Here is a 54,876-nt window from a genome sequence, read left to right as displayed (position 1 = left end):
ACCAGCGCGGTCACGAAGAAGAAGGCCTGCAGTTCCAGGCGCCAGCCGCCGGTGTTGGTGAGATCGAACCAGTGGCCCATGTGCGCCAAGCCCACGGCGAAGGCCATGTTGATCGCGATGACCAGGGCCGCCGGCACCACCCACACGCCCGCGAGCAGGAACAGCGGCGCCACGAACTCGCCCAGGTACACGCCATAGGCGAGGAAGCCGGGCAGGCCCTTGGCGACCAGCATGCCTTCGATGCCGCCCACGCCGCCGGTGATCTTGGCCCAGCCGTGCAGCACCATCAGGAGCGCGAGCGTCCAGCGCAACAGGATGACGCCGAGCCGGGGGTGGTTGAAAAGGTTGTTGAGCAGGTTCATGGTGAAAAGGTTTTAAGAAGCCAACATCAAAAAGGGGATGTACGGAAGGCAGAGCCGCCGCCGCATGAGGAGGTTCCCGGCGCGCCGCCATGGCGCCCCGTGACAAGGTCGGTGACCTACTGGCGCTTCCAATGCCTGTACCCGCGCCATCCCCACACCGCCAGGCACCCGGCGCCCAACACCAGCGCCAGCCAGCCCAGGCCCGCCGAGCCCGCGACGATGTCCCGCAGCGCCGGCGACTGGAGGCGGTGGGGTGCGATCAGCACGATCAGGCCAATGGCGGCGAGCAACACGCCTTTCCAAAGCAGATCGTCGTTGGGCCGTGGGTTCTTCGACGTCATCGTCTCCGTCCTCACAGGTTCGGCGCCAGCCAGCGCTGCAGCTCGTTGCGCGCCACGGCGCTGCGCTCGGCCAGGTCGTCCACCTGGTCGTCGCCGATCTTGCCGACGTTGAAGTAGGTGCTCTGCGGGTGGGCGAGGTAGAAGCCGCTCACGCTGGCCGCCGGGGTCATGGCCAGGCTTTCGGTCAGGCCCATGCCGATGTCCTCGCACTGCAGCACGTCGAACATCGCGCGCTTGACGGAGTGGTCCGGGCAGGCGGGGTAGCCCGGCGCCGGGCGGATGCCCTGGTACTTTTCCTTGATCAGCTCTTCGTTGCTCAGCGCCTCGTCGGCCGCGTAGCCCCAGAGGTCGGTGCGCACGCGGTGGTGCATGCACTCGGCCAGCGCCTCGGCCATGCGGTCGGCCAGGGCCTTGAGCATGATGGCGGAGTAGTCGTCGAGGTCGTCGAGGAACTGCTTTTCCTTCTTCTCCACCCCCAGGCCGGCGGTCACGGCGAACATGCCCACGTAGTCGTTGGCCTCGCCCTGGGGCGCGACGAAATCGGCCAGGCAGCGGCTGGGGCGCATCACGCCGTCGATCTCGTGCTTCTCGGCCTGTTGGCGCAGGCCGTGCCAGGTCAACGCGACTTCGCGGCGGCTCTCGTCGGTGTAGAGCTCAATGTCGTCGTCGTGCACGCTGTTGGCCGGGTACAGGCCCACCACCGCGCTGGCGCTGAGCCAGCGGCCTTCAATGAGGCGCTGCAGCATGCGCTTGCCGTCGCTGAACACGCGCCGCGCTTCTTCGCCCACCACCTCGTCCTTCAGGATCTCGGGGAAGGGGCCGGCCAGGTCCCAGGTCTGGAAGAACGGGGCCCAGTCGATGTACTTGGCGATCTCGTGCAGGTCGAAGTTCTTGAACACGCGCTTGCCGATGAACTTGGGCTTCTGCGGCGTGTAGGCCTTCCAGTCGATCGGCGTCTTGTTCAGGCGCGCGCGCTCCAGCGGCCACAGCGGCACCTGTTTCTTGTTGGCGTGCTGGGTGCGCACGCGCTCGTAGTCGGCATTGACCTCGGCGATGTAGGCCGCGGCCTGGTCGGACAGCAGGCCCTGCGCCACGCTCACGCTGCGCGAGGCGTCGGGCACGTAGACCACCGGGCCGTCGTAATGCGGCGCGATCTTCACCGCGGTGTGCACGCGGCTGGTGGTGGCGCCACCGATCAGCAGCGGGATGCCCCGGCCGCGGAAGTGTTCGTCCTTCTGCATCTCGCCGGCCACGTACTGCATCTCTTCCAGGCTGGGCGTGATCAGGCCCGAGAGGCCCACGATGTCGGCGCCCTCGGCCTTGGCGATGGCCAGGATCTCGTGGCAGGGCACCATCACGCCCATGTTCACGACCTCGTAGTTGTTGCACTGGAGCACGACGGTGACGATGTTCTTGCCGATGTCGTGCACGTCGCCCTTGACGGTGGCGATCACGATCTTGCCCTTGGGCTTCACGTCGCCGCCGGCCGCCTGCAGGGCCAGTTTCTCGGCCTCGATGTAGGGCAGCAGGTGCGCCACGGCCTGCTTCATCACGCGCGCGCTCTTCACCACCTGCGGCAGGAACATCTTGCCCTGGCCGAACAGGTCGCCGACCACGTTCATGCCGTCCATCAGCGGGCCTTCGATCACGTTGAGCGGGCGGCCGCCGCCGGCCTCGATCTCGCGCCACATCTCTTCGGTGTCTTCGGTGATGAAGTCGTTGATGCCGCGCACCAGCGCGTGGCTCAGCCGCTCGCGGATCGGCAGCGCGCGCCATTCGTTCTTCTTGCTGTCGTCCTTGGCCGAGCCCTTGGCGCTCTCGGCCACCTCCACCAGGCGCTCGCCCGCATCGGGCCGGCGGTTGAGCACCACGTCTTCCACGCGCTCGCGCAGCTCGGGCTCGAGCTCGTCGTACACGCCCACCATGCCGGCGTTGACGATGCCCATGTCCATGCCGGCCTGGATCGCGTGGTACAGGAACACGGTGTGGATGGCCTCGCGCACCGGGTCGTTGCCGCGGAAGCTGAACGACACGTTGGACACGCCGCCGCTGACCTTGGCGCCCGGCAGGTGCTGCTTGATCCAGCGCGTGGCGTTGATGAAGTCCACCGCGTAGTTGTTGTGTTCCTCGATGCCGGTGGCGATGGCGAAGATGTTGGGGTCGAAGATGATGTCTTCGGGCGGGAAGCCCACCTCATCGACCAGCACGCGGTAGGCGCGTTCGCAGATCTCGACCTTGCGTTCGTAGGTGTCGGCCTGGCCTTTTTCGTCGAAGGCCATGACCACGGCGGCCGCGCCGTAGCGCTTGACCAGGCGCGCCTGGCGCTTGAACTCGTCCAGGCCTTCCTTCATGGAGATGGAGTTGACGACGCCCTTGCCCTGCACGCAGCGCAGGCCAGCCTCGATCACCTCCCACTTGGAGGAGTCCACCATCACCGGCACGCGCGCGATGTCGGGCTCGCCGGCGATCAGGTTGAGGAAACGCACCATGGCGGCCTTGCTGTCGAGCATGGCCTCGTCCATGTTGACGTCGATGATCTGGGCGCCGTTCTCCACCTGCTGGCGCGCCACGGCCAGCGCGTCTTCGAAGCGCCCCTCGAGGATCATGCGGGCGAAGGCCTTGGAGCCGGTGACGTTGGTGCGCTCGCCCACGTTGACGAACAGGCTGCCCGGCTCGATGCGCAGCGGCTCCAGGCCGGAGAGCAGCATCGGCGGCACGGGGGAAGACGGGGACGGAGAAGCGGATTCGGAGGACATGAGGCTCACCAAGGCAGTTTGCGAAAAACAGACCGGTGAGCGCCGTTTGGGCCTGTTCGCGCCCACTCAAGCCTGACGCACGGTGAGGGCTGAAAAACCCGCCGGCGCTGCAACGCTCCTTGAGAAGCGGCGATTTTAGCTCGCCAGGGCGGGCTTCGCCCGCCATTGGTGCGATGTTTGCTTGCCCCGCGCCCATGCCTTCCAGCCCCAGCGACCCCGACAGCCCCGCAACCGACTGGCACGCCCAGGAGCTGCTGCTCATGCGCGAAGTGATGAAGCTGGTGGGCCGCAGCCTGGCGCCGGCCTTCGTGCTGCGCGAGATGCTGCACCTGATGAGCGAATTGCTGGGCCTGAACCGGGGCCGCATGGTGCTGGCCGGCGAGGCCGCGCCGGGCGAAGAGCGCACGGCCTCGGTGCGCCACGCCTACGGCCTCACGGCCGAGGAGGTGCAGCGCGGCGTGTTCCGCTGGGGCGAGGGCATCACCGGGCGCGTGCTGGCCACCGGCCTGCCCGCGATCGTGCAGGACGTGGACGCCGAACCGCTGTTCCTGTTCCGCACGGTGCCGCGCGATCGCCTGCCGCCGCAGACCGTGGCCTTCATCGCGCTGCCGATCGAGGTCAACGGCGCCACCATCGGCGTGCTGGCCTGCCACCGCATCCGCAGCCGCCAGCGCCACCTCAACGACGATCTGGCGGTGCTGCGCATCCTGGCCACGCTGGCCGGGCAGCTGCTGCGGCTCGAACAGCTGGTGGCCGAGCAGACGCGTCAGCTGCTGGCGCGCAACGCGGCCCTGGCCCGCGCGCTGGACAGCGCCAGCGCCCGCTACGGCCTGATCGGCCGCTCGCCCGCGCTGCTGCAGGCGCTGGGCGAGCTCGAGCGCGTGTCGCAGTCGCAGGCCACGGTGCTGCTGCTGGGCGAGTCGGGCACCGGCAAGGAGCTGTTCGCGCGCGCGGTGCACCTAGCCAGCGGCCGGCACGACCAGCCCTTCATCAAGGTCAACTGCTCGGCGATTCCCGACACGCTGTTCGAGTCCGAGCTGTTCGGTTACGAGCGCGGCGCCTTCACCGGCGCGAACACCGCGCGCGCGGGCTGGTTCGAGCAGGCCCACGGCGGCACCATCTTCCTCGACGAGATCGGCGAGCTGCCGCTGGCCATGCAGTCCAAGCTGCTGCGAACCCTGCAGGAAGGCACGCTGGTGCGCCTGGGCGGCACGCGCGAGCTGAAGGTGAACGTGCGCCTGGTGGCCGCCACCAACCGCGACCTCGCGCGCGAGGTGCAGGCCGGGCGCTTCCGGCAGGACCTGTACTACCGCCTCAACGTGATCCCGATCCGCCTGCCCAGCCTGCGCGAGCGCGGCGAGGACGTGCGCGCGCTGGCCCTGCACTTCGTGAACCGCGCCAACCAGGCGCACCAGCGCAACGTGAACCTCGCGCCCGACGCGCTGGCCCGGCTGGAAGCGCATGACTGGCCGGGCAACATCCGCGAACTGGGCAACCTGATCGAGCGCCTGGTGCTGCTGGCCGACCACACCCTGGTGACGGCCGCCACGCTGGAGCGTTTCATGCCCCAGGGCACGGCGGCCACCGCCGACGACGATGAGCCGCTGGTGCGCGACTACCAGAGCGCGCAGTCGCACAGCGCGCAGGCCCTGCGCGAGGCGCTGGCCCGGCACCAGGGCAACCAGTCGCGCGCGGCGCAAAGCCTCGGGTTGACGTTGCGCCAGTTCGCCTACAGGATGAAGAAGCTCCCCCCTGCGCCGCCTTCGGCGCCTTCCCCCCGAAGGGGGGACGACACCTGAGGCCCGGCGAAGCCGGTTCCTCGGTGTCTCTGGTTTGCACCTCCCAATGCGTCGACATTGTGTCGACACATTGAAGCGACAAGGATCTGGTCACGGATGGCAGCGCTCTATTTTCAATAGCATCAAACTCAATGAAAACAATGACTTGACAGCCATTTCAGGCAACTTCACGAGGCTGGCACGCGGGTTGCGAAAAGGCACCGCAGGCAATCCCGCCGGCCGCTTTTTTCGTGAGGTTTCCATGAGCATCGACGCCATCCTGATCGCCCCCGCCCAGTTGCAGGCCCTGCAGTCGTCCGAACCCGTGGTGGTCATCGACACCCGCGACGCCGAGACCTACGCCGCCGGCCACATCCCCGGTGCGGTGAACCTGCGCGAGGTCTTCACCTACCTCGCCACCTCCACGCCCGAAGGCCTGCAAGCCCTCAAGGCCACCTTCGCCGCCGCGCTGGGCGCCGCCGGCCTCTCGGGCGAAGAGACCGCCGTGTTCTACGAGGACGCGATGAACAGCGGCTACGGCCAGTCCTGCCGCGGCTACTACCTGCTGACCTGGCTGGGCTACCCCAGGATCAAGGTGCTCAACGGCGGCTTCAGCGCCTGGAAGGCCTCGGGCCTGCCGGTCTCCACCGAGGCCGCCACGCCCACGCCGGCCACCTTCCCCGAGCTGGCGGGCAGCGACGTGATGCTCACCCAGGCCGACGTGCAGGCCGCGCTGGGCACCGACACCGTGCTGCTCGACGTGCGCGACGTGGACGAGTGGATCGGCGACAGCTCCTCGCCCTACGGCAAGGACTTCGCGCCGCGCAAGGGCCGCCTGCCCGGCGCCAAGTGGGTCGAGTGGTACCGCTTCATGAAGCCGTCCGCCCAGGGCCCGGTGTTCAAGACGCCCGACGAGGTGAAGGCCGAGTGCGCCACCGCCGGCATCGCGCCCGACGACACCGTCTACCTCTACTGCTTCAAGGGCGCGCGCGCGTCCAACACCTTCTTGGCCCTCAAACAGGCCGGCTTCAGCGACGTGCGCATGTACTTCGGCTCGTGGAACGAGTGGTCGCGCGACGAGAGCCTGCCGATCGAGACCGGCCTGCCGTTGGCGAAGTCGAGCAAGAAGCCCAGCCTGGCGCTCGCCGCCTGATCTCAACCCTTCCCGTTTTTCAACCCTGGAGACCCCATGTCCGCCACCGACACCCTTGAACCCACCGCCCCCGCCAGCACCACCGTGAAGGCGTGGCTGCGCCCGATCGACGGCGCCGGCCTCGCCGCCTTCGCCGCCAAGGGCAAGGCCAACCCGGCCAGCCGCGGCACCAACAAGGTCCACACCGTGATGGAGGGCCAGTACCGCTCGCTCTCCACCGTGGGCCAGCACGCGCCGGTGGTGGTGGACGAGCCGCTGCACCTGTTCGGTCAGGACACCGCCCCCGCCCCGGGCGAGATCGTGCTCTCGGGCCTGGGCGGCTGCCTGGCCGTGGGCATCACGGCGGTCGCGACCTGGAAGGGCGTGAAGCTCAGCAAGCTCGAGGTCTTCCTCGAGGGCGACATCGGCAACCCCGCCGCCTGGGGCGCCGGTGGCGCGCTCGAGAAGACGCCGCCCGAGATGGGCTTCCAGGCCATCCGCGTGAAGGTGCTGGTGGAGGGCGACGCCCCGCGCGAGGTGCTCGACGAGATCGTGCGGCACGCCAACTTCTACTCGCCCGTGCGCCAACACCCTGCGCAACCCGATCCCGATGACGGTCGACCTGGCCTGAGCGCCGCCGCCTGCCTGCCTGCCTGCCCCTTCAACCTCCTGGACCGCGCATGAACCCGAACGACCTGCCCCGCGAACTGACCCACGAAACAACGGCCGACGCGCTGCTGGCCGCGGTGCGCACCGTGGCGCAAGGCCCGCTGGCCGCGGTGGTGGAAGCCATCGACCGCGAAGGCCACTACCCGCGCGAGGTGCTGCAGCAGCTGGGCGCGCTCGGCGCGCTGGGGGCCCACCTGGACGCACCGGCCGGGCGCGCCGACTACGGCCTGGCGATCCGCGCCATGGCCGAGGTCTCGCGCGTCTGCGGCGCCACCGGCTTCATGGTCTGGTGCCAGCTGGTCTGCGGCCTGTACATGCAGGCCAGCGGCAACCCGGCGCTGGGCGGCGCGGCGCTGCGGGCGCTGGCCAGCGGCGAGGCCCTGGGCGGCACCGCCATGTCCAACCCCATGAAAAGTTATGCGCAGATCGAGAGCCTGCTGCTCAAGGCCACGCCGGTCGAGGGGGGCCACCTGGTCAGCGGCACCCTGCCCTGGGTCAGCAACCTCGGCCCGGGCCACGCCTGCGGCGCGCTCGCGGCGGTGGTGGATGCGCAGGGCGAGCCACTGGGCCACGAGCTGATGTTCCTGCTGCGCTGCGACGCGCCTGGTGTGGAGCTGCGCGAATGCCCGAGCTTCTCGGCCATGGAAGGCACCGGCACCTACGCGCTGCGCCTGAAGGACGTGTTCATCGGCGCGAACGAGCGCATGGCCGAACCGGCCAAACCCTTCATCGCGCGCATCCGCGCGGCCTTCGTGCTGCTCCAGTGCGGCATGGCGGTGGGCGTGGCGCAGGGCGCGATCGACAGCATGTGGGCGGTGGAGGCGCAGCTGGGCCACGTGAACCAGTTTCTCGAAGACCGGCCCGACGCCTTGCAGGCCGAGCTGGACGCGCTGACGGCGCGCGTGATGGCACTCGCCGACACGCCGTTCAACGACAGCGTGGACTTCTTCATCGACGTGCTCGACGCGCGCGCCCACGGCGCCGAGCTGAGCCTGCGCGCCGCGCAGTCGGCCCTGCTGCACCAGGGCGCGCGCGGTTACCTCATGAGCTCGGACGTGCAGCGCCGCGTGCGCGAATCGCACTTCGTTGGCCATCGTCACGCCCGCCATCAAGCACCTGCGCAAGGAAATCGCGCGCCTGTCCGCCGAGGTGATGCCGTCATGAACACCGCCCCCTCCTTGTCCCCGGTCACGGCGGCCATGCAGGCGCTCGCGCCCTACCAGACCTACCTCTGCGACGCCTGCGGCTACCTCTACAACGAAGCCGACGGCGACCCCGACGGCGGCCTGCCGCCCGGCACGCGCTACGCCGACATCCCCGACGACTGGGCCTGCCCGCTGTGCGGCGTGACCAAGGCCGACTTCCGGCCTTACACGCCGCCCTCTCTGGAAACCTTGCGCGCCGCCCTGCCCCGCAGCGCGCCGGTGGCCGCGCGCGGTGGCGCGGCCGGCGTGGTGATCGTGGGCGCGGGCCGCGCCGGCTGGCAGATGGCCGAGGCGCTGCGCGCGCTCGACGCGAAGCGGCCGATCACCCTGGTGAGCCAGTGCGCGGGCGACCTGTACGACAAGCCGCTGCTGTCCGTCTCGCTGGCGCGCGGGCTCGCGCCCGACACCCTCGCCAAGGAAAGCGGCCCCGCGGCGGCCGCGCGCCTGAACCTGCGCCTGCTCGCCCACACCCAGGCCGTGCGCATCTGCCCCGACACGCGCACGCTGCGCACCACGCGCGGCGTGCTCCGCTACGACCACCTCGTGCTGGCGCATGGCGCCCAGGCCGCGCTGCCGCCGGCCCTGCCCGCCGCGCTGTGCTGGCGCATCAACCACCTCGACGCCTACCGGCGGCTGCGCGCCGCGCTGGGGAATTCAACGAAGGACGTGGCGATCGTCGGCGCCGGCCTGATCGGCAGCGAACTCGCCAACGACCTCGCGCTCGGCGGCCACCGCATCACCCTGCTGGACGTGCAGGCCGCACCGCTGGCGCGCTGGCCCGCCGAGCAGGCGGGCGCGCCGCTGCTCGATGCCTGGAAAGACCTGGCCATCCGTTTCGTGGGGGGCGTGCAGGTGGCGCGGCTGGAGCCGGTGGCCGGCCGCTACCGGCTCACCACCGCCTGCGGCCAGCGCTTCGCGGCCGACCAGGTGATCGCCGCCGCCGGCCTGCAGACGCCGACCCGGCTGGCGCGCAGCGCCGGGCTCGCGTGGGACCAGGGCATCGCGGTGGACGCCGCCACGCTGCGCACCAGCGACGACCGCATCCACGCCCTGGGCGACTGCATCGCGGTGAACGGGCAGCCGAGCCGCTTCATCGAACCGATCGCGCGCCAGGCCCGGGCCATCGCGGCCGAGCTCTGCGGCACGGCCCCCGCGCCATACGCACCGCGCGCGGCGGTGGTGCGGGTCAAGACCACCTCGCACCCGCTCACGCTGCACTGAGCTGAGCTGAGCGGTGCGCGCGCTCAGCCCTGGGTCTTCTCGTGCGCCAGCGCGAAGGCGAGGATCACCTCGCGCACCACCTTGCGCTGCCCCACCGGCAGGTTGAGGTAGGCGTCGAACATCTCGCGCTCCTCGAAGCTCAGGGCCTCGTCCCAGCGCTTGCGCTTCTCCTGCACGCGGCGGCGCACATCCGGGCCGTAGCGCAACACCTCGGGCTCCACCTTCAGGATCTCGGCCAGCAGCTGCAGCTTGTCCTGCGCGGGAATGGCCTGGCCCTTGAGCCAGCACGACACCGCCTGAAAGGACACCGAGGTCCCCCAATAGCGGGCATTGAACAGGTTGTGCAGCACGCCGGGCCGGGGCTGCAGACCCACCGCCAGCATGGCTTCGCGCAGCCGTTGAGCGAATTCGAGCTTCTGATTCATGCACCGAACGCTAGTTTTCGGCCGCGCGCGAGATTAATATCCATTTGAGTTTTGAACTCACATCTTGATTGATTTGTTCACATTGTCTCAAGGAGGACAAAGATGACCCAGGCTGTGGCACCCCGCCTCACCCCCACCACCACGGCCCTGCTGCGCTGGTGGTTTGGCCAGGAAGCGATCTGCCTGCGCGGCGGGCAGGGCTTTCATGACCGGCAGCGCCGGGCGATCCAGGACACCCTCATGGCGCACGAAGCGATGGACCCGCACTCGCTGCGGCTGGAGCGGCCCGTGCACCGCCTGGCTTTGACCCAGGGAGAACACCAGATCGAGGTGCTGCTGGCGCTGCTGGTCTGGCAACTGCTGAACCGCAACGACACGCTGGCAGCAGGCACCGACGACGCGCGCTTCACGCACCACTTCATCGCCGTGGCCGCGCATGACCCTGCCCGCGAGCGGCTGCGCCAGGTGTTCTTCGGCCGGCCCCGGCCGGGCGGCCGCGGCCAGCGCGACTTCGGCACGAGCGATCTGGTGCGGCTGAGCCCGCTGCTCGTCCCCACCGCCCGCCACGAGGAGGTCCACGCCTTCGTGCGCGCCAGCGCGTGCCACGGCGCCCCGCTCTTCCACCAGTTCGATGGCGGCGGGGTGATCGCCCTCACCGACGGCCGCCTGGAAGCGCTGGAATGTCTGGCGCGCCTGCCCCATGCCATGCTGTTCGACGACGACACCCGCCCGCCCTACCTGGAGCACTGCGAAGAGGACCGGCACGGCCTGGCCTGGCGCCACCACGTGCGCCGCTTCGCCACCGCGCGGCGCGGTTTTGGCGTGCAGGTGGTGTTCACGCCGCCGCCGGGTCAGGGCCCCGGACAGCCCTGACCGCCCTCAGGCGCTGGGGGTGCCTTGCGCGCGCAGCGGGATCGTGCGGCGCGCGGGTTTTTCCGCCCGCGCGCGCAGCTGGCCGCAGCCGCCTTCCACATCCTGCCCGGCCGACTGCCGCAGCTTGGTGAGGATGCCGCGCCGGTGCAGGCGGCGCGCGATCTCGGCCGCCTGGGCCCAGCTCGGGCGCCGGTACGGCAGGTCGTCCACCGTGTTGTACGGGATCATGTTCAGGATGGCGTACTTGCCGTGCAACAGCCGCACGATGCCCTCGATCTCGTCGTCGCCGTCGTTGATGCCTTCGAGCAGCGTCCACTGGTATTGAATGGGGTAGCCGGTGGCGCGCGCGTAGCGCTCGCCCGCGTCCACCAGTGCCTCGGGCGTGAGGCGGGGCGCGCGCGGCAGCAGCTGCTCGCGCAGACCGGCCTTGGTGGTGTGCAGCGAGAGCGCCAGCGCGGGCTTCACCCGGCCCTGCGGCAAGGCCTCGAACACGCGCGGGTCGCCCACGGTGGAGAACACCAGGTTCTTGTGGCCGATGTTGCCCACGGTGCCCAGCAGGTCGATGGCTTCGAGCACGTTGTCCAGGTTGTGAGCGGGCTCGCCCATGCCCATGAACACCACCTTCTTCACCACGCGGCGCGTGCGCGCCAGCGCCACCTGCGCCACGATCTCGGCGCTGCCGACCTGGCGCACCAGGCCGCCCTGGCCCGTCATGCAGAACACGCAGCCCACCGCGCAACCCACCTGGGTGGACACGCACAGGCCGTCGCGCGGCAGCAGCACGCTCTCCACGGTCTGGCCATCGGCCAGCGCCACCAGCAGGCGCGCCGAACCGTCCTCGCCCGGGTGTTCGGAGCGCAGCACCGCCAGGCCCGCGAGCTCCTCGGCCAGCGCCGGCAAGGCCGCCACCAGCGTCGCGGGCAGGAAATGCTCGACCTGGCGCCGGCCCGCGTCCTGCGGCAGGGCCTGCGACCACAGGCGCAGCACGCGCTGCTCGTGGCGGGGGTTGGCGCCGAGCGCGCGCAGGCGTTGGCGGAGGTGTTCGATGCGCATGGGACGAGAAGCTTAGCGCCGGGCTCAGCGGTCGAACAGCGCGGCCAGGGCCGGCCCGGCTTCGTCGATGAAGTGGCGCAGCTTGGCCGGCACGAAGCGCTGGCCCGGGTAGACGAGGTGGATAGGGTCGGTGCGCGCGTGCCAGCCCGGCAGCAGCGGCACCAGCTGGCCGTGGTCGACCTCGCGCCGGCACACGTAGTCCGGCAACAGGGCCACGCCCTGGGCGTCGAGCGCGAGGCGGCGGATCAGCCGCATGTCGTTGGCGGCGAAGGCGCTGCGCAGCGGCACCTGCACCCGGGCCTTGCCGCGCGAAAGCGTCCAGCTGTCGCGCCCGAGCGGGCTGAAACACAGGGCGGCGTGCTGCGCGAGGTCTTTGGGTTGGCGCAAGGCGGGCGCGCGCGCCAGGTAGTCGGGGTGGGCGAAGGGCGCCCAGCGCGCCTGGCCGATCTGGCGCGCCACCAGGCTGGAATCGGCCAGCTCGCCCGCGCGCAGCGCCAGGTCCAGCCCCTGCTCCACCAGGTCGAGCCGGGCGTCGGAAAACACCAGCTCCACCGCCACGCCGGGGTGGCGCGCGCGGTAGCCGCTCAGGATGCCCAGCAGCTGCTCGTCGCCCATGTCGATCGGCAGCGTGATGCGCAGCAGGCCCTGGGCCTCGTGTTTGCCGGCGTCGAGCTGGGCTTCGGCCTGCAGGATCTCGTCCAGCCCGCGCGCGGCCTGGCGCAGGTAGGCCTGGCCGGCCTCGGTCAGGCGCAGCCGGCGCGTGGTGCGCTGCAGCAGCGTGACGCCCAGGCGCTGCTCCAGCCGCGACACGCGCACGCTCAGCGTGGACGTGGGCATGCCCATGAGCCGCGCGGCGGCGCTGAAACCGCCGGCCTGGGCCACGCGCACGAACACCAGGGTGTCGTTCAGGTCGGGGTGTTGATTGTTCATCTCATTGAAAAATGATTTGTGATCTTACCGGCTTATCAAGGGAACGCCAGCCCGGTACAGTGCTCTTTCATACAGGAGAACACCCCCATGAAAACCGTTTCTTTCATCCAACGCAGCGCCGGCGGCCACTGGGTCGGCGACGGCTTTCCGGTGCGCAGCATCTTTTCGTACAACGGCGCGGCGGAGCGCTTCTCGCCCTTCCTGCTGCTGGACTACGGCGGCCCGACGAAATTCGAGCCCACCACGAAGCGCCGGGGCGTGGGCCAGCACCCGCACCGCGGCTTCGAGACCGTGACCATCGTCTACGACGGTGAGGTCTCGCACAGCGATTCCAGCGGCGGCGGCGGCACCATCGGCCCCGGCGAGGTGCAGTGGATGACGGCCGCCTCGGGCATCGTGCACGAGGAGTACCACGGCGAGCACTTCGCGAAACAGGGCGGCCCGTTCGAGATGGTGCAGCTCTGGGTGAACCTGCCCGCGCGCGACAAGATGGCCGCGCCGGGTTACCAGGGCATCACACGCGATCAGATTCCGCAGATCGACCTGCCCGATGGGGCCGGCACGGCGCGCGTGATCGCGGGCGAACTGCTGGGCACGCAAGGCCCGGCCCGCACCTTCACGCCCATGCAGGTCTGGGACCTGCGGCTGAAGGCCGGCCACACCGTGACGCTGCCGGCGGCCGAAGGCCACACCACCGCGCCCTTCGTGCTGCGCGGCCGGCTGCGCCTGGCCGACGGCAAGGAAGTGAGCGCCGCGCAGATGGCCGTGCATTCGCGCGACGGGCAGGACGTGAGCTTCGAGGTGCTGGAAGACGCCACCGTGCTCTGGCTGGCGGGCGAACCGATCGACGAGCCCATCGTGGGGTATGGTCCGTTCGTGATGAACAGCGAGGCCGAGATCCACCAGGCCTTTGCCGACTTCCAGAGCGGCAAGATGGGCCGCATCGCCGGCGCCACGGCCTGAACCCACGAAAGGAAAAGAGATGCTTGAAATGGTGATCACCGCCCGCGAGGCCGACCTGGGCCACGGCCTGAAGGTCCGGCGCGTGCTGCCCTACGCGAAGCGCCGCATGGTCGGCCCGTGGATCTTCGTGGACCACGCCGGGCCGGTGACGCTGGCGGCCGAGGACACGCGCGCCGCCGATGTGCGGCCGCACCCGCACATCGGCCTGTCCACCGTGAGCTACCTGCTCAGCGGCCAGGTCTCGCACCAGGACAGCCTGGGCGTGCACCAGCTCATCAACCCGGGCGACGTGAACTGGATGACGGCCGGGCGCGGCATCTCGCATTCCGAGCGCTTCAAGCACCCGGACTCCTTCGCCGGCGGCGGGCTCGAGCTCATGCAGCTGTGGGTGGCGCTGCCCGAGGCCGATGAAGAAACCGAACCGGCCTTCACCCACTACCCCGCCGCCGACCTGCCGGTGCGCGACGAGGGGGGTGTGTGGATGCGCCTGATCGCGGGCGAGGCCTACGGCATGAAAAGCCCGGTGCGCACGCACTCGCCGCTGTTCTACCTGCACACCGAGTGGCAGCCCGGCGCGCGCCTGGCCCTGCCGGGCGGCCACCGCGAACAGGCGGCCTACGTGGCGCGCGGTGAAGTCGAGTACGGCGGTCAGACCTACGTGCCCGGCCAGCTGCTGGTGTTCGGCGACGACAGCGACGCCGTGATCACCGCGCACACCAAGAGCACGCTGATGATCTTCGGCGGCGAACCGCTGGGCGAGCGCCACATCTTCTGGAACTTCGTGTCCTCGCGCAAGGAACGCATCGAGCAGGCCAAGGCCGACTGGGCCGCCGGCCGCATCCCGCTGCCGCCGGAGGACAACCAGGAGTGGATTCCGCTGCCGGGCTAGCCGGGTCCACGGCAGAAGGGCATCTGGTGTATTCTTACCAAATTAAGATCGATGCACCAGGAGCCAGACATGTCTGCCACCGCCACGCTTTCCAGCAAGTTCCAGATTTCCATTCCCAAGGCCGTTCGAGACGAGTTGCATTGGGAAGCCGGTCAGGAGTTCGTGTTCATCCCCAAGAACAAGGGTGTGCTGGTCATGCCCGTGCCTGAGCTTCAGGAACTCGCGGGCATCGCCAAGGGCGCTCGCAAAGATGGCTACCGCGACCGCAAGGACCGCTACTGATGGCCGCGCCCTTGCGGGTGATCGACACCTCCGCCTGGATCGAGTGGTTGGTTGCCTCGCCGATCGGCAAGAAGCTGGAGAAGGAAATCCCGGTCAAAGATTTGTGTATCGTGCCCACCATCGTGCAACTGGAGTTGTCCAAATGGTTGTGGCGCGAACTCGGCGAGTCGCAGGCCGATCAGGTGGTGGCCTACACCATGAAATGCCAGGTGATGCCGTTGGACACCGCCACCGCTCTGCTGGCCGCCGATCTGCATCGGCAGCACAAGCTGGCCACAGCCGACGCCATCGTGTATGCCACCGCCGTGCAACAACGGGCTGAGTTGCTCACCTGCGATGCCCACTTTGAAGGTCTCCCCCGGCGTGGTGCTGTTTCCAAAGTCACAGCCCCACTGAACCTGCGTCGTCACAGCCGAGCCAACAGCCGCCCCACACCCGCCAGCGCCGCCTCCCGCGTCGCGCCGTCGGTGGCGCTCTCGGCGAGGTAGGCGGTCACGATCACCGGCGCGCGCTGTGGCGGGAAGGCGATGCCGATGTCGTTGGCGTCATCGCCGGCGGTGCCGGTTTTTTCGCCCACTTGCCAGCCCGCCGGCAGCCCGGCCCGCAGGCGCTTGCCGCCGGTGGTGTTGGCCAGCAGCCATTGCAGCAGCCGAGCGCGCGAGGCCGGCGCCAGCGCGTCGCCCACCAGCAGCGCGCGCAGCGTGTGCGCCATGGCGCGCGGCGTGGTGGTGTCCAGGGGCTCTCCACTCGCGGCTCGGCGGTTCAGCTCGGGCTCGGTGCGGTCCAGCCGGGTCACGCGGTCGCCGAGCCGGCGCGCGTAGGCGGTGAGCGCGGCCGGGCCGCCGTAGCTGGCCAGGATGAGGTTGGCGGCGGTGTTGTCGCTGGTGGTGATGGTGGCTTCGCACAGCTGCGCCAGGCTCAGGCCCTCGCCACCCACGTGGCGCTCGGTCACGGGCGACCACGACACGAGGTCCTGCCGGCGGTAACGGATGCGCCGCTCCAGCGACTCTTCGCCCCGGTCCGCCCGGTCCAGCACCAGCGCGCTGGCCAGCAACTTGAACGAACTGAGCATCAGAAAACGCTCGTCCGCGCGCCAGCCGTGTTCGCGCCCGGTGGCGGTGTCGATGAGGTGCACGCCCAGGCGGCCCCGGGCGGTGGCCTCGATCTCGCGCAGGGCGTCCTGCAGCGCGCCGGTGTCGGCCCAAGTATTTCCGTGGATCAGGCCCAGCAGGGTGGCGCCGGAGGCCAGGCAGAAGGTGCGTCGGTCGGTCATGGTGGTTCCTCGTGAATCAGGCCTGCATCGTAGGCAGGACGGCCATCCCGTTCAAACGGGAATAATCGAGGCCACACCACGGAAAAACTTGGGGATTAAAGCCATGGACCTGCCACTCAACGCCCTGCGCGCCTTCGAGGTGTCGGCGCGCCACCTGAGCTTCACGCGCGCCGCGCAGGAGTTGAACCTCACGCAGACCGCCGTGAGCCAGCATGTGAAGAACCTGGAGCAGCGCCTGGGCAAGCCGCTGTTCCGGCGCGTGCCACGCGGCCTGGCGCTGACCGACGAGGGCATGGCCCTGTTGCCCACGCTGGTGGACGCGTTCGCGCGCGTCTCGGCCACGCTGGAGAGCTTCAAGGGCGCGCACAAGCGCGAGGTGCTGTCGGTGGGCGCGGTGGGCACCTTCGCGGTGGGCTGGCTGCTGCCGCGCCTGCGCGACTTCCAGGCGCGCCACCCCTTCGTGGAGCTGCGGCTGTTCACGCACAACAACCGCATCGACCTCGCGGCCGAGGGCCTGGACTGCGCGATCCGCTTCGGCGACGGCCAGTGGCCCGGCCTGCAGACGCGGCACCTGCTGGCCGCGCCGCTGGCGCCGGTGGGTGCGCCGGCCCTGGCGCACCGCATCCGCGCGGTGGCCGACCTGGGGCGCGAGACGCTGCTGCGCTCCTACCGCTCGGACGAGTGGGCGCAGTGGTTCGAGGCAGTGGGCGGGCGCGCGCCGCTGCTCACCGGGCCGATGTTCGACTCTTCGCTGGTGCTGGCCGATGCCGCCGCCCAGGGCGCGGGCGTGGCCCTGCTGCCGGTGTCGCTGTTCACCCGCGACCTGCAGAGCGGGCGGCTGGTGCGCCTGTTCGAGGCCGAGGTGGACGTGGGCGGCTACTGGCTCACGCGCCTGAAGACGCGGCGCAAGAGCGCGGCCATGAAGGCCTTCCAGGACTGGCTGGAGCTGCAGGCCCCCGGAACACCCGCGGCCTGAGGGCCGCGCTCACAGCCCGAGCGCGCTCAGCCCCGGGTGGTCGTCGGGCCGCCGGCCGAGCGGCCAGTGGAACAGCCGCTCGCTCTCGTGGATCGGCCGGTCGTTGATGCTGGCGTGGCGCTGTTCCATGTAGCCCAGGTCGTTGAACTGCCAGTTCTCGTTGCCGTGCGAGCGGAACCAGTGGCCCGAGTCGTCGCGCCATTCGTAGACGAAGCGCACCGCGATGCGGTTCGCCTCGAAGGCCCACAGCTCCTTGATGAGCCGGTAGTCCAGCTCCTTCGCCCACTTGCGCACCAGGAAGGCGTGCACCGCGTCGCGGCCCACCGGGAACTCGGCGCGGTTGCGCCAGCGCGTGTCCTCGGTGTAGACCTTGACGACGCGGTCGGGGTCGCGCGAATTCCACGCGTCCTCGGCCAGACGCACCTTCTCGACGGCCGACTCGCGCGTGAACGGTGGCAGCGGCGGGCGCGGTTCCATCAGTACTGCTTGTACGGGAGGAACTTGCCCGAGAGCACCACGTTCACGCGGTCGCCTTTCGGATCGGCCTGGCGCTCGATGTCCATGCTGAAGTCGATCGCGCTCATGATGCCGTCGCCGAACTCCTCGTGGATCAGCTCCTTGATGGTGGTGCCGTAGACGCTGACGATCTCGTACCAGCGGTAGATCAGCGGATCGGTCGGCACGGGCGTGAGCAGCGAGCCCTTGTAGGGCACGACCTGCAGCCACTTCTGCTCTTCCACCGAGAGGCCGAAGATCTTGCCCACCACCTTGGCCTGGGCGGGCGAGGCGGTCATCTGGCCCAGGCACAGCGCCGTGGTCCATTCCTTGGACTGGCCCACCTTCTTGGCCACGTCGGCCCAGCTGATGCCTTTGGACACCTTGGTGGAAATGATCTTTTCGGTGACGTCGAGTCGGTTCATGTGTTGCCTCTTGTTGATGAAACGGTTGAGTGAAAGGGGTCGATCCAGGGACACCGCGGGTCCGGCTCCGCCGGCCCCAGGTGTCCCCCCCTCTCTGAGGGGGGAGGCGCCGAAGGCGACGCGGGGGGTTCAATGGGCTCGCGCACGCGAGACCAAGAAATCGACGATGTGGTTGCGCAGGTCGTAATAACCATCCAGGTGGTGCAGCTGCGCGCGCGTGCGGCTGCGCGGCAGCGGGTTGACCACCACCTCGGCCATGCCGCCGGGCACGTAGCCGTTGGCGCCTTCGCTGCCGTTGCTCATGAGCAGGATGCGGTCGGCCAGCAGGATGGCCTCGTCCACGTCGTGCGTGATCATGAAGACGGTCTGCCGCGTCTCGCGCACGATGCCCATGAGCTCGTCCTGGATGGTGCCGCGCGTGAGCGCGTCCAGCGCGCCGAAGGGTTCGTCGAGCAGCAGCATCTTGGGCTGGATGGCGAAGGCGCGCGCGATGCCCACGCGCTGCTTCATGCCGCCCGAGAGCTGGCTGGGCTTCTTGTCGATGGCCGGGCTCAGGCCCACGAGCGCGACGAACTTTTCGACGTGGGCGTTGAGGTCGGCGCGCGGCATGTCGGGCCAGCGCGACTTCACCGCGAAGGCGATGTTCTGCCGCACCGTGAGCCAGGGCATGAGCGCGTGGCTCTGGAACACCACGCCGCGCTCCAGGCTGGGGCCGGCGATCTCGCGGCCGTCCATGAAGCAGTGGCCCGAGCTCGCGGTGTCCAGGCCCGCGAGCACGTTGAGGATGGTGGTCTTGCCGCAGCCGCTGTGGCCGATGATGCAGACGAACTCGCCCTTGTCGATGGCGAAGGACACGTCGGCGAACACCGGCTTGTCGGCCTGGTAGGCCTTGGCGAGGTTTTCAACCTGGAGGAAACCGGTCATCTTGGGGGCTTTCGTTGGGGCCGGTGCGGCGGGCTGGGCGGCCACCGCGCCTTCGCGCACGCTGGACTCACTCCACATAGGTCACCGCCTTCTGGAGCTGGGCGAACATCAGGTCGAGCAGCATGCCGACCACGCCGATGAGCAGCACGGCGAAGATCACGTTGGTGAGCGAGAGGTTGTTCCACTCGTTCCACACGAAGTAGCCCACGCCGGTGCCGCCGACCAGCATCTCGGCGGCCACGATGACCAGCCAGGCGATGCCCATGCTGATGCGCATGCCGGTGAGGATGGTGGGCGCGGCCGCCGGCAGGATCACCTGGAAGGCCTTGCGGATCGGGTTGACCTCCAGCGTGCTGGCCAGCGTTGAGCCACTCGCGCTTGACCGAGGCCACGCCGAAAGCGGTGTTGATCAGCATGGGCCAGACCGAGCAGATGAAGATGACGAAGATGCCGCTGACGTCCGAGTCCTTGAGCGTGTAGAGCGCCAGCGGCATCCAGGCCAGCGGGCTGATGGGTTTGAGCACCTGCACGAAGGGGTCGAAGGCCTTGCGCATCAGCGGCGACATGCCGATGAGAAAGCCCAGCGGGATCGCCACGGCCATTGCGCAGCACGAAGCCCAGGCCCACGCGCGCCAGCGAGTGCGCGAGCTGGATGCCGATGCCCTTGTCGTTCGGGCCCTTGTCGTAGAACGGGTCGGCCAGCTGCGCCCAGCTCGCCTTCGCCACCTCGATCGGCGGCGGGAAGCCGGTGCTCTTGGCCGCGCCGGGATCCTTGCCCATCATCTTGGCGTACTCGATCTCCTCGGCCGTCATGCCGGCCGAAGAACCGCCGATGCTGGGCCCGCTGGTGGAGAGCTGCCAGGCGCCGATGAAGACGGCGAACAGCAGCAGGGAGACCAGCGCGGCGCGCAGGTTGAGGCTCGCGACTTTCATGCTCAGGCCGCCTTCTGGATCGCGAAGCTCTTCAGGTACTCGGCGGGTTTGGCCGGGTCGAACACCTTGCCCATGATGGTGTGCTTGGCATAACCCGGGCCGGCCGCGAAGGGCTGGCCGAGTTCCTTCATGTGCTTGCGCGCGTCGGTGATGAGGAAAACCTTCTCGGCGATCTGCTGGTAGTTCACCTCGCCCTTGATGTAGCCCCAGCGCTGCATCTGCGTGAGCATCCACACCGCCATGCTCTGCCAGGGCATGGGGTCGAAGTCGGCGCGGTCGGGCACGGTCTGGATCTTGCCCAGGCCGTCGGCGAAGCGGCCGGTGAGCACTTGCGTGAGCACGGCCTCGGGCTGGTTGAGGTACTGGCTGGGCGCGATCACCTTGGCGATGAGCTCGCGGTTCTTCGGGTCGCGCGCCATGGCGGCCGAGGTGAGCACCGCGCGGTAGAGCGCGGCGAAGGTGTTGGGGTTCTTCTGGATGAACTCGGTGCTGGTGCCGAAGGCGCAGCAGGGGTGGCCGTTCCAGAGGTCCTTGGTGAGCACGTGGATGAAACCGACCTCGTCGAACACCGCGCGCTGGTTGAAGGGGTCGGGGCCGAGGAAGCCGTCGATGTTGCCCGCGCGCAGGTTGGCCACCATCTCGGCCGGCGGGATCACGCGCAGCTGCACGTCGGTGTCGGGGTTCAGGCCGGCTTCGGCCAGGTAGTAGCGCAGCAGGAAGTTGTGGATCGAGTAGTCGAACGGAATGCCGAACTTGAAGCCCTTCCAGTTCTTCGGGTCGCGGTTGTCCTTGTGCTTCAGGCTCAGCGTGATGGCCTGGCCGTTGATGTTCTGGATGGTGCGCCACGTTCATCGGCGTGGCGTTGCTGCCCAGGCCGAGCGAGATGGCCAGCGGCATGGGCGAGAGGAAGTGCGAGGCGTCGTACTCCTTGTTGATCATCTTGTCGCGCACCAGGGCCCAGCCCGCCGTCTTGGTGACTTCGACGTTGAGGCCCTGCTTGCTGTAGAAGCCCAGCGGGTGGGCCATGATCAGCGGCGTGGCGCAGGTGATGGGGATGAAGCCGACCTTGAGGTTGGTCTTCTCCAGCGTGCCTTTCTTGGTGCCGGCCTCCTGCGCCAGGGCTTGCAGGCTGGTCACCGGCAGCACGCTGGCGATGGCGGCCATGGCCGTGCCCTTGCCCACCGCGCGCAGGAAGCGGCGGCGCATCTCGTCCTGCGGGAACAGCGCCTTGACCAGGGTGGCCTCGATGAACTCGTTGCTGTAGGCCTCGAACTCGGCGGTCTCGCTGCGCCGGCGCAGTTCGATGGCGGCGCTGTCGGCGGCCACCTCGGCGTGGTGGTCGGCCACGGTGTGCTCGCGCCCGCAGCTGCACTTCATCATGAGCGGACGATCGGCGTTGTAGGGATCGAAGAAGTCGGACATGGCGCACCTCGTGTGTTGAAGACGAGGGGCTCTTTGCAAGCACCGGGCCAGAAGCCGGGTGCCGCGCGCTGCGTGGCGCAAGTCGTGCCGCGCCGACCGACGCGGTGTAGGGCTAGCCCTACAAAACGCGGCCTTTCAGGCGATCTCAGGCGCTTTTGGGCGCGCGCGCGTGGCGTTCGGCGTAGAGCGCGAGTTCCACGTCGTTCTTCGCGCCGGTCTTTTCGAGCACGCGCGCACGGTAAGTGCTCACGGTGTTGGGTGCCAGGCCGAGCTGTGCACCAATTTCGCTCACGGTGCGGCCCTGGGTGAGCAGGCGGTAAACCTGGTACTCGCGGTGCGAGAGCGCCTCGGGCCCGCCCTGCGCGCCCGCGCTGCCCACGGCGGCGGCCAGCGCCTCGGCCGTGGCCTGGCTCACGAACACCGCGCCGCCGGCGGCCTTGCGCACGGCGGCGAGCATGTCGTCGGGGTCGGCGCTCTTGTTCAGGTAGCCGCAGGCACCCAGGCGGATGCAGCGCACCGCGTACTGCTTCTCGGGGTAGGTGCTGAGCATGAGCACCGGCAGGCGCGGGTGCTCGCGCTTGATGGCCTGCAGCACGTCCAGCCCGTCGAGCCCGGGCATGGCGATGTCGAGCAGCACCAGGTCCAGCCCCAGGCTGCCGCCGAGCTCGCGCACCTGCGCCAGCACGTCCGGCCCGGTCTGGGCCTCGGCCACCACCTGCACATCGGGCGCGTCGGCCAGGATCTGCTTGAGCCCTTCGCGCACGATGCGGTGGTCGTCGCCGATCAGCACGCGGATGGTCTCGGCCAGCAGGTCGAAAGAGGTGTTCATGTCTGTGCCTGTGTCTCCGGGAGCAGCGTCACCGTCAGGCACATGCGGGTGCCCTGGCCTGGTGCGCTCTCTATTTGAATATCGCCACCGAAATGGCGCGCCCGCTCGCGCATGCCCATCACGCCATAGGCATTCGCGGCCTCGAAGGCCTGCGGCGGCGCACCCACGCCATTGTCCTGCACGGTCAGTTGCAGGGCAGTCCCCCGCACGACGATGTGGACACCCAGGCGGTCGGCGTGCGCGTGGCGCCCGACGTTGCTGAGCATCTCCTGGAAGATGCGGAACACCGCCATCGCCAGGGGTTCGGGCGGCTCGGGGGCCTCGGCCACGGCCAGGTGCCAGTCCAGCGCCAGCTCGGCCGACTGCACGAATTCCTGCGCCTGCCACTCCAGCGCGGCCCACAGGCCCTGGTGGTCCAGGATGCTGGGGCGCAGGTCGGTGATGATGCGGCCGACGTTGTCCACCGCGGTCTCGATCAGCCGGCTCATGTTCTGGCACTTGCAGCGCATGCGCTCGCGCATGTCGTGCGCGGCGTCGGCGCTGCGCTGCTCCTGCTCGGACAGGCGCTTGTCCATCCAGTTCACGTCCATCTTGAGCGCCACCAGCAGGCTGCCCAGCTCGTCGTGCACCTCGCGCGCAATGCGGGTGCGCTCGTCCTCGCGCACGGTTTCCGAGCGGGCGGCCAGTTCACGCACCTGCTTCAATGCGGTGGCCAGCGCGAGCGTGCGCTCACCTACACGCTCTTCCAGCTGGTCTTTGGCGCGCCGCAGGGCGTCGGCGGCGCGCTTGCGCTCGGTGATGTCGACGAAGGTGACGACCGCGCCGCGCACCTCGCCGCCGTCCACGATGGGGTGGCTGGAGTACTCCACCGGGAAGCTGCTGCCGTCGCGGCGCCAGAACACCTCGCTGTCGATGCGGCAGGGCAGGCCCTGGCGGAAGGCGTTGAAGATCGGGCAGTCCTCCACCGGGTAGTGCGCACCATCGGCGTGCGAGTGGTGGGTGAGGTCGTGCATGTTGGAGCCCAGCAGCTCGGCCGGCTCGAAGCCGATCATGCGGGCCCCGGCGTGGTTGATGAACACGCACAGGCCGTCGAGGTCCACGCCGAACACCCCCTCCCCGGTGGAGGCCAGCAGCAGCGCGAGCGGGTCGCGCCAGGCGCCGGTGGTGGCGGGCGCTTCGGGCCGGCTGACGAGGTGGTTGGCGTCCAGGTGCATGGGCCTTACCCAAGCAATCGATGTGCCAAAGCGGTGCATAGCGCCAGAAGGCACGACAATCGCTTGGTTTGCCCACCCCGCCCACCCGTCACCCGCCATGGCCTTGTTCAACACCCTGTTCGGCGCGCGCCCCAACGAGCGCCGCGCCCGCGCGAGCGCTTCGGGCACGGCCCGGCGCGCGGCGGAGCTGCTGCGCTCGGCGAACGCGCTGATCCAGCTCAGCGAGCGCGAGGCGCTCACGGTGGTGGCCTACATGGAGGTGCGGCGCTGCGCCGAGGGTGAGGCCATCATCCGCCAGGGCGACAGCGGGGGCAGCGGTGACGACGGCTTCATGGCGCTGGTGGTGGAAGGCGAGGTCACGGTCGAGGCGCTCAACGTGAGCCGCGTCGACGCCCAGACCGTCAACGTGCTCGGCCCCGGCCACCTGATGGGTGAGATGTCGCTGATGGACGGCGCGGCGCGCTCGGCCACCTGCACCGCCAGCACCGAAGTGCGCTGCGCGGTGCTCACGCGCGATGCGCTGGAGGCGCTGATCGCCGAAGAGCCCGCCACCGCCGCCAAACTGCTCAGCGCCGTGGCGCTGCGCCTGAGCCGGCGCCTGCGCGAGGCCGACAGCAAGCTGCAGCTCTACAGCCAGCTGGTGTTCTCCATGCAGCAGGAGATCGACCGGCTGGTGCCCGACCTGGACTGAAGCGTCAGGCCTTCGCCGTGCGCGCGCTCCAGAGCATGGTGACGGCCAGGATGGACAGCACCACGCCCAGCGCCACCGCGACCGGGATCTTGTAGATGTCGATCAGCAGCATCTTGGTGCCGATGAAGACCAGGATCAGCGCCAGCCCGTAGTTGAGCAGGTGAAAGCGGCTCGCCGCGGCCTGCAGCAGGAAGAACATGGCGCGCAGGCCCAGGATCGCGAACACGTTGCTGGTCAGCACGATGAACGGGTCGCGCGTGACCGCGAAGATGGCCGGGATGGAGTCGACCGCGAAGATCACGTCGGTGAAGCCGACCAGGCAGATCACCATGAGCAGCGGCGTGGCGATGCGCTTGCCGTTCTCCACGGTGAAGAACTTCTCGCCGTCAAAACCCTTGCTCACGGGCAGCACGCGGCGCAGCAGTTTCAGCGCGGGGTTCTCGTCCAGGCTGGGCTCCTGGCCGGCGGCCCACCACATCTTCACGCCGGTGAGCACCAGGAAGGCGCCGAACACGTAGAGGATCCAGTGGAACTGCGCCAGCAGCCAGCCGCCCACCAGGATCATCACGGTGCGCAACACGATCGCGCCCAGGATGCCGATCATGAGCACGCGCTTCTGGAACGCCGCCGGCACGGCGAAGTAGCTGAAGATCAGCAGGAAGACGAAGATGTTGTCGACCGCCAGGCTCTTCTCGATCAGGTAGCCGGTGAGGAATTCGAGCGACTTCTCGGTCGCGATCGCGCTCGAACCGGTGGCGTCCTTCACGGCCCACCAGAACAGGCCGTTGAACAGCAGGCTGAGCGCCACCCAGGCGAACGACCAGTTCAGCGCCTCCTTCACGCCCACGGCGTGCGAGCCCTGCTTCTTGAGCACGACGAAATCCACGAACAGAGCCGCCACGACGAACACGACGAAGACGACCCACAGCCACAGCGGGGCAATGCTTTCCATTGAAAAACCTCAGGTTGGTGTTGAACAAACACCCCAAGGTCTTGTCACCACCGCGCGTGGCGCGGCTCTGGATTCCCGGTGGCCCGCAGGCCACGTAATGACGGAAACCCCGCCCACCGAGGCCCGGCTGGACGCCGGGTGGTGGACTGACTACTCCCCTTGAAGGGAACGGCGATTATGCACGAGGTCCTTCAAACCCCGCGCCGCCGTGGGACTTCAGGCCGCTTCCTTGTAGAAGAAGTCGCGCCGCACGCTGCGCGGCGCCATGGGCTCCACGCTCAGGCGGATCGCCTCGATGTGCTGCGGCGTGGTGCCGCAGCAGCCGCCCACGATGTTGACCAGACCTTCGGCCGCGAACTCGCGCAGCAGGCGGCTGGTGTCGGCCGGCGTCTCGTCGAAGCCGGTGTCGCTCATGGGGTTGGGCAGGCCGGCGTTGGGGTAGCAGCTGATGAAGGTGTCGCCCGCGGCCTTGGCCAGTTCCTGGATGTAGGGGCGCATCAGCGCCGCGCCCAGCGCGCAGTTCAGGCCCACGGCCAGCGGCTGTAGGTGGCGCACGCTGGCCCAGAAGGCGGTCACGGTCTGGCCGCTGAGGATGCGGCCGGAGGCGTCGGTCACGGTGCCGCTGATGATCAGCGGCAGGCGCTGGCCCGACTGCTCGAAGAACTCGTCCACCGCGAACAGCGCGGCCTTGGCGTTGAGCGTGTCGAAGATGGTCTCGACCAGCAGCACGTCGGCCCCGCCCTCGACCAGGGCCTCGATCTGCTCCAGGTAGGCCGCGCGCAGCTGCTCGAAGGTGACGTTGCGCGCGCCGGCGTCGTTCACGTCGGGGCTGATGCTCGCGGTCTTGGGCGTGGGGCCCAGGGCGCCGGCCACGAAGCGCGGCTTGTCGGGCGTGCTGAACTTGTCGCAGGCCTCGCGGGCGAGGCGGGCCGAGGCCAGGTTCATCTCGCGCGCGAGGTGGCCCATCTCGTAGTCGTCCTGCGCGATGGTGGTGGCGCCGAAGGTGTTGGTCTCGATCAGGTCGGCGCCGGCGGCGAGGTAACCCTCGTGGATGTCGCGGATCACGTCCGGGCGCGTGAGGCTGAGCAGCTCGTTGTTGCCCTTGACGTCCTTGTGGAAGTCCTTGAAACGCTCGCCCCGGTACTCGACCTCACCCAGCTTGAAGCGCTGGATCATGGTGCCCATGGCGCCATCGAGGATGGCGATGCGGTGCTTCAGGATCTCGGGCAGCGCCTGGGCGCGGGTGTAGGCAGGGGCGTTCATGCCCTGGATTGTAGGTAGCCTCCCAGGCCCAGGGCCCACGGTCATCCGGGCGGCCCTGCGAATTCCCCGACAATACCCGCCATGAAACACCTCACGCCCCAGCAGGCCTGGGCATGGCTGCAGGCCGAACGCGAGCAGCGCGCGGCCCGTGGCGAAGAGCCCCCGCTGTTTGTCGACGTGCGCATGGAGATCGAGTCGCTCTACGTGGGCCGCCCGCCCGGCGTGGAGAACATTCCCTGGTACGAATACCCCGACCTCACGCCCGACCCGGCGCGCTTTGCGTCGTCGGTCGAACAGGAGGCCGGCGGCAAGCACCGGCCGATCCTGCTGATCTGCCGCAGCGGCAAACGCACGCTGGACGCGGGCCAGGCCCTGGAGGCCGCCGGCTTCAGCGACGTGGCGCACGTGCTGCACGGCTTCGAGGGCGAACTCAACGACGACTTCAAGCGCTCCAGCCTCAACGGCTGGCGCCACGACGGCCTGCCCTGGGAGCAGATGTAAAACGGATGACCGAAGCCATCGACATCGCCCCCGGCAGCGAAATCCTGGAAACCAGCCTCGGCGTGTTGCACGAGGTGTTCGGCTACGACGCCTTCCGGGGCCCGCAGGCCGACATCGTCTCGCACGTGGGCGCCGGTGGCGACGCGCTGGTGCTCATGCCCACGGGTGGCGGCAAGTCGCTGTGTTACCAGGTGCCGGCCATCGTGCGCGAGCGCGCCGGCCAGGGCCTGACCGTGGTGGTCTCGCCGCTGATCGCGCTGATGCACGACCAGGTGGGCGCGCTGATCGAGGCTGGCGTGGCCGCGGCCTTTCTCAACTCCAGCCTGTCGCTGGAAGACGCGCAGCAGGTCGAGAAGCAGATGCTGCGCGGCGAGCTCACCCTGCTCTACGCGGCGCCCGAGCGCCTGACCACGCCGCGTTTCCTGGCCCTGCTGGACTCGCTGCACGAGCGCGGCAAGCTCAGCCTGTTCGCGATCGACGAAGCGCATTGCGTGAGCCAGTGGGGCCACGACTTCCGCCCCGAGTACCGCGCCCTGGTGGTGCTGCACGAGCGCTACGCCGGCGTGCCGCGCGTGGCCCTGACGGCCACCGCCGACGACCTCACGCGCGCCGACATCGTCGAGCGCCTGCAGCTGCAGGAAGCGCGCACCTTCATCAGCAGCTTCGACCGGCCCAACATCCGCTACCAGCTGGTGGAGAAGAAGGACGCCACAACCCAGCTGCAGCGCTTCATCCGCGACGAGCACACCGGTGCCGACGGTCACGACGCCGGCATCGTCTACTGCCAGTCGCGCCGCCGGGTCGAGGAAATGCCACGATGCTGTGCGAGGCCGGCTTCAACGCGCTGCCCTATCACGCGGGCCTGGACGCGGCCGTGCGCCAGCGCCACCAGGACCGCTTCCTGCGCGAGGAGGGCCTGATCATGGTGGCCACGATCGCCTTCGGCATGGGCATCGACAAGCCCGACGTGCGCTTCGTGGCCCACCTGGACATGCCCAAGAACATCGAGGGCTACTACCAGGAGACCGGCCGCGCGGGCCGCGACGGCGAGCCCGCCAACGCCTGGATGGCCTACGGCCTGCAGGACGTGGTGAACCAGCGCCGCATGATCGACGAAAGTCCGGCGGCGGACGAATTCAAGCAGGTGCTGCGCGGCAAGCTCGACGCGCTGCTCACGCTGGCCGAAGCCAGCGACTGCCGGCGCGTGCGCCTGCTGTCGTACTTCGGCGAAGCCAGCCAGCCTTGCGGCAACTGCGACAACTGCCTCACGCCGCCCGAGCTGCACGACGCGACCGAATCGGCGCGCAAGCTGCTCTCGTGCATCTACCGCGTTCAGCAGGCCAGCGGCACCGCCTTCGGTGCCGGCCACATCATGGACATCCTGCGCGGCAAGGCCACCGACAAGGTCAAGCAGTACGGCCACGAGAAGCTGTCCACCTTCGGCATCGGCGCCGACCTCTCCGAAACCCAGTGGCGCGCGCTGCTGCGTCAGCTGATCGCGCGCGAGGCGGTGCAGGTGCACGACGCGCCCTACAACACCCTGCACCTGGCCGACGCGGCGCGCGACATCCTCAAGGGCCAGAGCCCGGTGTGGCTCAAGTCGCTGGCGGACAAGGCCACCAGCTCGGCGCGCAGCGGCCGGCAACGCGCTTCGCGCGCCACCGCCAAGGACGATGGCGTGCCGCTCAGCCTGTCCGAACGCGAATGCCTGGAGGCCCTCAAGGCCTGGCGCGCGGGCGTGGCGCGCGAGCACAACCTGCCGGCCTTCGTGATCTTCCACGACGCGACCCTGCGCGCGATCGCCGGCCGCAAACCCGAAACCCTGGCCGATCTGGACGGCATTGCCGGCATCGGCCAGAAAAGCGCGAAGCCTACGGCTCGGACGTGCTTCGGGTCGTGAGTGCTTTCGTCTGATGCCAGCCGGGCGCTTTCCCGGCCTTTGATTACCTAGGTTCTAGACCCTCAACCGCCTGTCGGCGCACCGCCTGTCGGGCCCCGCTGCCGCTCAAGCTTGCGCCTGCCGCGCCGATGTTTCAGATGTAGCCGGAGGACTTCTTGTCCCCTCGGCCTGAGACCCACGAAACGGAGCGCGTCATGTTTTTCAGGTTGCCATGGTTTGGCAAATCCCGGCAGGTACAGCCGCAGTACCACGACACCCAGGTGCTGGAACTGGATTTTCTGGTTGACGAGTTCCATGAAGCCATGGCCGACATCAAGGACCCGGTGCGCCAGCGCGTGCACGCCGCGCTGATGTCCTGCCAGACGCCCAAGGATCTCTGGTTCCTGCGCAGCAAGCTGTTCAGCCTGATTTCCAAGCACCACTGCGAAAGCGTGGCCAACAGCCGCGTCGCCCGGCTCGACCAGAAACTGCGCTTCTTCGTCTCCAACCACCCCGAGTACTCGGCGGACGACCTGCCCAGCGGCCCGATGGCCTTGTTGCACTGACCATCCCCCCTGCGCCGCCTGCGGCGTCACCCCCAGGGGCGGCGGCAGCGGCCCGGCAAAGCCGGTTCCGCGCTGCCACTGGATAAGAAAAGGCCACCTTCGGGTGGCCTTTTCTTTTGCCTCGTTCGATCAGTGCACGAAGCCGATGCCCCTGGCCTCGCGCACTTCGGGCTTGATGCGGTGCTCGGCCTCCAGCTGGGCCATGAACTCCTCGGGGGCCAGCGCTTCGGCCAGGATCTCCACCTGGCGCTTCACGGCCGCGAAGTCGCCCGGGCAGAGCTGCTCCAGCTTGGCCAGCCGGGCGGCCAAGCCCGCGTCCAGGCGCGTGGCATCGCCCTCCAGGGCCTCCACCACGAACATGGTCTCGCGCTGCCTCGCCGTGAGCGGCTTGAAACGGATCTTGAAGGTGAAGCGCCGCAGTGCCGCCTGATCGATGCTGTCCATCAGGTTGGTGGTGCAGATGAAGATGCCGGCGAAGCGCTCCATGCCCTGCAGCATCTCGTTGACCTCGGTCACCTCGTAGGTGCGCTGCGCGCCGCGCCGGTCCTGCAGGAAGCTGTCGGCCTCGTCGAGCAGCAGCACCGCCTTCTCGGCCTCGGCCTCACGGAACATGGCCGCCATCTGCTGCTCGGTCTCGCCCACGAACTTGCTCACCAGGTCGCTCGCGCGGCGGATCATCAGCGGGCGGTCCAGCTGCTGGGCCATGTGCTCGGCCAGCGCGGTCTTGCCGGTGCCGGGCGCGCCGTGGAAACACAGGCAGCCATGGCCGCGCGCCTTGAGCGCGGCGATCACGCGCGGCAGTTCGTAGCGCGATTCGACGTTGAGCATGTCCAGGCTGTACTGCGTGGCGCTGGGCCGCTGCACCAGGTCGGGCTTGCGGCCCAGGGCCAGGTCGGCGTTCTTGAGCTGGCGCTCGATCAGTTCGTCGAGCACGGGCGCGGCCGCCTCGGCCGCCCGCGCCTTGCTGCCGCGCTTGGGCGCGGGCTGGCCCGCCAGCTGCGCGAAGCGCAGCGCGGTGCGGATCTGCGCGGGCGTGAGGCCCTTGCGTTCGGTCAGTCGCGCCACCAGGCCATCGGACACCGGCGCGCCTTCCAGCGTCTTGCGCACCAGCTGCTCGCGCGCGCCGGGCGGCGGGCTCTTGAGTTCGAGGTGGTAGGCAAAGCGGCGGCGGAAGGCCGGGTCGATCTGCTCGATGCGGTTGGTCACCCACAGCGTGGGCACGGCGTTGGTCTCCAGGATCTGGTTGACCCAGGCCTTGCCGCTGACGCTGCCGGTGTGCGCGGCCGCCACGTGTTCGGCGCGCGCCATGATCTGCGCCGCCTCGCTGGAGATCGGCGGGAACACGTCTTCCACCTCGTCGAACAGCAGCGCCGAGTGCGCCGTGCCCTTGAGGAACACCTGCGCGATCTGCAGCGAGCGGTAGCGGTCGCGGCCCGAGAGCGCGTTGCCGTCGCGGTCGGCGTACTCCACCTCGAAGAGTTCCAGGCCGGCGGCCTGCGCCACCACGCGCGCGAGTTCGGTCTTGCCGGTGCCGGGCGGACCGTACATCAGCACGTTCACACCCGGCTCCTTGCGCGCCACGGCCTCGCGCAGCAGGCCGCAGAGCAGGCGCACGTCTTCGCCCACATAGTCGAAGTCTTTCGCGGTCAGCGCCGAGCGCGCGGCCGGCCGGGTGAACACGGCCATGAGCTCGCTTTGCGTGCGGTACTCACGCATCAGCACCGGTGGCAGCTTCTCGCTCACTTTCATGAGGTCGGCCAGGTCGGTGATGTTGTGCTCGGAGATCAGGTTCTCCACCATGCCGATGCGCTCCAGGCGCGAGCCGGCGCGCAGCGCCTCGCCCACCTCGCTGGCCTTCACGCCGGCCACGTCGGCGATGGCCGCGTAGGCCTCGGGCGCGTTGTTGACCTTGAACTCGACCAGGATGGAGCGCAGGTCGCGCTGGTAGCGCGCGAGCGTGCCGTACAGCAGCAGTGCGCGCTCGGCGCGGTTGAGCTGCAGCAGGCTGGCCAGCGCGTCGATGTTCTTCTCCACCAGCGTGGACTGCTTCTTGAGCGAGTGGCTGAGCCAGTCGCCGGTGACCGCCAGCACCGACAGCAGGTCCTTGGGCGACTCCTTGGCGTACTCGTCCAGGTAGAAGAACAGCGTACCTTCTTCGTACGGACCGCGCCACACGCCGTAGCGCTCCATGAAGGCGTTGGTGGTCAGGCCGTCGTGGCCGCTCCAGAGTTCGTTGTCCTTGCAGCGGCGCTGCAGGAACTCGCGCAGGCGCAGCAGCACGGTGTGGGGCCACACCAGGTGGCGGCCGGCGAGCGAGAGCAAGGTGTTGAGGTCGCGCCGCACGTTGAAGCGCGGGCCCTGGCGCGCGGCCAGCGTGAGCACGAAATGCGAGCACATGAGGTCGAGCACGGGCGCCTGGCGCAGGCCATGGGGCACGAAAACGCGCCCCTCGCCCGCGAGAGGGGCACGGCCTTCGCGTGCATCGAGTACGGTGCGGGCCGCCGATGCAGCGGACTGCAGCGAGCGCTTGGTCATCCAGACACCTCCAGAAATGCCTTCCCGTGACGCCATGCCAGGGGAGCCGACATTTCAGCGGACCATAACCCAGCTTGATGAATCATGGAAGAGAGTGATACGAACGGTTTGAGCAATTTGTCGGGCTTTGCCCTCGCACCACACCGTCACGGCCGGTACACAATCGCGCCATGCTGCAACTACACGACATCCAGACCGCCGCCGGTCGCCTCGCCGGCCAGGTGCTGGACACGCCCTTCGTCGAATCGCGCACCATCTCCCAGCTCACCGGCTGTCAGGTCTTCCTGAAATTCGAGAACCTGCAATACACCGCCTCTTTCAAGGAACGAGGCGCCTGCAACAAGCTGGCGCAGCTCACGCCCGAGGAGCGCTCGCGCGGCGTGGTGGCCATGAGCGCGGGCAACCATGCCCAGGGCGTGGCCTACCACGCGCACCGGCTGGGCGTGCGCGCGGTGATCGTCATGCCGCGCTTCACGCCGGGCGTGAAGGTGGAGCGCACGCGCGGCTTCGGCGCCGAGGTGCTGCTGCACGGCGACACGCTGGATGCGGCTCGCGCGCACGCCCGTGAGTTGGCGCAGCAGCAGAGCCTGGTGTTCGTGCACCCGTACGACGACGAGGCGATCGTCGCCGGCCAGGGCACGGTGGCGCTGGAAATGCTGCGCGAGCAGCCCGACCTGGACACGCTGGTGATCGCCATCGGCGGCGGCGGCCTGATCGCCGGCATCGCCACGGCCGCCAAGGCGATCCGGCCCGACATCGAGATCGTGGGCGTGCAGACCGAGCGCTTTGCCGCCATGGTCAACGCCATCAAGGGCACGAACCTGCCGCAGGGCACGAGCACGATTGCCGAGGGCATCGCGGTGGGCACGCCGGGCGTGGTCACCGAGGCCATCGTCCGCCAGCGGGTGGACGACCTGCTGCTGGTCGACGAGGGCGACATCGAGCAGGCGATCGTGATGCTGCTGGAGATCGAGAAGACGCTGGTGGAAGGCGCGGGCGCCGCCGGCCTGGCCGCGCTCATCAAACACCCGCAGCGTTTCGCGGGCAAGCGCGTGGGTCTGGTGCTTAGCGGCGGCAACATCGACCCGATGCTGCTGGCCTCCATCATCGAGCGCGGCATGGTGCGCGCGGGCCGCCTGGCGCGCATCCAGGTCAACGCGCGCGACGTGCCCGGCAACCTGGCGCGCATCACGGCCACCGTGGCCGAGGCCGGCGCCAACATCGACGAAGTGCACCACCAGCGCGCCTTCACGCTGCTGGCGGCGCAGAACGTGGCGATCGAACTCGTGCTGCAGACGCGTGGGCGCGAACACATCGAACAGGTCATCGAGCGCCTGCGCGAAGCGGGCTTCGACACCACCCTGCTCTGACCCGCGCGCCCACCGGTTGACGCTGCGGCAAGGCCTCCGGCATCATCGGCCGATCAACGGCCAACGCGACAGGAGGTAGGGCATGGACACGAACACGCTGTGGAACTCGCTGCAAAGCACGCTGGGCACCCACATCCCGCAACTGCTCGGCGCGCTCGCCATCTTCATCCTGGGCTGGCTCATCGCGGTGCTGGTGCGCGCCGCGACGCGCAAGAGCCTGGGCTTCGTGGGCGTCAACCACCGCTTCGGCAAACTCACCAACACGCGCGTGGACATCGAGGGCGCGGTCGCTCTCGCGCTGTTCTGGATCGTGATCCTGCTCACCCTGGTGGCGGTGTTCAACTCGCTGAACCTCGCCATCGTTTCCGGCCCGTTTTCGGTCTTCACCACCCAGCTCTTTGAATATGCGCCGCGCCTGCTGGGTGGCCTGTTGCTCGCGCTGGTGGCCTGGCTGGTGGCCGGCGTGGTGCGCGCGCTCTCACAGAAGCTGCTGGACAAGACCACGCTCGACGAAAAGCTCTCGGAGCACGCCGACATGGCGCCCATCAGCGACAGCCTCGCCGGCGCGCTGTTCTGGCTGGTGATCCTGCTGTTCGTGCCGGCCATCCTGGGCGCGCTGCAGATGGACGGCCTGCTCGACCCCCTGCGCGCCATGGTCACCAAGACCCTGGACATGCTGCCCAACGCGGTGGCCGCATTCGTGATCGGTGGCGTGGGCTGGATCGTGGCCACGGTGCTGCGCAACCTCACCACCCACCTGAGCCGCACCGCCGGCGTGGACCAGCTCGGCAGCCGCGCCGGGCTGGCCGACACGGTGCAGCTCTCGCGGGTGATCGGCATGCTGGTGTTCGTGGCGGTGTTCCTGCCGTCGCTGATCGCCGCGCTCGACGCGCTCAAGATCGAAGCCATCTCGCGCCCGGCCACCGACATGCTCAACACCCTGCTGCAGGCCGTGCCCAACCTGATCGCCGCCGCGCTGATCCTGGTCGTCACCTGGCTGGTGGCCTCGTTCGCCAGCAAGCTGCTGGCGACCCTGCTGGCCACGCTGGGCTTTGACACCCTGCCCGCGCGCGTGAACATGGCCCATGCCTTCGAGAAGACCAGCGCCTCCACCGCCGTGGGCCGGGTCGTGTTGTTCTTCGCCATGCTGTTCGCCACCGTGGAGGCGGCCGCGCAGCTCGGTTTCGGACAGGTCAGCAGCATCGTGGCCAGCTTCATCCGCTTTGGTGGCGACATCCTGCTGGGCTCGGCCATCCTGGTGATCGGTTTCTGGCTCGCCAACCTGGCCTACGACGCCATCGACCGCGCCAGCGGCCCCGGCACCAAGGGCCTGGCGCGCATCGGGCGCTACGCCATCCTGGCGCTGGTGATCGCCATGGGCCTGCGCGCCATGGGCATCGCCGACGACATCGTCAACCTGGCCTTCGGCCTCACGCTGGGTGCGGTGGCCGTGGCCGTGGCGCTGTCCTTCGGTCTGGGTGGGCGCGAAGCGGCCGGCAAGCTGATGGACCACTGGCTCTCCAAATTCCGCCGCGAGGACTGAGCGCATGACGCAGAACCCCGAGACCCCCGTCACCGTTGATTTGCTTCAAGGCCTGCTGGCCGATTGGTTCGCACCCTGGATCCAGGCCATGGGCCTGCGGGTCGAGTCCTTCGCCGACGGCGAAGTCACCCTGCGCCTGCCGCAGAGCGACCAGCTCTCGCGCGTGGGCGGCATGCTGTGCGGCCAGGCCATGATGTCGGCCGCCGACACCGCCATGGTGCTGGCCATCGTCACCCAGCTCGGCACCCGCCGGCCCATGACCACGGTGCAGCTCAACACCAGCTTCCTCAAGCCGCTCTCCGGTCAGGACGCGCGCATCACCGCGCGCGTGGTGCGCGCGGGCAAGAACCTGGTGTTCGGCGAGATCGACATCAGCGGGGTCAGCGACGGCAAAAGCGTGTGCCGCGCGAGCACGACCTACGCCCTGCTCTGAACCTGCCGCGCCGCATCCCGTAAAATCCCGGGAGTTTTGAACTTTCGACGGAGCGTCACATGGCCCAGCACCAGCAGCACACCCCCCACGACCAGCCCCAGGACATGGTGGAATCCATCGTCCCCTACATGCCCGTCGTGCTGCCGGTCGCCGGTGGCGTGCTGATGTTCCTGCTCGCTTTCATCGCGATCTACATGGCCTGAACCCACCCGGGTTCCGCCAGGCCGAACGCCCGCCGGGGCCTTCGGCCTTTCTTTTTGGGCGCCCCGCCCTACACCCGGCCCAACCGTTTAATGCATCACGTTATGCGGGTTTTGCATGTAACCGCCTCGTAACGGAGCGGTCGCTTTCTTAAAATCGGGGCATTGGCCGACACGCTGATCAAGCCCGGATCCACCGACCCGGGTTTCATCTCCCCCTGCTGCCCCGCCATCCGCACCGCAGCCCCCCACGCGCCGACCGCCCTTTTTCGCCAAAGGGACCCCTTGGACAGCCGCCCCGTCATCTGCATGACGCCCGCGGCTGTCGGTGTCTCTGAGGCATGCCGGTTTACAAACTTCTGGAGCGACTCCATGAACTCACCCGTGATGCAGGGCCTGGCCCTCAACACCCCCTCCTATGTCAAGAACGCCCGGCTGATCGCCTGGGTGGCCGACATGGCCGCCTTGTGCAAGCCCGACAGCATCTACTGGTGCGATGGCAGCGAGGAGGAGTACGCCCGCCTGTGCCAGCAGCTGGTGGACGCCGGCACGCTCAAGAGGCTCGACCCGGTCAAGCGCCCCAACAGCTTCCTCGCCTGCTCCGACCCGTCGGATGTCGCGCGCGTGGAAGACCGCACCTTCATCTGCTCGCAAAAACAGGAAGACGCCGGCCCGACCAACAACTGGAAGGCGCCCGCCGAGATGCGCGCGACCCTGCAGCCGCTGTTTGACGGCTGCATGCGCGGCCGCACCATGTACGTGGTGCCGTTCAGCATGGGCCCGCTGGGCAGCCCGATCGCCCACATCGGCATCGAGCTCTCCGACAGCGCCTACGTGGCGGTCAACATGAAGCTCATGACCCGCATGGGCAAGGCCGTGTTCGACGTGCTCGGCGCCGACGGCGAGTTCGTGCCCTGCGTGCACACCGTGGGCGCACCGCTGGCCGAAGGCGAAACCGATCAGACCGCCTGGCCCTGCAACCCGACCACCAAGTACATCGTGCACTACCCCGAGACGCGCGAGATCTGGAGCTACGGCTCGGGCTACGGCGGCAACGCCCTGCTGGGCAAGAAGTGCTTTGCGCTGCGCATCGCGTCCAACATGGGCCGCCAGCAGGGCTGGCTGGCCGAGCACATGCTGATCCTGGGCGTGACCAACCCCCAGGGCAAGAAGTACCACGTGGCCGCCGCCTTCCCCAGCGCCTGCGGCAAGACCAACTTCGCCATGCTGATCCCGCCCAAGGGCTTCGAGGGCTGGAGCGTGACGACCATCGGCGACGACATCGCCTGGATCAAGCCCGGCAAGGACGGCCGCCTGTACGCCATCAACCCCGAAGCCGGTTACTTCGGCGTGGCGCCGGGCACCAACACGGCGACCAACCCGAACTGCATGGCCAGCCTGGACCGCGACGTGATCTTCACCAACGTCGCGCTGACCGACGACGGCGACGTGTGGTGGGAAGGCATGAGCGAAGCCCCGGCCCACGCCATCGACTGGCAAGGCAAGGACTGGACGCCCCAGATCGCCAAGGAAACCGGCGCCAAGGCCGCCCACCCGAACGCGCGCTTCACCGTGGCCGCCACCAACAACCCCGCACTCGACCCGGCCTGGGACGACCCCAAGGGCGTGGCGATCGACGCCTTCATCTTCGGCGGCCGCCGCTCGACCACCGTGCCGCTGGTGACCGAGGCCCGCAACTGGACCGAAGGCGTCTACATGGCCGCCACCATGGGTTCGGAAACCACCGCTGCCGCCTTTGGCGCGCAAGGCGTGGTGCGCCGCGACCCGTTCGCCATGCTGCCCTTCACGGGCTACAACATGAGCGACTATTTCCAGCACTGGCTCGACGTGGGCGGCAAGCTGGCCAGCCAGGGCGCCAAGCTGCCGGCGATCTACTGCGTGAACTGGTTCCGCAAGGACGAGGCCGGCAAGTTCGTCTGGCCCGGCTTCGGCGAGAACATGCGCGTGCTCAAGTGGATGATCGACCGCCTCGAAGGCCAGGCCGGCGCCGGCACCGAACACGCCTTCGGCGTGAGCCCGCGCTTCGAAGACATCCACTGGAACGGCCTGGACTTCTCCGCCGACCAGTACCGCACCGTGACCCACATCGACCGCGCCGCCTGGGCCCAGGAACTCGAGCTGCACGCCGAGTTGTTCACCCAGCTGGCCTACCACTTGCCCCGGGAACTCGAGGAGACCAAAGCGCAGATCGAGAAGCGCCTGGCGGCCTGAGACAGGCCGCACTCGATCACACCGGTGGTCCGCACGATCTGCGGCCCACCGGCGCGCCCCGGACCCACCGGCCAGGGCAAAAAAAAGCCACCGGACCCGGTGGCTTTTTTGTGGGCGCGTGGAACGCTCAGATGTAGTACATTAGGCGGTTGCGCGCGCGGGCGGTGCCCAGGCGTTCCCAGTAGCCCACCTGCGGTTCAGCGGCCCGGGTGGCTTCGGGCAGACCCAGCGGCTCCAGGGCTTCGGTGAAGGACGTCGCCTGCGCCACCGGGGCCTCGACTTCGCTCTCGTCCGCAGCGCGGGCGCGGGCGGCCATCAGCTCGTTCATCAGGCGGTGGTCCATGCGGGCCATTTCCCAGAGACGGGTTTCGGCGCGCGCTTCGGCCAGGGCTTGCGACCAGCCGTCCAGCGAAACCACCGCGCGGCGGGCCAGCGAACGGGCCGTGTCGGCAAACAGGGCCATGCCGGCGAAGACCACGACCCACAGGAAGACCCAGGCCAGGAACAGCTGGCCATCGGCCCAGGTGCTGATCAGGCGATCGGCGACCACGACCATGGCGGCCACGACGGCGGCCAGCAGCATGACGGAAAGACCACGCGCACTGTCGTTGCGGCGCTGAATGCCGTCGACACCCTTGTGCGCGGGCGTGGATGCCGGGCGCAGGCCCAGCGGGGCAGAAGGAAGGGATGCGTATGTGCTCATGGCGAACTCCAGAAATAGAAAAATGTCTTTTGGACAAGCGAATATTAGGGTTTGCCCTAGTATTTAGCCACTTTATCTTTGTGATGTCTTATATTCACCCGGGTGATAAATGGCCTGAATTTCCGAACCCTCGACCTGAACCTCCTGCGCGTCTTCGACGAGGTGATGACCGAGCGCAGCCTCACCCGCGCGGCCCACAACCTGGCCATGACGCAGCCGGCGGTGAGCAACGCGCTGCGCCGCCTGCGCGAGGTGATGGGCGACGAGCTGGTGCGCCGCTCGGGCTATGGGGTGGAGCCCACGCCGGTGGCGCTGGCCCTGTGGCCCACGGTGCGCGATGCCCTGCACATGCTGCGCGAGTCGCTCGCCCCGGGCGCCTTCGACCCGGCGAGCGCGCGCAACGCCTTCGTGCTCGCCATGGCCGACGCCACCGCCGCCAAGCTCATCCCCGGGCTGATGGACCTGCTGGAGAGCGAGGCGCCCGGCGTGAACCTGCGCGTGCTGCCGCTGACCACGCGCGACCCGCGCGGCCTGCTGGAGTCGGGCACGGTGGACCTGGCGATCGGGCACTTTCCCGGCGTGCTGGCCGAACTGGGCGCCATGCACCTGCAGGAAAACGACCCGCACTTCCACCACCAGCGCCTGTACGACGGCGAGTACGTGGTGGTCATGCGGCGCGGGCACCCGCTGGCCGGCCAGCCCCTGAGCCTGGACAGCTACTGCGATGCGCGCCACATGCTGGTGAGCTTCTCGGGCCGCCCCTTCGGTTTCGTGGACGAGGCGCTCGCGGCCATCTCGCGCCAGCGCCGCGTCGTGATCACCGTCAACCAGTTCTTCACCGCCGGCCGGGTGGTGCGCACGACCGACCTGCTCACGGTGCTGCCGCGCCACTTCGTCGGCGCCACCGGCATGGAGCACGAGCTGGCCCTGTGCGACCTGCCCCTGCAGGTGCCCCCCGTGCACGTGGACTCGCTGTGGCACCGCCAGGCCACACAGAACACGGCGCACCGCTGGCTGCGGGAGACGGTGGCGCGCGCCGCCAACATCGGTTTTCGCCCTGCCCCACCCACCAACGCACCACCGCCGCAACGCCCCCGCAAGCCCAAGGCTTGAGCGCCCTGGACCACAATGCGCGCATGAAACTCCAGCTGCTCAGCGACCTGCACCTCGAAGCCAACCCCGACTTTGTGCCCATGCCGGCACCGGGCGCCGACCTGCTGGTGCTGGCCGGGGATGTCGGCTCGTACCAGCTGCGCCGCGACGGCAGCGCCATGAACGAAGCCGACTGGGGCCTGGGCCGTTTTGCCGACTGGCCGGTGCCGGTGCTGTTCGTGCCGGGCAACCACGAGTACGACGCGCTCGATGTGGACGACGCCCACGACCGCCTGCGCGAGACCTGCGAGCGCCTGGGCCTGATCTGGCTGGAGCGCGAGACGCGCGTGATGCAGGGCGTGCGCTTCGTGGGCACCACGCTGTGGAGCGACTACGACGTGCTCGGCGAGCGCGAGAAGGCCTACCGCGCCGCCAACCACTACCTCGTCAAGATGGCCGGCCAGCGCGACGGGCAACTGTTCGACGCCGAAGCCATGCGCGCCCTCGCCCTGGAGTGCCAGCACTGGCTGCGCGGCGCCCTGGCCGAACCGTTCGACGGCCCCACCGTCGTCGTCACCCACTTCGCGCCCACCCTGCACAGCGCCGACCCGCGCTACGGCCTGAGCCCGGGCACGGCCGGCTTCTGCAACGGGCTGGACGCCTGGCTGCCGCAGGCCGACCTCTGGCTGCACGGGCACCTGCATTGCCCCACGGACGTGCAGGTCGGGCGTTGCCGCATCGTGGCCAACCCGCTGGGCTACGCGGTGAAGAACGAACAGGACGGTTTTCTGCCGGACCAGCTGATCGACGTGCCGGCGCGGCCGGGCCTTGCCGCGGTTTGAGCCAGCGCAAGGTCCTTGTGCGCCAAGGACATACACTGCGCACTGATTCAACCTAGAAGGAGAGAACCTATGAAGATTCTGCTGGCTGTCGATGGCAGCGCCTACACCAAGAAGATGCTGGCCTACCTGGCCGACGCACGGCGAGATGTTCGGCTCGAACAACAGCTTCTCGATGATCACCGTGCAAGCCCCGCTGCCACCCCGCGCACGCGCGGCCGTGGGCGCCGCGGCGGCCAACGAGTACTACGAGGAAGAATCCGCCAAGGTCACCGGCACGGTGGCCAAGTTCCTCAAGCGCCATGGCATCGATGCCAAGGCGATCCACAAGGTCGGCTCGCCCGGCGAACAGATTTCCAAGGCAGCCGACGGCGGCAAGTTCGACCTGCTGGTGATGGGTTCGCACGGCCACAGCGCCCTGGGCAACCTGGTGATGGGTTCGGTCGCCACGCAGGTGCTGGCCCACTGCGGTGTGCCGGTGCTGCTGGTGCGCTGACACCCCCCGCGCTCACGCAGAAAGGGCCGCATCCGCGGCCCTTTTTCATGGTCGTGCGGCCAGCGCCGTCAGCGCGCCCGCAGCCCGTCGAAACAGGTGCTCAGCACCATCTGGATGATCTGTTCGTTGTCGTACTGCTCGCTGCCTTTGAGGAAACCAAGCACCGGGTCGCAGGCGCGTGCGTACAAGGTGTAGAGCACGGCAATGGGTGGCAGGGCCGGGTTCAGGCTGCCGTCGGCCTGCGCCGCCGTGATCCAGGCGCCCAGGCGCTCGCTCACCTCCATGAGGCCATCCACATAGGCCTTGTTGGTGGTCAGCGCGGCGCGCAGGCTGGAGTTCTCGCTCGGCAGCGACGGCATTTCACCGGCCAGCTGCACCTCCATCGTCCAGCGCGCCACGGCCTTGAGCTGGTCGATCGGTCGCGCGCCGGTGGACTCGCCCTGCAGCTTGTCAAGAAACGCCAGGGCGCGCTCCATCACCCGCACCATGGCCGCCGCCGCGAGGTCTTCCTTGCTGGAAAAATGCTTGTAGAGGCTGGCCTTGGCGATGCCGACCTCGATCGCCACCTCGTCCAGGGTCATGGCCTCGAAGCCCTTTTCGGCCAGCAGGCGGTTCACCGCCGTGATGATCGCGTCCTCGCGCGCCAGGTGCATCTGCGCGCGGAAACTGCGCTTGGGAACCGGAAGAACGGGGGATTTGGCGACGGCGCTGACCATGGAAGCCCTTGTGACTGGTCCCGGATTCTGCATCAGATCGACGCATGCGTCGACATCATGACCGGTGAGTCACCATTCGGCCGAACGGGTTTTCCGACCTCAGGCCGCCACCGCCTCGACGCCTCGAAGGTTGTGGGCGGCGGCGCGGCGCAGGGCCGTGCTCAGCGCATCGAGCACGTCGGAATTGAGGTTCCAGCAATGCCAATGCAGCGCCACGCCCAGCCGATGGCGCGGCGCGAGGTTCACCAGCTCGCCGCGGGCCAACAGGTCGCGCACGCGCAGTTCGGGCAACACACTCACGCCCCAGCCCGCCATCACCGCGCGCACCTGGCCTTCGCTGGACGGCACGAACAACTGCTTGAGCATCACGCGCGAAAGACCGAAGGCCTTGGACACGAAGCCGTGCTGCAGGTTGTCCTTGCGGTTGAAGGCCACGAAGGGCACCTTGTGGAAGTTGTGCGCGTTCAGGCCCTTGGGCAAATGCTCGGCGGCGTAGGCGGCTTGCGCCACCACCACATAGTCCATGGTGCCAAGGGCTTCCATCTTGCAGCCCCGCAAGGCCTGCCCCAGCGAGGTCACGCAGCCCAGCACCTGGCCTTCGCGCAGCCACTCGTGGGTGAACTCCTGGTCGTCGGTGATGATCTCGATCGGCAGGCCGCCCTGCGCCAGGGCGTCGAGCGCGGGCAAGGCCCAGGTGGCGATGCTGTCGGCGTTGATCGCCACCGAGATGCGCTCGTCGTCGCGCCCGTTGCCGGTGGAACTGGGCGCGAGCTCCTTGAGGTCCTTCTCCAGATCGGCCCGCAGCAGCCGCATCATCTTGGCGTGCTTGAGCATGAGCTGCCCCGCCGCCGTGGGTTTGAGCGGGCGGCTGCGCACGATCAGCACCGTGCCGACCTGCGCCTCCAGCGCGCGCAGGCGCTGCGAGACGGCGGATTGCGTGATCGAGAGGCGCTGCGCGGCGCGCTCGAAACCGCCCTCTTCGATGATGGCGGCCAGGCATTCAAGGGCGTCTGGATCAAAGGTGCTCATGGGAAACCTCCGGCAGAGAGCGGCGTGCGCGGCTTGTGGCCTGCACATAAGTCGTTCTGATGAATGCGATTTTAGTTTAATTTCACTTCACCAAGCACCCGATATTTTCCATACTGCGGCGCATTCACCATCCCCTTTTTTGTGGAGCGGATCATGCAAGTCACGGTATTGGGCGCGGGCATCATCGGAGTCAGCACGGCGTGGCACCTGCTGCAGCGAGGCCACGAGGTCACCCTGGTCGACCGGCAGCCGGACGCCGCGCTGGAGACCAGCTTCGCCAACGCGGCGCAGATCTCGGTGAGCTATTGCGAACCCTGGGCCAACAAGGACGCGCCACTGAAGACCCTGAAGTGGATGTTCTCCGACGAATCGCCGCTGCTGTTCCGCCCACAGCTCGACTGGGCGCAATGGCGCTGGGGCCTGCAGTTCCTGGCCCAGTGCAACGACAAGGCCTTCGTGCGCAACGTGGCGCAACTGGTGGCGCTGGGCGCCTACAGCCATGCGGCCCTGAAGGACGTGGTGGCCGAGACCGGCATCGAATACAACCGCCTCGAGCGCGGCATCGCGCACTACTACACCGACCAGAAATCCTTCGATGGCGCGGCCGACGCGGCCGCGGTGATGCAGCGCTTCGGCGTGCAGCGCCGCGTGGTCACTCGCGAAGAGTTGCTTGCCATCGAACCAGCGCTCCAGGCCTTTGGGGATCGCATCGTCGGTGGCACCTACACCCAGAGCGACGAATCGGGCGACGCGCGCGTGTTCACGCAGCAACTCGCGGCCCTGTGCGGCCAGCGCGGCGCGCGGCTGCTGTTCGGCCACGACATCGAGCAGTTGGAAAGCGACGGCCGCGAAGTGCGCCAGGTGCGCGTGCGCGACCGCATCACCGGCCTGGCCAGCGTGCTCAAGGCCGACGCCTTCGTCGTGGCCTGTGGCTCGTACTCCACGCCGCTGCTCGCCTCGGTGGGTGTGAACGTGCCGATCTACCCTGGCAAAGGCTACAGCGCCACCCTGCCCCTGTTGAACCCCGAGCGCGCGCCCTCTGTGAGCCTGCTCGACGACCAGATGAAATGCGCCGTCTCGCGGCTGGGCAACCAGCTGCGTGTGGCCGGCACCATCGAACTCGGCGGCTTCGATCTCTCGCTCGACACGCCGCTGGCGCGCAAGCGCTGCGACATGCTGGTGCGCCGCATCGAGCAGGTGTTCCCCGGTGTGGCCGACACCCGCACGGCCGACGAAGGCGGTGACCCGCAGTTCTGGTGCGGCCTGCGCCCCGCCACGCCGACGAACATCCCCTTGATCGGCCGCACCAAGCTGCGCAAGCTCTGGATCAACGCCGGCCACGGCACGCTGGGCTGGACGCATGGCGCGGGCTCCGGCAAAGCGATTGCAGAATTCATCCACGGTGAGCAACCAGCGATGAACTTCGGGTTCCAGGGCATGGGAACCCGCACGCAGGCGACCGCGCCGGCTGGCGTGCGGCGGTTGCAGGCGACTTCGCGGGGCTGAGCCCGCTTCCGCCTTTTTGCCATTGCTTCCTTCGCAGGGACGCCTTGTTCCCTCATAGCGATTCTTCGTCCCCGCCTGCACTGGCGACGACTCACTCCCGGCAAACTGCCTGAAGGCAATTTGCCGTCGCGCAAACAACTTCACAAAACGCGTGCATGACCGACCAAAAGGGTCGATGTCACTCGCGATTGCGCAGGGAGGGAGGAAACATCAACGCTTGATTTAATTCAACCGCACTGCATTGCATGGCTGCATATCGCCGTGCCTCAACCTCGCTCATGCATCGGGGTTGAAGTCAACGTCTACGGACACTCCACATTCTCAAAATCAACCACTGTTCACAAGACAGTGGTTTGAATTCGCACGTACTTTTATGGTCAATCTATCCATATCTCAGCAACGCATTGCACTTCTGTCTGCCCTCCTGATTTCACTGCACATCGCCGGTTGTGGCGGTGGTGGTGGAGACAGCGCCTCTCCGAGTGGGGGCGGCAATTCTTCTCCGGTTTCTCCGAGCAGCCCAATCAGCGCCGTTGAGCCTGCCTGTCAGTCCTGTGCCGCCACCAGCGCCACGACGTACGCGGGCAGCGGGACGGGCATCTGGCAGACCACCAACTCGGGCAGCGCCGCCAAGGACATTCCCATCTCGATCTCGGGCCTGGCCGGACAGGACGTGCAGCTGATCCTGACCAACGAAAGCATGGCCGCCGTGCCACTCCCGTCTGGCTCCATCCCCAACTTCTCCGCCAGAGATCTGTTCACCGCATCTGCGTCGCAACTGGAAGATCCGACGAAAGCAAGCATTGCGGAGTTCAATCGCGCCGGGTGGCATCAGGCGATCCTTGATGCACAAGGTCGCGCTCGCTCGCTGATCAGCAGCCCGCAAGCTTCAACGGTCCACGTCGTGGGCGACACGCAGCCGTTCAGGCACACCGATACCACCAACCGAACCACCACCTTGATCAAGCAAGTGGTGGCGTCCGACGGCCGACAGGTCAATTTCTGGGTGGAAACCTCGGAATACGCCACACCCAAAATCACCGACGCCATCCTGGACACCTTGGCCACCAAGCTCACGCAGTCCAATGGCGTGTACGACAGCCTGCTTTCGGTGGGAGGGCCGTTGTGGGGCGCACACAATTACAGCGATCTGATCGACAACACCAACCGCCCGCTGGACATCGTCTTGCTCAACTTTGACAACAACGGCAACGCCTATGGCACCGTCGGTTATTTCTACGCCATCAACAACTTCCTCAAGAGTGCGATAACTACAAGCAACGAGTCTCTTTCGATCTACCTGGACACCGAGACCCTGTACCGCGACGGCAGCACGGGTCTGCAAAGCGGCATCCTCACCCTGGCCCATGAGTTGATGCACATGAGCAACTTCTATCGACGTGGCATCGGAATGAGTTTCAGCCATGCTTTTGACACCTGGCTGAATGAAATGAGCGCCGTGGCCATGGAAGATCTGGTGGCCAATCAATTGACCACCTTCAACCCCATCCGGGACCTGCGCCTGCCCCAGTACCTCGGCGGCAATGGTCTGGGGTATTCGTCCTTCCAATGCCCGTTGACGACGTGGACACCCTATTCGGGCAGTTGCGACAGCTACTCCGTGTCGGGATCGTTCGGCGGGTTCCTCGTGCGGCAACTGGGTGTGGGATTCTTCAAAAACCTGCTGACGCAGTCCCAGGCCAACTCCCTCCTTGCGCTGGACGCCGCGATCAAGGTGGCGGCACCCACGTCCTCGCTGGCGCAGCAGTTCCGGCGCTTCACCGTGAGCGCGGCAGGCGTGCTGCCAGCGGCCAGTGCGCCGACCGGCTACGGATTCCCGGCGCGATCGGAAAGTGGTTTCAGTGTTCCCGCCATCAATGCGTTCGCCTTCAAGAGCCAGCGGGTTCTGCCTTCGTCAGCCCCCACACAGATCAAGTCGCTTGCCACCTTGCCTGTCGTGCGGCAACGCGTCACCGGCACCTACATCGATTCGGTGAGAGTTCCTCCGGGTGCATCCCTCTCCGTGGTCATTCACTGAAAGCCCTGGAGCGCCAGCGATGCTGAAGAACATCCCGTCGATGCGCCGGTGGCTGACCTCTCTCGCGGTCACAGCCAGCTTGCCACTGGCCGTTGCCTGTCAAGGCGGTGCGGCGAACGCCGGCACGACCGAAATCGAAGGCACGCTGGTGTTGAAAGGGAACGAACCCTTCGTGCAAGCCGTGGTTGTGGTTTCCGACAAGGAACAGTGGGAGCTTCTGGGCTTGCACCGTTCCGAGGCCGAAAACCATCAAAACCAGGTCGTGAAGGTCAAAGGGCAAGTGGTCCACGAAGCGACGCCGTCAACAGCGCGACGTCCTTCACTCAAGGTGCTGGACTTCACACCCCGCCTCACGAAGCCAGCGCCCGCATCTCCGAAATGAGATCCGACTTGCCCTCAAACCCGATCCCCGGCAGCGGGGGCAAGCTCACATAACCCTGCTCCACCTTCACCCCATCGGGGAAACCGCCATACGGCTGGAACAGATCCGGGTAGCTCTCGTTGCCACCCAGGCCCAGGCCGGCCGCGATGGCGAGCGACATCTGGTGGCCGCCGTGGGGGATGCAACGGCTGGGTGACCAGCCGTGTTGCTTGAGCATCTCCAGCGTGCGCAGGTACTCCACCAGGCCGTAGCTCAGCGCGCAGTCGAACTGCAGCCAGTCGCGGTCCGGGCGCATGCCGCCGTGGCGGATCAGGTTGCGCGCATCTTGCATGGAGAACAGGTTTTCGCCCGTGGCGATGGGGCCGGCATACACCTTGCCGAGTTCGGCCTGCAGTTCGTAGTCCAGCGGGTCGCCGGCTTCTTCGTACCAGAACAGCGGGTACTGCGACATCGCCTTGCCGTAGTCGATCGCGGTCTTCAGGTCGAAGCGGCCGTTCGCGTCCACCGCGAGCTGCTGGCCGGGGCCGAGGATCTTGAGCACGGATTCGATGCGCTCGCAGTCGTCGGCAAGCGAAGCACCGCCGATCTTCATCTTCACCACCGAATAACCGCGCTCCAGGTAACTTTCCATCTCCTTGCGCAGGCCATCGAGGCCCTTGCCGGGGTGGTAGTAGCCGCCGGCGGCGTAGACGAACACGCGCGGGTCGGGTGTGCCGTTGCCGTAGCGCTCGGCGAGCAGTTGGTACAGCGGCTGGTTGGCGATCTTGGCGACGGCGTCCCACACGGCCATGTCGATGGTGCCCACGGCCACCGAGCGTTCGCCGTGGCCGCCGGGTTTTTCGTTGATCATCATCTGCGCCCAGACCTTGTGCGGGTCGAGGTTGTCGCCGGTGGCGTCGAGCAGGCTGGCCGGCTCGGCTTCGAGCACGCGCGGGCGGAAGCGGTCGCGGATCAGGCCGCCCTGGCCGTAGCGGCCGTTGGAGTTGAAGCCGTAGCCAATCACGGGTTTGCCGTCGCGGATCACGTCGGTGACCACGGCCACCAGGCTCAGGGTCATCTTGGAGAAGTCGATGTAGGCGTTGCGGATGTCCGACTTGATGGGGCGGGTGGATTCGGCGATGTCGACGATTTTCATGGTGCTGTTGGGGGTGAAGGAAGAAGCAATGGGTGGCATCATTCCCGGCGGACCGCACGGCGTCCAATACCCGAATCGCATACAACTATCTCTCGCCCATGGGCCCCGGCAACCGACCCCTTGACCTCGACTGGCTGGAGGATTTCCTCGCGCTGGCCGAGAGCGGCAATTTCTCGCGCGCGGCGCAGGCGCGCCACATCGCGCAACCGGCTTTCAGCCGCCACATCAAGTCACTGGAAGAATGGGCGGGCGTGCCGCTGTTCGACCGCAGCGCGCACCCCGCCGTGCTCACGCCGGCCGGTCAACGCTTCAAACCGCTGCTCGAAGACCTGCTGGGCCGGCTGGAGTCGGCGCGCAGCCTGGCGCGCGCAGCGCACGACGAGGCCGCGGCCGGCCTGCGTTTCGCGGCCACGCACCTGCTCTCGCTGGCATTTTTTCCATCGTGGTTCTCGCGCGTGGAGCAGACGCTGGGCCCGCGCACGGTGCAGATGCATTCCAACAACCTGGAGGCCTGCGAAGACCTGATGCTGCAGCGCAGTGTGCAGTTCCTGCTCTGTTATGGACATCCCGAGGTGCCGGGCCGGCTGGAGGCTTCGGGCCACCCCATGCACCCCATCGGCGAAGAGACGCTGCTGCCCGTCGCGGCCGCGCGGCCCGATGGCACGCCCGCCTTCCGCCTGGGCGAACCCACGCCCGCGCAGGAGCCCCTGCCCATCCTCGCGTACCACGCCTCGTCGGGCCTGGGCCGCATGCTGCAGGCCTGCCTGCGCCCGCTGCTCGGTGGTGAGGTGCCCCACCACACGGTGTTCGCCGCGCACCACGCGGTGGTGCTCAAGGCGATGGCGCTGGAAGGCCGGGGCATCGCGTGGCTGCCGCGCAGCCTGGTGGCGGCCGAGCTCGCGGGCGGTCAGCTCGTGGTCGCCGGTGGGGAGGAATGGGCGCTGGCGATGCAGATCCGCCTGTACCGCCAGCCGATGGAGATGACCGAGTCGGCCGAAGCGCTGTGGTCGCTGGTGCGCGGCAACGCGGCCACTCCCGCGCCCTGACCCTTCAGCCGGTCTTGCGGGCGGTCTTCACCGGCAGCACGATCGGCGCGGCGTCCTCGGGGCGCAGGCGCTCGCCCATCCAGCGCTGCATGTCCATCCACATCTGGCGCATCTCTGCGTCCAGCGGCGTGCGCAGCGCGCTGGGCAGTTCCACCGTGACCACCGGCATGCCCTGGTGCACGCCACCGTAGTTGCCCAGGCTGCCGGGGAAGATGCCGACCTGGTCGAGGTACAGGCGCCCGAGCTTGGGCGGCGGCACGCCCGGGCCGTCGAAGTCGAGCACGCCATAGGGCGCGTGGATGCTGACGATGAGGTGGGGCTGGAAGCGCGCCATCTCGTCGTGCAGGAAGCGCGATTCGGGCTCGGACAGCGGGCTCGAGCCCGGCCAGCGGCGCGGGTCCTTGCGGGTGCGCTGCTCCCAGTACACCTTGGCTTCGCGTTGCCAGTTGGGCGTGGGAAAGTTGCGGTTGAGATCCACGCCGTTGGCGTTGGTGCGCCGCGCGGGGCGGGCCAGCAGGCCGTCGGGGTTGAGCGCGGGGATGAAGCGCCAGTGCGCGTTGGCCGGCATCTGCACGGCGTGCTGGATCCAGTGCAGGGCCACGGCGGCGGACGAGAGTTCGTCGCCGTGCATCGCGCCCACCACCAGCACGCGCAGCTTCGCGTCGGGCGCGCTCACGTCGCGCGCGTAGATCGTGCGGCCTTGCACCGAGCGGCCGGGCGTGGCCTTGAGTTCGGCCGCGTCGCACAGCGCCCGCTTGAGGTTGGGCAGGCGCGCGACCAGGGCCTCGCAGGGGTGGGCCGGCGCCGACTGGGCGGGGGTGGTCAACAGGCCCAGCAGCGCCAGGCACAGCGGCAGAACGGAAGGGAACCGGCGGGCTTGGAACATCCCGGCATTCTAGGAGCCCGGCCCCGCCATTCGTTCCCAGTTCATTCGTCGCGCTCGCCGGCCTCGTACAGCGTCTCGCGCCCCATGCGGTCGAGGATGAGTTCGGCGGTCCAGGGCAGCATGAGCGCGCCGCAGCGGCTGTCGCGGTACAGGCGCTCCAGCGGCAGGTGTTTCATCATGCTCTGGCCGCCGCAGGTGCGGATGGCCAGGCGCGCGATGTCGTTGGCGCCTTCCATCACGCTGTAGTGGGCGGCGTACAGGCGCAGCTTCTCGTCTTTCGTGGGGTTGGGCTTGGCCTCGGTGATGGCGCGTTGGAAGAGGCTCTTCATGCTTTCGAGCTGGATGCGCATCTGCGCCACCGCGATCTGTTTGGTGGGGTACTGGCGGCGCTTCACCGGCGGCTCGCCCTCGACCTCGCCGCGCAGGTACTTCACCGTGAAGTCGTAGGCCGCGGTGGCGATGCCCAGGTAGGTGGGCGAGAGCGTGAAGAACATGGCGGGCCAGGTCTGCGCGCCCTTGAAGTAGATACCGCGCGGCATGAGCTGTTCGGCGTCGCTCACGAACACGTCCTTGAACGCGAGGTTGCGGCTGACGGTGCCGCGCATGCCCAGCGGGTCCCATTCGCCGCTGATGGAGAAGCCCGCGCTGGTGGCGGGCACGCTGATGTAGAGCGTGTCGCGCGCGTCGGGGTGGTCGTCGCCCTTGTCTTCGGTGCAGAGGATGCCGTAGTAGTCGGCCGCGCCCGAGAGGCTGGCGAAGATCTTGCGGCCGTTGACCAGCCAGCCGCCCTCGACCTTCTTCGCGGTGGTGCCGAAGGGCGCGCGGCCGGCGGCGGCGGCGCTGCCTTCGCTGAAGGGCTGGGCGTAGACCGCGCCCTCGTTCACGATGCGCTGGAAGTGCAACTCGCGCCGCGCCAGGTGTTCGGCGCGCTGCGCCTCGGTCATGGCGATGCCGTCGGCCAGCACGCCGGTCCACATGGTGCTGCAGATGTGCATGTTCCAGGTCAGCGCGGTGGCACCGCAGAAGCGGCCGATCTCGGCGGCCACCATCATGTAGGTGGCGTAGTCGGCACCCAGGCCGCCGTGTGCGGTGGGCACGCACAGCCGGAGGAAGCCGGCCTCGCGCAGGTCGTCGTAGTTGGCGAACGGGAAGCTGGCCTCGCGGTCCCATTGCGGCGCGCGCGCTGCGAAGCGGTCGCGGCCGAGCGTGTGGGCGCGCTGGAGCAGCTCGCGCTGCAGCGGGGTGAAAAGCAGGTCGCCCACGGCGGGGGTGAAGCTCAGGGAGGGGAAGGCGTCCATGGGTGTGTCCCTTGAAAACGAGGGGAAAAAGGATCAGTCGATGCGCCCGCCCAGCGAGGCCAGCACGCCTCGCCAGAGCGCGTCGGTCTCAGTCCGGGCGTTGTCGTCCCCGCCACCGCCGGGGTGCTCCCAGGCCGAGGTGACGACCATCACGAGGCCGCTGGCGGGTTGCACGAACAGGTGCTGCCCGTGCACGCCGCGCATGAGGAAGGTGCGCTCCTTGAAGGGCAGCAGCCAGAACTGGTAGCCGTAGCCGTAATAGGGGATGCTGCGGCCGGGCCGCAGCGCGTGGCTCTGTCGGTACTCGTCGGTGGCGTCCATCAGGTAGTCGCGCGGCACCACCTGGTGCTCACCCACGCGGCCGTTGTCGGCCAGCAGCACGCCCAGGCGGCCCCAGTCGCGCAGCGAGGCGTTGAAGAAGGCGAAGGCGCCTTCCTGTCCGTCGCCGCCGGTGCGCCAGAACGCCTCGTGCTCGGCACCCATGGGCTGCCACAGCCAGGCCTGGGTCAGCGCGGCCAGGCCTTGGCCGGTGGCGCCGCGCAACACGTAGCCCAGCACCTCGGTTTCGCCGCTGGCGTAGGCGAAGCGCTCGCCGGGCGGCGCGTTGCGCTGCGTGATGGTCTGCAACACCTCCATGGCTCCGCGGGGCGACTGCATGAAGGCCACGGCCAGGCGCGTCACGTCGTCGTTGCCGTCGTAGCGCTCGCTGAACTGCAGGCCCGAGGTCATGGTGAGCAGGTGCCGCAGGTGCGTGGCGCCGTAGGGCGTGCCGGCCAGCGCGGGGGCGTATTTCTCCGCCGGGTCGTCGAGCGAGGCGATGAGGCCCTTGGCCTGGGCGATGCCCACCAGCAGCGAGGTCACGCTCTTGGCCATGGAGAAGGACAGGAAGCGCGCGCCGGGTTCGCGGCCGTAGCGGTAGCGCTCGGCCACGATCTGCCCGTCCTTGAGGATGAGCAGGCCGGTGGCGCGCTGGTGCTCGAGGTAGTCGTCCAGCGAGTAGCTGTGCTCGCGGTGGCGGTAGTGCACGGCGGGCGGCGCGGCCATGGCGGGCAGCGGCCGCGCGTGCGATGCCGGCGCCACCCGGGCCACGTGCACGCCCGGCACACGGTCCAGCGCCGACCAGGACCCGACGCGGTAGGGGTTGTTGCCCCAGGTGGTGGCGTTGCCCACCGGATAACCCTGGGCCTTGCCCAGCAGCGCCTCGTCGGGCTCGGCCCCGGCCCCCAGTGCGGCCAGCACCAGAGCGGTGCGCCAGAGCAAGGTGGATTCGCCGCATGGACCGCCTTGGAAAGTGCCGCTCAGTGCAGCGCGCGCGTCTGCGCCAGGAAGTCGAGCAGCAGCGCGTCGAAGTCGTCGGGCGCCTCCAGGTTCATCAGGTGGCCGATGCCTTTGAGTTCGGCGTAGCGCGCGTCGGGAATGGCCTCGGCCATCTGCTTCATCACCGCGGGCGCGGCGACGCGGTCGAACTCGCCGCCGATCAGCAGCGTGGGCACGCGAATGTCGCCCAGCGCGGCCTGGCGGTCGAAGGTGACCAGGCAATCCAGCGCGCGGCGGTAGGTGGCGGCGGGCACGCCGGCCATGCAGTGCTCGGCCAGGCGCAGGCCTTCGGGCAGGGAGCCGGGGCCGACCATCTGCGGCACCAGCCGCTGCGCCACCTCGGCCATGCTCTGGCCCGCGTCCAGCGGCGCGGTGCGCTGCGCGATGAACTGCTGCGCCCAGGCGTCGGCGCTGCGGCCGTCGGTGCGCTTGCCGAAGGCGGCCGAGGTGCCGCAGAGCACCAGCCGGCTCACGCGCTCGGGCCGGCGCGCCACCACCTCCTGCGCCACCATGCCGCCCATGCTGTGGCCCAGCAGCACCACGTGCTCGCATTGCAGCGCGTCGATCAGGTCGATGCAGCTCTGCGCCAGGCCCTTGAAGGTGTAGGGCTCGATGGGCGCGCTGTGGCCGTAGCCCGGCATGTCCCAGGCCACCGCGCGGTAACCCGCGGCGGCCAGCGTTTCCACCTGCGGCGCGAACGCGACGTGGCCGCCGCCGATGCCGTGCAGCATCAGCACGGTGGGCCCGCTGCCCAGGGTCGTGAAGCGCGGGATCATGCGGCCACCACCCGGCCGGCGTCGACCACCACACGGCCATCCAGCGCCACCGTGCAGCCGCGCAGGGGGAAGTCGAAGTGACCGCGCGTGTGGCGCCCGGCCACTTCGTTGGCGCCGGTGCTGTAGAGGAAGTTGCCCGCGAAGGCGCGCAATTCGGTGCCGTTGAAATCGCGCTTGTCGTAGAGCGCCATGCTGTCCCAGCGCGCGGCTTCGTTGAGGCCGTATCCGACATGGCTCACCGCGTAGGCCTCCTTCTCGTTCCAGGCCGCGTAGTGGCTGCGCAGCAGCTCGGCGTCCACACCGCTGCCGTCGATGCGCGTCACGTGGTCGTTCTCGATGGTCATTGTGATGGCGCGCTCGATGTAGCGCTTGAAGGTGAGGTTCACGTCGCCCTCGGCCAGCACCAGCGTGCCGTGGACGCTGCCGGCCGCCGGAAAGGCCAGCACCATGCCACCGGGCCAGTGCGTGAGCGTGCCGGCGCGTGTGGTGCTGCCCCAGTTGCCACCCACCACCGCCCCCTGCAGCGAGATGGTGAGGTCGGTGCCGGCGGCGGAGCTCACGCGCAAGGCCTGGGCGCCGCGCACCCGTTTCACGTGGTCTTTCACGCGCGCCTCGGTCGCGTCGTCGGGCAGCAGCCGCACCAGCGCCTCGGGGTGTTCGTTGCTCACGTAGACGACGCGCGGCTGGGTGAAGCCATTGCCTTTCAGGATGGCGGGCAACTCGGGCGCGTGCATCAGGCCCTCGACCGTGCAGTCCACCACCAGCGTGCAACCCGACAGCGCGGCAATCACCGGCGCGAGTTGCTGCAGGGCAGGGCTGGCGCCGGTGGAGCGCGAGACCGGCTCGCCGGTGCTGAACACCGAGGGCAGCGTGAGCGTGAAGCTGCGCGCCCCCAGGCGGGCCGCCGCGAGCCGCGCCAGTTCCATCAGCACGGGCCGGCTCTGGCTTTCGCCGAGAATCGCCGACCGTATCGCCGGTTTGCACCGCGCAGCGGCGCAGCACGGTTTCGAAGGCATCGATCCAGGCGGGTTCGGTCCGCTCCTGCAGCATGGGCTTTCCTTGTCTTGGGCCGGACCGCGTCAGGGTCTTGCAGCCGGCATTGCCATTATTCATGAATTTTCATATAAATTCCAACCATGTCCCCAGCCCGCTCCGCCGGCCACCAGGCCCGGCCCCCTGATTTTTCGGCGCACGAGTTCCGCGCCTCGCTGGGCATGTTCGCCACCGGGGTGACCATCGTGACCGCGCGCACCGACAGCGGCGATCTCGTGGGCCTGACGGCCAACTCCTTCAACTCGGTCTCGCTGTCGCCGCCGCTGGTGCTCTGGAGCCTGGCGCGCGTGGCGGGCTCCATGGCCGCGTTCTCGAATGGCCGGCACTACGCCATCAACGTGCTCGCGGCCGACCAGCAGTCGCTGGCCGAGCGCTTTGCCGCGCGCGACACCGACCGCTGGGCCGGCGTGGGTTTCACCAGCGGGGCCAGCGGCGCGCCGCTGCTCGACGGCGCCGCCGCGAGCTTCGAGTGCTTCAACCGCAGCCAGTACGCCGAAGGCGACCACGTGATCTTCGTGGGCGAGGTGGAGCGCTGCCGGCATCGGCCCGAGGCCTCGCCGCTGCTGTTCCACGGCGGTCGCTTCTACACCGAGCACCCGCTCTGAAGGCGATGACGGCGGAGCGCTTCACGGACGACTACCTGGGCTACCTGCTCGGGCAGGCCAACCATGCGCTGTTCAAGGACTTCGACGCCGTGGTGCGCGACGCCGGCCTGAGCAGCATCGAATGGCGCGTGCTGGCCACGCTCACCGGCCGTCCACCCATGCCGGTGGGCCAGCTGGCGTTCGAGGTGTTGAGCCAGCAACCCACCGTGACCAAACTCGTGCAGCGCCTGGCCGCCCAGGGCTGGGTGGCGCTGCGCGACGACCCGGCCGACCAGCGCCGCACGCTGGTGAACATCACCCCCGCCGGCCAGAAAAAGGTGACGCCGCTGATCGCGCAGGCGCGCGAGCACGAGGCGGCGGTGCTCGGCACCCTGAGCGCGGCCGAGGTGCGCCGGCTCAAGGACCAGCTGCGCCGGCTCGCGCA

The 54,876-nt window shown here is 68.5% G+C and carries 49 protein-coding genes, 7 pseudogenes and 1 riboswitch (2 of these 57 running past the window's edge); of the genes and pseudogenes, 29 read left to right on the top strand and 27 right to left on the bottom strand.

From position 1 onward, the window contains the following. The 3 genes from ACFJI0_RS24740 to metH all read right to left on the bottom strand — a co-directional run. Positions 1–362 carry the 5' portion of a DoxX family protein gene (locus tag ACFJI0_RS24740; RefSeq protein ID WP_291120091.1) on the bottom strand. 37 nt of this gene lie to the left of the window's left edge, so the window shows 362 of its 399 coding nt (coding positions 1–362); the start codon lies at positions 360–362; its stop codon lies beyond the left edge, outside the window. 116 nt (positions 363–478) lie between these two features. Next, positions 479–703: a hypothetical protein gene (locus ACFJI0_RS24735; RefSeq protein ID WP_291120089.1), complete on the bottom strand. Its 225-nt coding sequence runs from the start codon at positions 701–703 to the stop codon at positions 479–481. 11 nt (positions 704–714) lie between these two features. Beyond that, a complete protein-coding gene (metH, locus tag ACFJI0_RS24730) occupies positions 715–3,411 on the bottom strand; it encodes a methionine synthase (protein WP_382325818.1) in 2,697 nt (898 codons plus the stop codon). A gap of 78 nt (positions 3,412–3,489) precedes the next feature. Continuing rightward, a riboswitch (S-adenosyl-L-homocysteine riboswitch) is annotated at positions 3,490–3,586 on the bottom strand. Positions 3,587–3,653: 67 nt separating this feature from the next. Here metH and ACFJI0_RS24725 point away from each other — a divergent pair. Beyond that, positions 3,654–5,258, top strand: a complete 1,605-nt coding sequence (locus tag ACFJI0_RS24725) for a sigma-54 interaction domain-containing protein (RefSeq protein WP_382322729.1) — start codon at positions 3,654–3,656, stop codon at positions 5,256–5,258. 90 nt (positions 5,259–5,348) lie between these two features. Here the strand turns inward: ACFJI0_RS24725 and ACFJI0_RS24720 are convergent, their stop codons facing one another. Then, on the bottom strand, positions 5,349–5,507 hold the full coding sequence (locus ACFJI0_RS24720) for a hypothetical protein (protein ID WP_382322728.1): 159 nt from the start codon (positions 5,505–5,507) through the stop codon (positions 5,349–5,351). Here ACFJI0_RS24720 and ACFJI0_RS24715 point away from each other — a divergent pair. The 4 genes and pseudogenes from ACFJI0_RS24715 to ACFJI0_RS24700 all read left to right on the top strand — a co-directional run bounded on the left by ACFJI0_RS24715 (position 5,500) and on the right by ACFJI0_RS24700 (position 9,464). Next, positions 5,500–6,390 carry a sulfurtransferase gene (locus ACFJI0_RS24715; protein WP_382322727.1) on the top strand — a complete coding sequence of 297 codons (891 nt, stop codon included), beginning with the start codon at positions 5,500–5,502 and terminating at the stop codon, positions 6,388–6,390. The genes ACFJI0_RS24720 and ACFJI0_RS24715 overlap by 8 nt on opposite strands. Positions 6,391–6,426: 36 nt before the next feature. Further along, positions 6,427–7,000 (top strand): annotated as a pseudogene (locus tag ACFJI0_RS24710) (OsmC family protein). A gap of 49 nt (positions 7,001–7,049) precedes the next feature. Next, a pseudogene (locus tag ACFJI0_RS24705) lies at positions 7,050–8,202 on the top strand (acyl-CoA dehydrogenase family protein). Beyond that, positions 8,199–9,464 (top strand): FAD-dependent oxidoreductase, encoded by a 1,266-nt coding sequence (locus ACFJI0_RS24700; RefSeq protein WP_382322726.1) that lies wholly within the window; start codon positions 8,199–8,201, stop codon positions 9,462–9,464. The pseudogene ACFJI0_RS24705 and the gene ACFJI0_RS24700 overlap by 4 nt, the downstream one beginning before the upstream one ends. 23 nt (positions 9,465–9,487) lie before the next feature. On the opposite strand, the gene ACFJI0_RS24695 is transcribed toward ACFJI0_RS24700, so the two are convergent. Continuing rightward, the gene (locus tag ACFJI0_RS24695) at positions 9,488–9,889 is read right to left on the bottom strand and encodes a transcriptional regulator (protein WP_291115161.1); all 402 of its coding nucleotides are present in this window, start codon (positions 9,887–9,889) and stop codon (positions 9,488–9,490) included. A gap of 102 nt (positions 9,890–9,991) precedes the next feature. Between ACFJI0_RS24695 and ACFJI0_RS24690 the strand changes: the two genes are divergently transcribed. Next, positions 9,992–10,762 carry a hypothetical protein gene (locus ACFJI0_RS24690; RefSeq protein WP_382322725.1) on the top strand — a complete coding sequence of 257 codons (771 nt, stop codon included), beginning with the start codon at positions 9,992–9,994 and terminating at the stop codon, positions 10,760–10,762. A gap of 6 nt (positions 10,763–10,768) precedes the next feature. Here ACFJI0_RS24690 and ACFJI0_RS24685 read toward each other — a convergent pair whose 3' ends face one another. After that, the gene (locus tag ACFJI0_RS24685) at positions 10,769–11,815 is read right to left on the bottom strand and encodes an RNA methyltransferase (protein ID WP_382322724.1); all 1,047 of its coding nucleotides are present in this window, start codon (positions 11,813–11,815) and stop codon (positions 10,769–10,771) included. Between the two features lie 24 nt (positions 11,816–11,839). Next, on the bottom strand, positions 11,840–12,745 hold the full coding sequence (locus tag ACFJI0_RS24680; RefSeq protein ID WP_382322723.1) for a LysR family transcriptional regulator: 906 nt from the start codon (positions 12,743–12,745) through the stop codon (positions 11,840–11,842). 87 nt (positions 12,746–12,832) lie between these two features. Here ACFJI0_RS24680 and ACFJI0_RS24675 point away from each other — a divergent pair, with 87 nt between their 5' ends. The 4 genes from ACFJI0_RS24675 to ACFJI0_RS24660 all read left to right on the top strand — a co-directional run bounded on the left by ACFJI0_RS24675 (position 12,833) and on the right by ACFJI0_RS24660 (position 15,367). Beyond that, positions 12,833–13,708 (top strand): pirin family protein, encoded by an 876-nt coding sequence (locus tag ACFJI0_RS24675; protein WP_382322722.1) that lies wholly within the window; start codon positions 12,833–12,835, stop codon positions 13,706–13,708. Between the two features lie 19 nt (positions 13,709–13,727). Continuing rightward, complete coding sequence (locus ACFJI0_RS24670; RefSeq protein ID WP_382322721.1) at positions 13,728–14,597, top strand: pirin family protein; 870 nt, start codon at positions 13,728–13,730, stop codon at positions 14,595–14,597. 69 nt (positions 14,598–14,666) lie between these two features. Then, a complete protein-coding gene (locus ACFJI0_RS24665; RefSeq protein ID WP_382322720.1) occupies positions 14,667–14,879 on the top strand; it encodes an AbrB/MazE/SpoVT family DNA-binding domain-containing protein in 213 nt (70 codons plus the stop codon). Then, positions 14,879–15,367: a type II toxin-antitoxin system VapC family toxin gene (locus ACFJI0_RS24660; RefSeq protein ID WP_382322719.1), complete on the top strand. Its 489-nt coding sequence runs from the start codon at positions 14,879–14,881 to the stop codon at positions 15,365–15,367. Before ACFJI0_RS24665 ends, ACFJI0_RS24660 begins: the two co-directional genes overlap by 1 nt. Here ACFJI0_RS24660 and bla read toward each other — a convergent pair. Next, a complete protein-coding gene (gene bla / locus ACFJI0_RS24655; protein ID WP_382322718.1) occupies positions 15,286–16,152 on the bottom strand; it encodes a class A beta-lactamase in 867 nt (288 codons plus the stop codon). The two genes, ACFJI0_RS24660 and bla, sit on opposite strands and share 82 nt — an antisense overlap. Positions 16,153–16,255: 103 nt before the next feature. On the opposite strand from bla, the gene ACFJI0_RS24650 reads away from it, so the two are divergent. Beyond that, positions 16,256–17,128, top strand: coding sequence for a LysR family transcriptional regulator (locus tag ACFJI0_RS24650; RefSeq protein ID WP_382322717.1), 873 nt, complete (start codon positions 16,256–16,258; stop codon positions 17,126–17,128). A gap of 9 nt (positions 17,129–17,137) precedes the next feature. Here ACFJI0_RS24650 and ACFJI0_RS24645 read toward each other — a convergent pair whose 3' ends face one another. From ACFJI0_RS24645 to ACFJI0_RS24615, 7 genes and pseudogenes are all read right to left on the bottom strand, one after another. Then, complete coding sequence (locus ACFJI0_RS24645; RefSeq protein ID WP_382322716.1) at positions 17,138–17,605, bottom strand: DUF1348 family protein; 468 nt, start codon at positions 17,603–17,605, stop codon at positions 17,138–17,140. Beyond that, on the bottom strand, positions 17,605–18,048 hold the full coding sequence (gene cynS / locus ACFJI0_RS24640) for a cyanase (protein WP_382322715.1): 444 nt from the start codon (positions 18,046–18,048) through the stop codon (positions 17,605–17,607). The genes ACFJI0_RS24645 and cynS overlap by 1 nt, the downstream gene beginning before the upstream one ends. A gap of 129 nt (positions 18,049–18,177) precedes the next feature. Further along, positions 18,178–19,050 carry an ABC transporter ATP-binding protein gene (locus tag ACFJI0_RS24635; protein WP_382163422.1) on the bottom strand — a complete coding sequence of 291 codons (873 nt, stop codon included), beginning with the start codon at positions 19,048–19,050 and terminating at the stop codon, positions 18,178–18,180. After that, a pseudogene (gene ntrB, locus ACFJI0_RS24630) lies at positions 19,040–19,905 on the bottom strand (nitrate ABC transporter permease). The gene ACFJI0_RS24635 and the pseudogene ntrB overlap by 11 nt, the downstream one beginning before the upstream one ends. Positions 19,906–19,907: 2 nt before the next feature. Further along, positions 19,908–21,327 (bottom strand): annotated as a pseudogene (locus ACFJI0_RS24625) (CmpA/NrtA family ABC transporter substrate-binding protein). 145 nt (positions 21,328–21,472) lie between these two features. Further along, complete coding sequence (locus tag ACFJI0_RS24620) at positions 21,473–22,156, bottom strand: response regulator (protein ID WP_382163426.1); 684 nt, start codon at positions 22,154–22,156, stop codon at positions 21,473–21,475. Continuing rightward, positions 22,153–23,370 carry a PAS domain S-box protein gene (locus ACFJI0_RS24615; protein WP_382322714.1) on the bottom strand — a complete coding sequence of 406 codons (1,218 nt, stop codon included), beginning with the start codon at positions 23,368–23,370 and terminating at the stop codon, positions 22,153–22,155. Before ACFJI0_RS24615 ends, ACFJI0_RS24620 begins: the two co-directional genes overlap by 4 nt. Before the next feature lie 97 nt (positions 23,371–23,467). On the opposite strand from ACFJI0_RS24615, the gene ACFJI0_RS24610 reads away from it, so the two are divergent. Further along, the gene (locus tag ACFJI0_RS24610) at positions 23,468–24,061 is read left to right on the top strand and encodes a cyclic nucleotide-binding domain-containing protein (protein ID WP_382322713.1); all 594 of its coding nucleotides are present in this window, start codon (positions 23,468–23,470) and stop codon (positions 24,059–24,061) included. Positions 24,062–24,065: 4 nt separating this feature from the next. On the opposite strand, the gene ACFJI0_RS24605 is transcribed toward ACFJI0_RS24610, so the two are convergent. After that, positions 24,066–25,013 (bottom strand): TerC family protein, encoded by a 948-nt coding sequence (locus tag ACFJI0_RS24605; protein WP_382322712.1) that lies wholly within the window; start codon positions 25,011–25,013, stop codon positions 24,066–24,068. Positions 25,014–25,229: 216 nt separating this feature from the next. Next, positions 25,230–26,276, bottom strand: coding sequence for a homocysteine S-methyltransferase family protein (locus tag ACFJI0_RS24600; protein WP_382322711.1), 1,047 nt, complete (start codon positions 26,274–26,276; stop codon positions 25,230–25,232). 81 nt (positions 26,277–26,357) lie between these two features. Here ACFJI0_RS24600 and ACFJI0_RS24595 point away from each other — a divergent pair, with 81 nt between their 5' ends. From ACFJI0_RS24595 to ACFJI0_RS24585, 3 genes and pseudogenes are all read left to right on the top strand, one after another. Next, positions 26,358–26,777: a rhodanese-like domain-containing protein gene (locus ACFJI0_RS24595; protein WP_382163436.1), complete on the top strand. Its 420-nt coding sequence runs from the start codon at positions 26,358–26,360 to the stop codon at positions 26,775–26,777. 5 nt (positions 26,778–26,782) lie between these two features. Next, a pseudogene (recQ, locus tag ACFJI0_RS24590) lies at positions 26,783–28,691 on the top strand (DNA helicase RecQ). A gap of 180 nt (positions 28,692–28,871) precedes the next feature. After that, the gene (locus ACFJI0_RS24585) at positions 28,872–29,222 is read left to right on the top strand and encodes a hypothetical protein (RefSeq protein WP_291120422.1); all 351 of its coding nucleotides are present in this window, start codon (positions 28,872–28,874) and stop codon (positions 29,220–29,222) included. A gap of 129 nt (positions 29,223–29,351) precedes the next feature. Here the strand turns inward: ACFJI0_RS24585 and ACFJI0_RS24580 are convergent, their stop codons facing one another. Beyond that, a complete protein-coding gene (locus ACFJI0_RS24580) occupies positions 29,352–31,619 on the bottom strand; it encodes an ATP-binding protein (protein WP_382163792.1) in 2,268 nt (755 codons plus the stop codon). Between the two features lie 308 nt (positions 31,620–31,927). Here ACFJI0_RS24580 and ACFJI0_RS24575 point away from each other — a divergent pair, with 308 nt between their 5' ends. The 5 genes from ACFJI0_RS24575 (at position 31,928) to ACFJI0_RS24555 (ending at position 37,535) form a co-directional block, all read left to right on the top strand. Further along, entirely contained in the window at positions 31,928–33,127 is a 1,200-nt protein-coding gene (locus ACFJI0_RS24575) for a threonine ammonia-lyase (RefSeq protein ID WP_382163442.1), read from the top strand. An 82-nt stretch (positions 33,128–33,209) separates the two neighbouring features. Continuing rightward, positions 33,210–34,670 carry a mechanosensitive ion channel gene (locus ACFJI0_RS24570; protein ID WP_382322710.1) on the top strand — a complete coding sequence of 487 codons (1,461 nt, stop codon included), beginning with the start codon at positions 33,210–33,212 and terminating at the stop codon, positions 34,668–34,670. A 4-nt stretch (positions 34,671–34,674) separates the two neighbouring features. Further along, on the top strand, positions 34,675–35,103 hold the full coding sequence (locus ACFJI0_RS24565) for a PaaI family thioesterase (protein ID WP_382322709.1): 429 nt from the start codon (positions 34,675–34,677) through the stop codon (positions 35,101–35,103). A gap of 59 nt (positions 35,104–35,162) precedes the next feature. Continuing rightward, on the top strand, positions 35,163–35,306 hold the full coding sequence (locus ACFJI0_RS24560) for a hypothetical protein (protein ID WP_382163450.1): 144 nt from the start codon (positions 35,163–35,165) through the stop codon (positions 35,304–35,306). Between the two features lie 369 nt (positions 35,307–35,675). Continuing rightward, positions 35,676–37,535, top strand: a complete 1,860-nt coding sequence (locus ACFJI0_RS24555; RefSeq protein WP_382163452.1) for a phosphoenolpyruvate carboxykinase (GTP) — start codon at positions 35,676–35,678, stop codon at positions 37,533–37,535. A gap of 127 nt (positions 37,536–37,662) precedes the next feature. Here the strand turns inward: ACFJI0_RS24555 and ACFJI0_RS24550 are convergent, their stop codons facing one another. Next, positions 37,663–38,238, bottom strand: a complete 576-nt coding sequence (locus ACFJI0_RS24550; protein WP_382322708.1) for a hypothetical protein — start codon at positions 38,236–38,238, stop codon at positions 37,663–37,665. 105 nt (positions 38,239–38,343) lie between these two features. Here ACFJI0_RS24550 and ACFJI0_RS24545 point away from each other — a divergent pair, with 105 nt between their 5' ends. The 3 genes and pseudogenes from ACFJI0_RS24545 to ACFJI0_RS24535 all read left to right on the top strand — a co-directional run bounded on the left by ACFJI0_RS24545 (position 38,344) and on the right by ACFJI0_RS24535 (position 40,665). Continuing rightward, entirely contained in the window at positions 38,344–39,351 is a 1,008-nt protein-coding gene (locus ACFJI0_RS24545) for a LysR family transcriptional regulator (RefSeq protein WP_382325816.1), read from the top strand. A gap of 23 nt (positions 39,352–39,374) precedes the next feature. Beyond that, positions 39,375–40,172 (top strand): metallophosphoesterase, encoded by a 798-nt coding sequence (locus tag ACFJI0_RS24540; protein WP_382163458.1) that lies wholly within the window; start codon positions 39,375–39,377, stop codon positions 40,170–40,172. A 69-nt stretch (positions 40,173–40,241) separates the two neighbouring features. After that, positions 40,242–40,665 (top strand): annotated as a pseudogene (locus tag ACFJI0_RS24535) (universal stress protein). A 68-nt stretch (positions 40,666–40,733) separates the two neighbouring features. On the opposite strand, the gene ACFJI0_RS24530 reads toward ACFJI0_RS24535, so the two are convergent. Both ACFJI0_RS24530 and ACFJI0_RS24525 read right to left on the bottom strand, forming a co-directional pair. Further along, a complete protein-coding gene (locus ACFJI0_RS24530; RefSeq protein ID WP_382163460.1) occupies positions 40,734–41,381 on the bottom strand; it encodes a TetR/AcrR family transcriptional regulator in 648 nt (215 codons plus the stop codon). A gap of 99 nt (positions 41,382–41,480) precedes the next feature. Further along, a complete protein-coding gene (locus tag ACFJI0_RS24525; RefSeq protein WP_382322707.1) occupies positions 41,481–42,410 on the bottom strand; it encodes a LysR family transcriptional regulator ArgP in 930 nt (309 codons plus the stop codon). A 153-nt stretch (positions 42,411–42,563) separates the two neighbouring features. Here ACFJI0_RS24525 and ACFJI0_RS24520 point away from each other — a divergent pair, with 153 nt between their 5' ends. The 3 genes from ACFJI0_RS24520 to ACFJI0_RS24510 all read left to right on the top strand — a co-directional run bounded on the left by ACFJI0_RS24520 (position 42,564) and on the right by ACFJI0_RS24510 (position 46,336). After that, on the top strand, positions 42,564–43,916 hold the full coding sequence (locus ACFJI0_RS24520) for a D-amino acid dehydrogenase (protein WP_382322706.1): 1,353 nt from the start codon (positions 42,564–42,566) through the stop codon (positions 43,914–43,916). Between the two features lie 373 nt (positions 43,917–44,289). Further along, positions 44,290–45,954, top strand: a complete 1,665-nt coding sequence (locus ACFJI0_RS24515; protein ID WP_382322705.1) for a hemagglutinin — start codon at positions 44,290–44,292, stop codon at positions 45,952–45,954. 19 nt (positions 45,955–45,973) lie between these two features. Then, a complete protein-coding gene (locus ACFJI0_RS24510; protein WP_382322704.1) occupies positions 45,974–46,336 on the top strand; it encodes a hypothetical protein in 363 nt (120 codons plus the stop codon). On the opposite strand, the gene ACFJI0_RS24505 is transcribed toward ACFJI0_RS24510, so the two are convergent. Beyond that, positions 46,305–47,471: a mandelate racemase/muconate lactonizing enzyme family protein gene (locus ACFJI0_RS24505; RefSeq protein WP_382322703.1), complete on the bottom strand. Its 1,167-nt coding sequence runs from the start codon at positions 47,469–47,471 to the stop codon at positions 46,305–46,307. The two genes, ACFJI0_RS24510 and ACFJI0_RS24505, sit on opposite strands and share 32 nt — an antisense overlap. A gap of 98 nt (positions 47,472–47,569) precedes the next feature. On the opposite strand from ACFJI0_RS24505, the gene ACFJI0_RS24500 reads away from it, so the two are divergent. Beyond that, positions 47,570–48,517 carry a LysR family transcriptional regulator gene (locus tag ACFJI0_RS24500; protein ID WP_382322702.1) on the top strand — a complete coding sequence of 316 codons (948 nt, stop codon included), beginning with the start codon at positions 47,570–47,572 and terminating at the stop codon, positions 48,515–48,517. Positions 48,518–48,521: 4 nt separating this feature from the next. Here the strand turns inward: ACFJI0_RS24500 and ACFJI0_RS24495 are convergent, their stop codons facing one another. The 5 genes and pseudogenes from ACFJI0_RS24495 to ACFJI0_RS24475 form a co-directional block, all read right to left on the bottom strand. Next, positions 48,522–49,403 carry a M14 family murein peptide amidase A gene (locus ACFJI0_RS24495; RefSeq protein WP_382322701.1) on the bottom strand — a complete coding sequence of 294 codons (882 nt, stop codon included), beginning with the start codon at positions 49,401–49,403 and terminating at the stop codon, positions 48,522–48,524. Positions 49,404–49,444: 41 nt separating this feature from the next. Then, positions 49,445–50,701, bottom strand: a complete 1,257-nt coding sequence (locus ACFJI0_RS24490; RefSeq protein WP_382322700.1) for an acyl-CoA dehydrogenase family protein — start codon at positions 50,699–50,701, stop codon at positions 49,445–49,447. Between the two features lie 33 nt (positions 50,702–50,734). Beyond that, positions 50,735–51,961 carry a serine hydrolase domain-containing protein gene (locus ACFJI0_RS24485; RefSeq protein WP_382322699.1) on the bottom strand — a complete coding sequence of 409 codons (1,227 nt, stop codon included), beginning with the start codon at positions 51,959–51,961 and terminating at the stop codon, positions 50,735–50,737. 38 nt (positions 51,962–51,999) lie between these two features. Then, a complete protein-coding gene (locus ACFJI0_RS24480; RefSeq protein ID WP_382322698.1) occupies positions 52,000–52,794 on the bottom strand; it encodes an alpha/beta fold hydrolase in 795 nt (264 codons plus the stop codon). Next, positions 52,791–53,844: pseudogene (locus tag ACFJI0_RS24475) on the bottom strand (peptidase M29). The gene ACFJI0_RS24480 and the pseudogene ACFJI0_RS24475 overlap by 4 nt, the downstream one beginning before the upstream one ends. An 86-nt stretch (positions 53,845–53,930) precedes the next feature. Here ACFJI0_RS24475 and ACFJI0_RS24470 point away from each other — a divergent pair. After that, positions 53,931–54,452: a flavin reductase family protein gene (locus ACFJI0_RS24470; RefSeq protein ID WP_382322697.1), complete on the top strand. Its 522-nt coding sequence runs from the start codon at positions 53,931–53,933 to the stop codon at positions 54,450–54,452. Positions 54,453–54,457: 5 nt separating this feature from the next. Continuing rightward, a protein-coding gene (locus tag ACFJI0_RS24465; RefSeq protein ID WP_382322696.1) for a MarR family winged helix-turn-helix transcriptional regulator crosses the window boundary here: on the top strand, positions 54,458–54,876 show its 5' portion. Its footprint extends 10 nt past the window's final position; 419 of the gene's 429 nt are visible here — the first part of the coding sequence; the start codon lies at positions 54,458–54,460; its stop codon lies beyond the right edge, outside the window.

Source organism: Hydrogenophaga sp. UC242_53, assembly GCF_042696965.1.
Lineage (GTDB): Bacteria > Pseudomonadota > Gammaproteobacteria > Burkholderiales > Burkholderiaceae_C > Hydrogenophaga.
The sequence above is the reverse complement of the archived record's forward strand: the minus strand, read 5'-3'. Positions and strand labels throughout refer to the sequence as shown.

Coding starts and splice junctions, on each gene's coding strand:
- ACFJI0_RS24735 (WP_291120089.1), bottom strand. CDS start 703: ATGACGTCGAAGAACCCACGGCCCAACGACGATCTGCTTTGGAAAGGC.
- metH (WP_382325818.1), bottom strand. CDS start 3,411: ATGCTGCTCTCCGGCCTGGAGCCGCTGCGCATCGAGCCGGGCAGCCTG.
- ACFJI0_RS24725 (WP_382322729.1), top strand. CDS start 3,654: ATGCCTTCCAGCCCCAGCGACCCCGACAGCCCCGCAACCGACTGGCAC.
- ACFJI0_RS24715 (WP_382322727.1), top strand. CDS start 5,500: ATGAGCATCGACGCCATCCTGATCGCCCCCGCCCAGTTGCAGGCCCTG.
- ACFJI0_RS24720 (WP_382322728.1), bottom strand. CDS start 5,507: ATGCTCATGGAAACCTCACGAAAAAAGCGGCCGGCGGGATTGCCTGCG.
- ACFJI0_RS24700 (WP_382322726.1), top strand. CDS start 8,199: ATGAACACCGCCCCCTCCTTGTCCCCGGTCACGGCGGCCATGCAGGCG.
- ACFJI0_RS24695 (WP_291115161.1), bottom strand. CDS start 9,889: ATGAATCAGAAGCTCGAATTCGCTCAACGGCTGCGCGAAGCCATGCTG.
- ACFJI0_RS24690 (WP_382322725.1), top strand. CDS start 9,992: ATGACCCAGGCTGTGGCACCCCGCCTCACCCCCACCACCACGGCCCTG.
- ACFJI0_RS24685 (WP_382322724.1), bottom strand. CDS start 11,815: ATGCGCATCGAACACCTCCGCCAACGCCTGCGCGCGCTCGGCGCCAAC.
- ACFJI0_RS24680 (WP_382322723.1), bottom strand. CDS start 12,745: ATGAACAATCAACACCCCGACCTGAACGACACCCTGGTGTTCGTGCGC.
- ACFJI0_RS24675 (WP_382322722.1), top strand. CDS start 12,833: ATGAAAACCGTTTCTTTCATCCAACGCAGCGCCGGCGGCCACTGGGTC.
- ACFJI0_RS24670 (WP_382322721.1), top strand. CDS start 13,728: ATGCTTGAAATGGTGATCACCGCCCGCGAGGCCGACCTGGGCCACGGC.
- ACFJI0_RS24665 (WP_382322720.1), top strand. CDS start 14,667: ATGTCTGCCACCGCCACGCTTTCCAGCAAGTTCCAGATTTCCATTCCC.
- ACFJI0_RS24660 (WP_382322719.1), top strand. CDS start 14,879: ATGGCCGCGCCCTTGCGGGTGATCGACACCTCCGCCTGGATCGAGTGG.
- bla (WP_382322718.1), bottom strand. CDS start 16,152: ATGACCGACCGACGCACCTTCTGCCTGGCCTCCGGCGCCACCCTGCTG.
- ACFJI0_RS24650 (WP_382322717.1), top strand. CDS start 16,256: ATGGACCTGCCACTCAACGCCCTGCGCGCCTTCGAGGTGTCGGCGCGC.
- ACFJI0_RS24645 (WP_382322716.1), bottom strand. CDS start 17,605: ATGGAACCGCGCCCGCCGCTGCCACCGTTCACGCGCGAGTCGGCCGTC.
- cynS (WP_382322715.1), bottom strand. CDS start 18,048: ATGAACCGACTCGACGTCACCGAAAAGATCATTTCCACCAAGGTGTCC.
- ACFJI0_RS24635 (WP_382163422.1), bottom strand. CDS start 19,050: ATGTGGAGTGAGTCCAGCGTGCGCGAAGGCGCGGTGGCCGCCCAGCCC.
- ACFJI0_RS24620 (WP_382163426.1), bottom strand. CDS start 22,156: ATGAACACCTCTTTCGACCTGCTGGCCGAGACCATCCGCGTGCTGATC.
- ACFJI0_RS24615 (WP_382322714.1), bottom strand. CDS start 23,370: ATGCACCTGGACGCCAACCACCTCGTCAGCCGGCCCGAAGCGCCCGCC.
- ACFJI0_RS24610 (WP_382322713.1), top strand. CDS start 23,468: ATGGCCTTGTTCAACACCCTGTTCGGCGCGCGCCCCAACGAGCGCCGC.
- ACFJI0_RS24605 (WP_382322712.1), bottom strand. CDS start 25,013: ATGGAAAGCATTGCCCCGCTGTGGCTGTGGGTCGTCTTCGTCGTGTTC.
- ACFJI0_RS24600 (WP_382322711.1), bottom strand. CDS start 26,276: ATGAACGCCCCTGCCTACACCCGCGCCCAGGCGCTGCCCGAGATCCTG.
- ACFJI0_RS24595 (WP_382163436.1), top strand. CDS start 26,358: ATGAAACACCTCACGCCCCAGCAGGCCTGGGCATGGCTGCAGGCCGAA.
- ACFJI0_RS24585 (WP_291120422.1), top strand. CDS start 28,872: ATGTTTTTCAGGTTGCCATGGTTTGGCAAATCCCGGCAGGTACAGCCG.
- ACFJI0_RS24580 (WP_382163792.1), bottom strand. CDS start 31,619: ATGTGCTCGCATTTCGTGCTCACGCTGGCCGCGCGCCAGGGCCCGCGC.
- ACFJI0_RS24575 (WP_382163442.1), top strand. CDS start 31,928: ATGCTGCAACTACACGACATCCAGACCGCCGCCGGTCGCCTCGCCGGC.
- ACFJI0_RS24570 (WP_382322710.1), top strand. CDS start 33,210: ATGGACACGAACACGCTGTGGAACTCGCTGCAAAGCACGCTGGGCACC.
- ACFJI0_RS24565 (WP_382322709.1), top strand. CDS start 34,675: ATGACGCAGAACCCCGAGACCCCCGTCACCGTTGATTTGCTTCAAGGC.
- ACFJI0_RS24560 (WP_382163450.1), top strand. CDS start 35,163: ATGGCCCAGCACCAGCAGCACACCCCCCACGACCAGCCCCAGGACATG.
- ACFJI0_RS24555 (WP_382163452.1), top strand. CDS start 35,676: ATGAACTCACCCGTGATGCAGGGCCTGGCCCTCAACACCCCCTCCTAT.
- ACFJI0_RS24550 (WP_382322708.1), bottom strand. CDS start 38,238: ATGAGCACATACGCATCCCTTCCTTCTGCCCCGCTGGGCCTGCGCCCG.
- ACFJI0_RS24540 (WP_382163458.1), top strand. CDS start 39,375: ATGAAACTCCAGCTGCTCAGCGACCTGCACCTCGAAGCCAACCCCGAC.
- ACFJI0_RS24530 (WP_382163460.1), bottom strand. CDS start 41,381: ATGGTCAGCGCCGTCGCCAAATCCCCCGTTCTTCCGGTTCCCAAGCGC.
- ACFJI0_RS24525 (WP_382322707.1), bottom strand. CDS start 42,410: ATGAGCACCTTTGATCCAGACGCCCTTGAATGCCTGGCCGCCATCATC.
- ACFJI0_RS24520 (WP_382322706.1), top strand. CDS start 42,564: ATGCAAGTCACGGTATTGGGCGCGGGCATCATCGGAGTCAGCACGGCG.
- ACFJI0_RS24515 (WP_382322705.1), top strand. CDS start 44,290: ATGGTCAATCTATCCATATCTCAGCAACGCATTGCACTTCTGTCTGCC.
- ACFJI0_RS24510 (WP_382322704.1), top strand. CDS start 45,974: ATGCTGAAGAACATCCCGTCGATGCGCCGGTGGCTGACCTCTCTCGCG.
- ACFJI0_RS24505 (WP_382322703.1), bottom strand. CDS start 47,471: ATGAAAATCGTCGACATCGCCGAATCCACCCGCCCCATCAAGTCGGAC.
- ACFJI0_RS24500 (WP_382322702.1), top strand. CDS start 47,570: ATGGGCCCCGGCAACCGACCCCTTGACCTCGACTGGCTGGAGGATTTC.
- ACFJI0_RS24495 (WP_382322701.1), bottom strand. CDS start 49,403: ATGTTCCAAGCCCGCCGGTTCCCTTCCGTTCTGCCGCTGTGCCTGGCG.
- ACFJI0_RS24490 (WP_382322700.1), bottom strand. CDS start 50,701: ATGGACGCCTTCCCCTCCCTGAGCTTCACCCCCGCCGTGGGCGACCTG.
- ACFJI0_RS24480 (WP_382322698.1), bottom strand. CDS start 52,794: ATGATCCCGCGCTTCACGACCCTGGGCAGCGGGCCCACCGTGCTGATG.
- ACFJI0_RS24470 (WP_382322697.1), top strand. CDS start 53,931: ATGTCCCCAGCCCGCTCCGCCGGCCACCAGGCCCGGCCCCCTGATTTT.